The organism is Actinomyces sp. AC-20-1 (genome assembly GCF_023369555.1).
Lineage (GTDB): Bacteria > Actinomycetota > Actinomycetes > Actinomycetales > Actinomycetaceae > Actinomyces.
Genome location: NZ_JACJVC010000004.1, coordinates 56,367 through 114,037, shown reverse-complemented (window position 1 = coordinate 114,037; position 57,671 = coordinate 56,367). Strand labels below are relative to the sequence as shown.

The 57,671-nt window shown below is 72.9% G+C and carries 42 protein-coding genes, 3 tRNA genes and 1 pseudogene (2 of these 46 cut by a window edge); 26 read left to right on the top strand and 20 right to left on the bottom strand.

The window, feature by feature from the left end:
* Nucleotides 1–417: the 5' portion of a hypothetical protein gene (locus tag H6X67_RS03965; RefSeq protein ID WP_249368118.1), read on the bottom strand. It extends 504 nt beyond the left edge of the window; the window shows 417 of its 921 coding nt (coding positions 1–417); the start codon lies at nt 415–417; its stop codon lies off the left edge, out of view.
* 102 nt (nt 418–519) lie between these two features.
* Between H6X67_RS03965 and H6X67_RS03960 the strand changes: the two genes are divergently transcribed.
* The 3 genes from H6X67_RS03960 to H6X67_RS03950 all read left to right on the top strand — a co-directional run bounded on the left by H6X67_RS03960 (nt 520) and on the right by H6X67_RS03950 (nt 3,464).
* Entirely contained in the window at nt 520–906 is a 387-nt protein-coding gene (locus H6X67_RS03960) for a RidA family protein (RefSeq protein WP_249368119.1), read from the top strand.
* A gap of 113 nt (nt 907–1,019) precedes the next feature.
* Nucleotides 1,020–2,567 (top strand): DUF5129 domain-containing protein, encoded by a 1,548-nt coding sequence (locus H6X67_RS03955; RefSeq protein WP_249368120.1) that lies wholly within the window; start codon nt 1,020–1,022, stop codon nt 2,565–2,567.
* A gap of 27 nt (nt 2,568–2,594) precedes the next feature.
* Complete coding sequence (locus tag H6X67_RS03950) at nt 2,595–3,464, top strand: DUF5926 family protein (RefSeq protein WP_249368121.1); 870 nt, start codon at nt 2,595–2,597, stop codon at nt 3,462–3,464.
* A gap of 78 nt (nt 3,465–3,542) precedes the next feature.
* Here H6X67_RS03950 and H6X67_RS03945 read toward each other — a convergent pair whose 3' ends face one another.
* The 3 genes from H6X67_RS03945 to H6X67_RS03935 all read right to left on the bottom strand — a co-directional run bounded on the left by H6X67_RS03945 (nt 3,543) and on the right by H6X67_RS03935 (nt 6,746).
* Nucleotides 3,543–3,749, bottom strand: a complete 207-nt coding sequence (locus H6X67_RS03945) for a CsbD family protein (RefSeq protein ID WP_249368123.1) — start codon at nt 3,747–3,749, stop codon at nt 3,543–3,545.
* Between the two features lie 142 nt (nt 3,750–3,891).
* Nucleotides 3,892–5,112 (bottom strand): type II toxin-antitoxin system HipA family toxin, encoded by a 1,221-nt coding sequence (locus H6X67_RS03940; RefSeq protein ID WP_249368125.1) that lies wholly within the window; start codon nt 5,110–5,112, stop codon nt 3,892–3,894.
* The gene (locus H6X67_RS03935) at nt 5,109–6,746 is read right to left on the bottom strand and encodes a DUF262 domain-containing protein (RefSeq protein ID WP_249368126.1); all 1,638 of its coding nucleotides are present in this window, start codon (nt 6,744–6,746) and stop codon (nt 5,109–5,111) included. Before H6X67_RS03935 ends, H6X67_RS03940 begins: the two co-directional genes overlap by 4 nt.
* A 76-nt stretch (nt 6,747–6,822) precedes the next feature.
* Here H6X67_RS03935 and H6X67_RS03930 point away from each other — a divergent pair, with 76 nt between their 5' ends.
* Nucleotides 6,823–7,683 carry an SMP-30/gluconolactonase/LRE family protein gene (locus H6X67_RS03930; RefSeq protein ID WP_249368127.1) on the top strand — a complete coding sequence of 287 codons (861 nt, stop codon included), beginning with the start codon at nt 6,823–6,825 and terminating at the stop codon, nt 7,681–7,683.
* Between the two features lie 280 nt (nt 7,684–7,963).
* Here H6X67_RS03930 and H6X67_RS03925 read toward each other — a convergent pair.
* The 4 genes and pseudogenes from H6X67_RS03925 to H6X67_RS03910 form a co-directional block, all read right to left on the bottom strand.
* Nucleotides 7,964–9,319: pseudogene (locus H6X67_RS03925) on the bottom strand (ISL3 family transposase).
* A gap of 196 nt (nt 9,320–9,515) precedes the next feature.
* Entirely contained in the window at nt 9,516–9,971 is a 456-nt protein-coding gene (locus H6X67_RS03920; protein WP_249368129.1) for a very short patch repair endonuclease, read from the bottom strand.
* 12 nt (nt 9,972–9,983) lie between these two features.
* Nucleotides 9,984–11,411, bottom strand: a complete 1,428-nt coding sequence (locus H6X67_RS03915) for a DNA cytosine methyltransferase (RefSeq protein ID WP_249368131.1) — start codon at nt 11,409–11,411, stop codon at nt 9,984–9,986.
* 67 nt (nt 11,412–11,478) lie between these two features.
* On the bottom strand, nt 11,479–12,828 hold the full coding sequence (locus H6X67_RS03910) for a hypothetical protein (RefSeq protein WP_249368133.1): 1,350 nt from the start codon (nt 12,826–12,828) through the stop codon (nt 11,479–11,481).
* Nucleotides 12,829–13,113: 285 nt separating this feature from the next.
* Between H6X67_RS03910 and H6X67_RS03905 the strand changes: the two genes are divergently transcribed.
* The 11 genes from H6X67_RS03905 to H6X67_RS03850 all read left to right on the top strand — a co-directional run bounded on the left by H6X67_RS03905 (nt 13,114) and on the right by H6X67_RS03850 (nt 24,676).
* Entirely contained in the window at nt 13,114–14,832 is a 1,719-nt protein-coding gene (locus tag H6X67_RS03905) for an ATP-binding protein (RefSeq protein WP_249368135.1), read from the top strand.
* A gap of 1,013 nt (nt 14,833–15,845) precedes the next feature.
* Nucleotides 15,846–16,271 carry a DUF4418 family protein gene (locus H6X67_RS03900; protein WP_249369984.1) on the top strand — a complete coding sequence of 142 codons (426 nt, stop codon included), beginning with the start codon at nt 15,846–15,848 and terminating at the stop codon, nt 16,269–16,271.
* A gap of 24 nt (nt 16,272–16,295) precedes the next feature.
* On the top strand, nt 16,296–17,063 hold the full coding sequence (locus tag H6X67_RS03890) for a DUF6273 domain-containing protein (RefSeq protein WP_249376283.1): 768 nt from the start codon (nt 16,296–16,298) through the stop codon (nt 17,061–17,063).
* The gene (locus H6X67_RS11805) at nt 17,060–18,271 is read left to right on the top strand and encodes an FtsX-like permease family protein (protein WP_283251308.1); all 1,212 of its coding nucleotides are present in this window, start codon (nt 17,060–17,062) and stop codon (nt 18,269–18,271) included. The genes H6X67_RS03890 and H6X67_RS11805 overlap by 4 nt, the downstream gene beginning before the upstream one ends.
* A 28-nt stretch (nt 18,272–18,299) precedes the next feature.
* Complete coding sequence (locus tag H6X67_RS03880; RefSeq protein ID WP_249368529.1) at nt 18,300–19,508, top strand: ABC transporter permease; 1,209 nt, start codon at nt 18,300–18,302, stop codon at nt 19,506–19,508.
* Nucleotides 19,509–19,518: 10 nt separating this feature from the next.
* Complete coding sequence (locus H6X67_RS03875; RefSeq protein WP_249368530.1) at nt 19,519–20,187, top strand: ABC transporter ATP-binding protein; 669 nt, start codon at nt 19,519–19,521, stop codon at nt 20,185–20,187.
* A 106-nt stretch (nt 20,188–20,293) separates the two neighbouring features.
* Nucleotides 20,294–21,661, top strand: coding sequence for an MATE family efflux transporter (locus H6X67_RS03870; protein ID WP_249368514.1), 1,368 nt, complete (start codon nt 20,294–20,296; stop codon nt 21,659–21,661).
* Between the two features lie 161 nt (nt 21,662–21,822).
* Nucleotides 21,823–22,851, top strand: a complete 1,029-nt coding sequence (locus tag H6X67_RS03865; protein WP_249368515.1) for a DUF5692 family protein — start codon at nt 21,823–21,825, stop codon at nt 22,849–22,851.
* Nucleotides 22,852–22,908: 57 nt separating this feature from the next.
* Entirely contained in the window at nt 22,909–23,568 is a 660-nt protein-coding gene (locus H6X67_RS03860) for a sugar O-acetyltransferase (RefSeq protein WP_249368516.1), read from the top strand.
* Nucleotides 23,569–23,596: 28 nt separating this feature from the next.
* A complete protein-coding gene (locus H6X67_RS03855) occupies nt 23,597–23,782 on the top strand; it encodes a hypothetical protein (RefSeq protein WP_249368517.1) in 186 nt (61 codons plus the stop codon).
* 99 nt (nt 23,783–23,881) lie between these two features.
* The gene (locus tag H6X67_RS03850) at nt 23,882–24,676 is read left to right on the top strand and encodes a glycosyltransferase (RefSeq protein ID WP_249368518.1); all 795 of its coding nucleotides are present in this window, start codon (nt 23,882–23,884) and stop codon (nt 24,674–24,676) included.
* Nucleotides 24,677–24,689: 13 nt separating this feature from the next.
* Here H6X67_RS03850 and H6X67_RS03845 read toward each other — a convergent pair whose 3' ends face one another.
* Entirely contained in the window at nt 24,690–27,092 is a 2,403-nt protein-coding gene (locus H6X67_RS03845) for a hypothetical protein (protein ID WP_249368519.1), read from the bottom strand.
* 114 nt (nt 27,093–27,206) lie between these two features.
* On the opposite strand from H6X67_RS03845, the gene pheA reads away from it, so the two are divergent.
* Nucleotides 27,207–28,163 carry a prephenate dehydratase gene (pheA, locus tag H6X67_RS03840; protein WP_249368520.1) on the top strand — a complete coding sequence of 319 codons (957 nt, stop codon included), beginning with the start codon at nt 27,207–27,209 and terminating at the stop codon, nt 28,161–28,163.
* Between the two features lie 26 nt (nt 28,164–28,189).
* On the opposite strand, the gene H6X67_RS03835 is transcribed toward pheA, so the two are convergent.
* Together H6X67_RS03835 and H6X67_RS03830 are read right to left on the bottom strand one after the other, a co-directional pair.
* Nucleotides 28,190–29,254: a diacylglycerol/lipid kinase family protein gene (locus H6X67_RS03835; RefSeq protein ID WP_249368521.1), complete on the bottom strand. Its 1,065-nt coding sequence runs from the start codon at nt 29,252–29,254 to the stop codon at nt 28,190–28,192.
* A gap of 66 nt (nt 29,255–29,320) precedes the next feature.
* The gene (locus H6X67_RS03830; RefSeq protein WP_249368522.1) at nt 29,321–30,253 is read right to left on the bottom strand and encodes a LysR substrate-binding domain-containing protein; all 933 of its coding nucleotides are present in this window, start codon (nt 30,251–30,253) and stop codon (nt 29,321–29,323) included.
* Between the two features lie 254 nt (nt 30,254–30,507).
* Between H6X67_RS03830 and serS the strand changes: the two genes are divergently transcribed.
* The 6 genes from serS (at nt 30,508) to H6X67_RS03800 (ending at nt 36,374) form a co-directional block, all read left to right on the top strand.
* A complete protein-coding gene (serS, locus tag H6X67_RS03825) occupies nt 30,508–31,779 on the top strand; it encodes a serine--tRNA ligase (protein WP_249368523.1) in 1,272 nt (423 codons plus the stop codon).
* 12 nt (nt 31,780–31,791) lie between these two features.
* A complete protein-coding gene (locus H6X67_RS03820) occupies nt 31,792–32,874 on the top strand; it encodes an HAD family hydrolase (RefSeq protein ID WP_249368524.1) in 1,083 nt (360 codons plus the stop codon).
* Entirely contained in the window at nt 32,871–34,400 is a 1,530-nt protein-coding gene (locus tag H6X67_RS03815) for an ABC transporter substrate-binding protein (RefSeq protein ID WP_249368525.1), read from the top strand. The genes H6X67_RS03820 and H6X67_RS03815 overlap by 4 nt, the downstream gene beginning before the upstream one ends.
* Before the next feature lie 209 nt (nt 34,401–34,609).
* Nucleotides 34,610–35,956, top strand: coding sequence for an AGE family epimerase/isomerase (locus tag H6X67_RS03810; RefSeq protein WP_249368526.1), 1,347 nt, complete (start codon nt 34,610–34,612; stop codon nt 35,954–35,956).
* A 56-nt stretch (nt 35,957–36,012) separates the two neighbouring features.
* A tRNA-Ser gene (locus H6X67_RS03805) sits at nt 36,013–36,098 on the top strand.
* A 186-nt stretch (nt 36,099–36,284) separates the two neighbouring features.
* Nucleotides 36,285–36,374: transfer RNA gene (locus H6X67_RS03800), tRNA-Ser, on the top strand.
* A gap of 467 nt (nt 36,375–36,841) precedes the next feature.
* Here the strand turns inward: H6X67_RS03800 and H6X67_RS03795 are convergent.
* Complete coding sequence (locus tag H6X67_RS03795) at nt 36,842–37,060, bottom strand: helix-turn-helix transcriptional regulator (protein WP_249377044.1); 219 nt, start codon at nt 37,058–37,060, stop codon at nt 36,842–36,844.
* Between the two features lie 237 nt (nt 37,061–37,297).
* Here H6X67_RS03795 and H6X67_RS03790 point away from each other — a divergent pair.
* Nucleotides 37,298–37,373: transfer RNA gene (locus tag H6X67_RS03790), tRNA-Arg, on the top strand.
* A gap of 136 nt (nt 37,374–37,509) precedes the next feature.
* On the top strand, nt 37,510–38,955 hold the full coding sequence (locus tag H6X67_RS03785; RefSeq protein WP_249368527.1) for a GuaB1 family IMP dehydrogenase-related protein: 1,446 nt from the start codon (nt 37,510–37,512) through the stop codon (nt 38,953–38,955).
* 72 nt (nt 38,956–39,027) lie between these two features.
* On the opposite strand, the gene H6X67_RS03780 is transcribed toward H6X67_RS03785, so the two are convergent.
* On the bottom strand, nt 39,028–40,227 hold the full coding sequence (locus H6X67_RS03780) for a PLP-dependent transferase (RefSeq protein WP_249376281.1): 1,200 nt from the start codon (nt 40,225–40,227) through the stop codon (nt 39,028–39,030).
* Between the two features lie 371 nt (nt 40,228–40,598).
* Here H6X67_RS03780 and pulA point away from each other — a divergent pair, with 371 nt between their 5' ends.
* Nucleotides 40,599–43,379, top strand: a complete 2,781-nt coding sequence (gene pulA, locus H6X67_RS03775; RefSeq protein WP_249368750.1) for a pullulanase-type alpha-1,6-glucosidase — start codon at nt 40,599–40,601, stop codon at nt 43,377–43,379.
* Between the two features lie 86 nt (nt 43,380–43,465).
* On the opposite strand, the gene H6X67_RS03770 is transcribed toward pulA, so the two are convergent.
* From H6X67_RS03770 to H6X67_RS03755, 4 genes are all read right to left on the bottom strand, one after another.
* Nucleotides 43,466–44,848 (bottom strand): replication-associated recombination protein A, encoded by a 1,383-nt coding sequence (locus H6X67_RS03770; protein WP_249368749.1) that lies wholly within the window; start codon nt 44,846–44,848, stop codon nt 43,466–43,468.
* Between the two features lie 139 nt (nt 44,849–44,987).
* Complete coding sequence (locus H6X67_RS03765; protein WP_249368748.1) at nt 44,988–45,329, bottom strand: HepT-like ribonuclease domain-containing protein; 342 nt, start codon at nt 45,327–45,329, stop codon at nt 44,988–44,990.
* The gene (locus H6X67_RS03760) at nt 45,326–45,823 is read right to left on the bottom strand and encodes a nucleotidyltransferase domain-containing protein (protein ID WP_249368747.1); all 498 of its coding nucleotides are present in this window, start codon (nt 45,821–45,823) and stop codon (nt 45,326–45,328) included. The genes H6X67_RS03765 and H6X67_RS03760 overlap by 4 nt, the downstream gene beginning before the upstream one ends.
* Nucleotides 45,824–45,934: 111 nt before the next feature.
* Complete coding sequence (locus tag H6X67_RS03755; protein ID WP_249368746.1) at nt 45,935–48,595, bottom strand: excinuclease ABC subunit UvrA; 2,661 nt, start codon at nt 48,593–48,595, stop codon at nt 45,935–45,937.
* A gap of 144 nt (nt 48,596–48,739) precedes the next feature.
* Here H6X67_RS03755 and H6X67_RS03750 point away from each other — a divergent pair, with 144 nt between their 5' ends.
* A complete protein-coding gene (locus H6X67_RS03750; protein WP_249368745.1) occupies nt 48,740–53,512 on the top strand; it encodes a DEAD/DEAH box helicase in 4,773 nt (1,590 codons plus the stop codon).
* A gap of 145 nt (nt 53,513–53,657) precedes the next feature.
* Here the strand turns inward: H6X67_RS03750 and H6X67_RS03745 are convergent, their stop codons facing one another.
* From H6X67_RS03745 to H6X67_RS03735, 3 genes are all read right to left on the bottom strand, one after another.
* The gene (locus H6X67_RS03745) at nt 53,658–56,135 is read right to left on the bottom strand and encodes a (Fe-S)-binding protein (RefSeq protein ID WP_249368744.1); all 2,478 of its coding nucleotides are present in this window, start codon (nt 56,133–56,135) and stop codon (nt 53,658–53,660) included.
* 123 nt (nt 56,136–56,258) lie between these two features.
* Nucleotides 56,259–56,567, bottom strand: a complete 309-nt coding sequence (locus H6X67_RS03740) for a DUF4235 domain-containing protein (protein ID WP_249368743.1) — start codon at nt 56,565–56,567, stop codon at nt 56,259–56,261.
* Nucleotides 56,568–56,631: 64 nt separating this feature from the next.
* Nucleotides 56,632–57,671: the 3' portion of a DUF418 domain-containing protein gene (locus H6X67_RS03735; protein WP_249368742.1), read on the bottom strand. It continues 427 nt past the right edge of the window; 1,040 of the gene's 1,467 nt are visible here — the last part of the coding sequence; the start codon falls outside the window, past its right edge — the gene reads right to left on this strand; its stop codon occupies nt 56,632–56,634.

Here is a 57,671-nt window from a genome sequence, read left to right as displayed (position 1 = left end):
CATGATCCGCGGCAGGCGGCGGCCGTGGACGTGGACGAGCTCGTCCAGGTCGAGGGCCGCCGGGTCGCCGGGGACGGGGACCCTCGCCGCCCGGGAGGCGTCGTCGCGGACGTCACGGCGGTCACTGTGCTCATCGAGACTGCTGCCGTAGCCGGCGGCCTTGAGCCGCTTCGCCTCCCGGCCGCCGTACCGGAGCCCGGTCGTCAGCAGGCTGGCGCCGAGCAGGACCGAGGAGGCGGCGCGCGCGTGCGGCCGCGAGGACATGGCGGTGGCCACCGTGCGGGCGAAGGGCGTACCGGTGAGCGCGGGGACGGCCCTGCCGGCGCGCTGCACGCTCTCGCCGGTGGCCCGTGCGAGTCGCCGCCACGGGCTGTGGTCGGGTCCCTTCGACCGGGAGGGCTCTTCGGCGGCGTCCACGAGACCATCCCCACTGTCAGCGTCAAGGGTACGGCTAGGGTGACGTCGCAACTGTAGGTCCGGGCGCGACCCGGACCACCGGATGAGGGGAGAAGGACCACCATGACCGCCACCCGCGTCGCCACCGAGAACGCCCCCGCCGCCGTCGGCCCCTACTCGCAGGCCGTCGAGGCGGGCGGCACCGTGTACGTCTCCGGCCAGGTCCCGCTCGACCCCGCCACCGGGCGGCTGGTCGACGGCGGCATCCGGGCCCAGGCGGAGCAGTCGCTGCGCAATGTCGGCGCCATCCTCGAGGCCGCGGGCCTGGGCTACGGCGACGTCGTCAAGACCACCGTCCTGCTGGCCGACATCGCCGACTTCGCGGCCGTCAACGAGGTCTACGCGCGCTTCTTCACCGGGCCCGTCCTGCCGGCCCGCGCCGCCTTCCAGGTCGCGGCCCTGCCGCTGGGGGCCGGCGTGGAGATCGAGGCTGTCGCCGTGCGCGCCTGACGGCATTGTCCTGACGGGGCCCTGACGGAGGTGTCGTGACAGCAACCCCGTGTTCGCGACTGTCGGGCACCCCGGGCCGATAACCTGGAGGCACCCCTCGGAAAGGACCTCCCATGACCTCCCTCGGCGGTTCCCGCTCCGTCCTCGCACTCACCGGCAAGACCGCCGTCGGCCTGCTGCTGGTCCTGCTGGTGCCCCTCATGATGCTGTGGCCCTTCGGCCGCACCCACGTCCCCCAGGTCGAGGTCCACGACGAGTACGGGGCCCTGCAGCCGGCCGCCGTCCAGGACAGGCTCTCCGAGCTGCGCTTCCGCCAGGACGTCAACCTCGCCGTCCTCACTCTCGACGCCGACTACTCCGCCAACTTCAACCTCGAGGTCCTCACCTACGCCCGCGAGCACCAGCCGCAGTGGATCAGCGCCGAGGACCCGAACTACTGGGCCGACGGGCTCGTGGTCCTCGCCGTCTCCCCGTCGGGGCGCTGGGTCGGCACGTACTTCGGCGAGGACGTCAAGGTCGGCACCGCCGTCCAGGAGGACATCCAGGACGCGGGCAAGGGTGCCTTCCGTGAGGGCGACTGGGCCGGGGGCCTGGTGGACATGGGCCGGGAGGCGGCCTCCGCCGTCGGCAAGCCCGCTCTCGCCCGCGCCGGGTGGCTGTGGATCACCGGTGCCCTCGCCGGGTTGGCCGGCACCGGGTCCCTGTGGTGGGCGGGCCTGGAGAGCCGGCGCCGGTACCGTCGGGCCGAGCGGCACTACGCCAACGTCACCCGCGACTGGGACGAGACCGAGGTCCTGGCGCGCACGATCCCCGAGGACGAGCCCCACGGCTCCCAGGTCCTCATCCGCTACTCCTGGTTCCGCGGCCGCTACTTCGACCTGACCAAGAGGATGCAGGCGCTCAGCACCGTCAAGGGCGCCGACTGGTTCCGCTTCCGCAACCTCGAGGCCACCGCCTCCATCGCCCAGGATGCCGACACCCTCGACTCCCTCGACGACACGATCGCCCACGCCTCCGCCCTGCTCACCATGTCCTCGACGTGGCGCGAGGCCTGGGACAACGAGCTCGGGCCCGTGTACGAGGACGCCGCCTCCTTCGGGTCCCTGTGCGACAGCATCGACACGAAGGGGGTCGGTGTGTCCACCGCCGCGCAGCGCGAGTGGCTGCGCACCACCGTCAACGACCTCGGCCGTTGGACAGCGGACCTGGAGGCGCGCCGCGTCACGCCGTCGGCGGCGCTGGACCACCTGGACTCGGTGAGTGAGAAGATCCGCAGCCGCGCCATGCAGCTGTCCCAGCAGGCCATCACCGCCGACCGGTCCTCGGAGGCCTCCCACCGCATGACGGAGTACAAGGAGGCCCGCAGGACGTGGACGAGGAGCGCCGACCCCTACGCGGGCACGTGGACGATCGGCGGCACGACCGGGACCTACCGCCCCGCCTCGACCATCCGCCTCAACTCCTCCTCGGCCGGCCTGGAGGGCGCGGGCTCCCGGGCGAAGGGCACGTCGTCGGGCGTCGCCCCCGTGGCCGGCCTGGTGACGGGCTACTCCAGCGCCGCGAGATCGTCGTCGTCCAGCTCCTCGTCCTCCTCCGGCTCCAGCAGCTACGGCGGCGGCGGTGGGGGCTTCTCCGGGGCGGGCTCCTCCTCGCACTTCTGACCCTCGGCCTCCCGCTACGCTGCACCCATGTCGAAGAAGAAGCGCAAGCAGCGTCAGGCTGCTCCCGCCGCCCCGAAGAAGCAGAAGATCGAGTTCGTCGCGCGCCCCTTCGCCGGGATCGCCAACGAGGAGGACCTGGTCGCGATGATGCAGATCATCCCGGCCGCCACCACCACCGTGCGCCTGACGCAGGAGCACGGCGGGCGGGACGTCCAGCTCGTCACCCTGCTGCCCGAGCTGGCGCAGGGCCTCAAGCGGGCCGACGGCGAGGTGCTCGTCGCCCTGCAGACCACCATGCACTCGGGTGACGCCAGCCGCGACGTGGCGGCCGCGGTGCTCGCGGCCCTCGAGCTCGAGGAGGGCTCCGGCCTGCTCATGAACGGCCTGCCCGAGCCGGGCCCGCGCCTGCAGGACATCCTCGACCCGGCGGTGGAGCCGGTGGTGAGCGTGCGCGAGACCTTCGACTTCTGGCTCGACGCCGAGGCCGCCAAGGACCCGGAGGCGGTGGAGCAGCTCGAGCAGGCCAAGGAGGAGATCGCCCCGACCGTCGCCGTGCCGGGCGTGCCGCACGCCTACTGGTGCCGTATCAACGGCAAGGAGTTCGTCCGCTGGGTGCGCGGCGAGGACGAGGACGCCTTCTTCAACGCCTTCGCCCGGGTGCACGCGGCCCGCGCCTCCGACCTCGAGGAGGGCGCGCGCTTCATCGGCGCCTTCCGCGCCTGCGGCCTGGCGATCCCGGTGTGGGAGCTCAACCGCGGCACGGAGGCCGAGGAGCTGACCGGGCTGCTGCAGGCCATGGGTGAGCGCCTTGACGCCGCACTGGCGGACACCACCCCGCTGGACGCCGAGGCGCGCCGTGCGAAGGCGGGCATCATCTCCCGCCAGGTCAACCTCTGAGCCCCGGGGCCTGAGCGCAGCGGTGCCCCTCGCCGGCGGTGTGTCCGACGGCGAGGGGCACCCGCGTGAGTGGTGGGCTCAGACGGCGGTGGGCTCGTCGTCGTCCTTGGAGAAGTGGTCGACGACGCCCTTGATGGTGTCCTTGACGTCCTCGACGGCCTCGGTGGCCTTGCCCTGGAGGTTCTGGAGAAGACCCTCGGCCTCGAGCTCCTTGTCCCCGACGACCTTGCCCGTGGTCTCCTTGATCTTGCCGGCGACCTGGTCGAAGGTGCTGTTGTCACTCATGTGTGGGCTCCGTTCCGCGGTGGAGCGGGGTTGCTCCGTCGCTGTTGGGTGAGCCTAGTCTCATAAGTCTTCCTGAAGAACCCCTGGGTGATCCTTGTGTTCTCCTGAATGCGGAGCCTGGGAGCCGGGGCCGATGACCGCGTCAGTCCCCGAGGAGCCGGTGCCGGGTGCCCGCCAGGTGCGAGTCGATCCACTCGGCCACGGGCTCGGGGGCGACAGTGCCCTCGGCCCACGTCTCGCAGAAGCGGTCGAGAGTGTCATCGACGACGTCGAGGACGTCCGTGTCCCCGACCCCCAGCATGTCCTGGAGCCGGGCGAAGTGCTCGCGCCGGAGCTCGGTCAGGCGGGTGGCGCCGAGGAAGGGCAGGGCGAGCTCCGCGTGGTTCGGAATCACCCCCGTGCACACTAAGTCGTAGGCGGGTGAGAGCCGGGCTCGCTTACCGTCTGGGTAGATGAGCGACCAGTTCTTCAGGTGGGCGTCTCCGTTGCCGACGAGCAGGTTGAAGACGCTGCGGCGCACGGCCTCCTGGAGGGACTCGTGGTCCTGCCCGCGCCAGGCCAGGCCGAGGACGGTCTCGACGTTGGAGTGGTACTTGCCCTCGCCGATGCCGTGCACGCCGAGCACCTGGGCAAAGTCCTCAATGTGGATGCGTCCGGTGGGAGAGCGGTCGAAGCGGCGGACCGCGTAGGCCTGGGTCTCCTCCGACGGCCAGGCGCCCGGGCCGAGGTCGTCGATGCTGTCGCGGTGCCACAGGGCAGTCTCGGGCACCTCGATCCCCACCCGGGCGGCCAGGTGCATGACGGCGAGCTCGTTGGCGGGCAGACCTGGGTAGGCGGAGTCGGGGATCTTGAGGATCCAGTCCCCGTCCTCGCCGTGGGCGGGCAGGACGAGCCGGCCATCACGCCGACTCATGGCGAACTTCAGCGCCATGCCCGCGAGGGAGGCTCGGCGGGGGCCGGGGGGCACAACGGAGGCTGGGCGCTGGGGGGCGACGGCGTCATCGAAAGTAGCGTCGACTTCCTGGTTCGGGTCGAGGGTGACGACGGCGGCCCCGGGCAGGTCGGCGCCGATGCGTTCGAGGAGGTCCATCTCCCTGTGAGCGTTCACGCCCTGTTCACGGGCGATGAGCTCGCGCAGGCGGCCCTCGGGCAGCAGGTTGGAGAACCACGCGGGAACACGGTTGTTCGCCCGGGGACGTTTGCGCGGGTGGTCCTCGAACCAGCGGCCGAGCACCCTCCGGTCCGGCCGGTCCCAGTAGTCGCGGTCGAAGGTGAAGATCGTGAAGGTGGTGTCGGTGTCGCGACGCTGGATCGTGCCGATGTGCTCGCCGTGGAGGAGGACTGCGTAGACGGCCTCGGTCATGAGGCACCGCCGGCGTCGTCGCCGTCGAAGACGAAGTCGGTCAGCGGTGGTGTGTCCTCCTGACCCCAGGCAGTGCGAACTACGAGGAAGTCGGTGAGGTAGCGGTGCATCGCGTCCTTCCTGAGGCTGAGGAACCCGTCGACGTCGTTGTGCTGGAGGCAGTCGAGCATGGCCTTATCGAGGAGCAGGGAGGTGAGATCGCTGGCGGGGGTGAGGAGCGCCAGCAGGTCTTGACGGTCTCTCAGTGAGATCAGCTTGGCGGCCGCGACGGCGGCGTTGTTCGGCAGGGCCGATGGTATGACGAGGTCGGTGACGATCGCCCGTGGTGTCGTTTCCCCCTCAAGGGCTTCGGCGAGCGCGTCGCGTGTGAGCCCCTCTCCGGTCTCAGGGTCGATGGGTTGCCGGTCCCAGAGGGCGGCGAGGATCATCTTGGAGCTAGAGCGTGTTGTGCGGAAGACAGACAGGTCAGGGACCTGTGGCGCGTCGGGCAGCCGGGCGGCGTCGAGGAGTTGTTGAACTGATGCCGACTCGCTGCACACGACGCGTCCGGCCCAGGCGCGCAAGTCCGTCTGCGACCCGCTGATCCCTAGCTTGTCGGCCCCCGTGCTCGTACGCCAGAACCAGCGGGTGAGCAGCTCGAGGTTGCGCTCGTGCGGGGTGGGGAAGAGCGCGAAGAAACGGACGAGCACGAGGAGTTGGAAGCGGAAGGGGAGGAATGTCAGATGGGGGATGCCACAATGCTCCTGGAGGAAGCGCACGGCGGCGACGAGGGCCCGCTCGGTGGACTCGTAAGCCTGCTCCTCGTCCTCGTCCGGGAAGTCGCTGACGCGGCGACGGCTGTCCGAGAACTCGTCGTGGACGTCCCGGGTGATGTCTGGATGCCGGCGCACGAAGAGGGCCTGGATGATGACCTGCTCGCCCAGCTGGCCGAAACGCGTCTGGGCGTCAACACTCAGCGCGATGTCCGCCGTCGTGCGTCCCGCGTCCGGCTCGCCGTGGAGGGCGTTGAAGATCTCGGCGGCGCTCAGGGGCTCCCCGCGGGAGTTGATCCGGTCGAAGACCTCACGAAGGACTTTCTCATCGGCCTGAGTCATGACGGTGGCCGGGACAGTGAATCGGTTGAGCCTGCCGGTCACGTCCTGGATGTGCTCGGCGTACTTGGCGGCGTCCGGGTTGCTGGCGAGCCAGCCCAGCGCCCGCCCGAAGTCGAACAGGTCCGGCAGCGGAACCACCAGAGGGTCATCGAGCCGGCGCCCGCTGACGATCTCGTGGTGTCTGAGGGAGTAGCCGAGGAGGAAGCGCGGGTCTTGTGCGCCCTCGGGGTCAACGGCATTGACGAGGCTGGTGACGCGTTGCTGGCCGTCCACCACCCACAGGGCGTCCTGGCGCTCAGGCGCGTCGACGCGCAGCGCACCGATCGTTAGCCGCTCGGGCGGGGCGGGGCGCTGCCACAGGAGCAGGCTGCCAATGGGGTACCCCCGGAGGATGGAGTCGAGCAGGTCCCGGACGTCTTTCGCCTCCCACCGGAAGGAGCGCTGGAACTGCGGGACGCGCAGCCCGCCGGCGCGCATGAGCTCACGCAGTTCGACGATGGTGTAGGCCTGGCTCTTCGACACGGCCGGGGTGCTGTCCATACCGACGATGATGCCACGGCGGGGTGACACGAATCCGGGCGCGACGACCGGCGTCGACGGCCGCTAGCCTGGCCGCATGAGGGCACAGCGACTGACAGACACGATCTCCTACCACGGCGAGGGACCGGTGTGGTGGGAGGCCACCGGCCGACTGCGCTTCGTCGACATGCTGCACGGCGCGGTCATCGAGATCGACGACGACGGCGCCCACCGCCGTCTGGCCGTCCCCTCGCGCGTCGCCTCCGTCATCCGCCCGCGCGTCGGCGGGGGCGCGCTCGTCGCCACCGAGCGGGGCGTGGCGCTGGGGCGCGAGGAGGACCTGTCGGACCTGGCGGAGGCCGTCGAGCTGTACCCGGACCCGACGATCCGCACGAACGAGGGCGGCTGCGACCCGGACGGCCGCTTCTGGATCGGCACGATGTCCTGGGAGCGGGTCGAGGGGGCGGCGAAGGTCTACCGCTGGGACGGGCCGGGGACCGAGCCGGTCGTGGCCTGGGGCGGGGCGACGACGGCGAACGGCCTGGGATTCAGCCCGGACGGCACGCGCGCCTACTGGGTGGACACACCGACGCGCACGATCACGCTGCTCGACTACGACGCCGAGGCCGGGCTGGTCGACCCGCGCCCGTGGGTGACGATCGAGGAGGGGGCCGGCAAGCCCGACGGTCTCACGGTCGACGCCGAGGGCGGCGTGTGGGTGGCCCTGCACCGCGGCGGGGCGGTGAGGCGCTACGACGCCGAGGGGCGGCTGAGCGAGGTCGTTGAGGTGGGGGTCTCCAAGACGACGGCCTGCACCTTCGGCGGGGCGGACCTGGACCGCCTGTTCATCACGACCTCGCGCGAGGACCTGCCCGAGGACGTCGAGCCCGCCGCCGGGTCCGTGTACGTCACCGAGGTGGGCGTCAAGGGGCTCGCGCCGCTGCCCTTCAACGGGTGAGGGAGCGCCGCGGCAGCGGCGGCAGACTGCGAGTCATACTGTGAATACTCATCACGAAAGTGCTAATTTGACAGTATGACTATCATTTTGACTGCCGGTTGAGGGCTGTGGTAGCGCTGGGCTTGCGATGTCCAGTTGGTGTAACTGGTGGATGGCTTTCCTGTCGCCGTGAACTCGAGCATGGTGTCGAATGAGGTGAATTTAATCCAGCGTTCGATAGCTTTGAACTTGCGTGTCACATCCTGGTGCGGAGATGGCTTCGTCTTCTTTGGGAGTGGCTTTAATTTGGGGTGGCCGGTATATAATTCATGTGTGTCCAATTACAGGCTCTTCGCAATCGAGGGTGTAGTTGGTTTCTGAACCCGCCGCTTTCGAGGAGTGATCGGGCGATGTAGTTGGTCAGGTTTCGGAAGCCCAGGGCACTGCCTCGCAGATGTTCCAGTCGACCGTTGATCGCTTCAGTTGGCCCGTTGCTGGTGCCGGGTCGGTCGAAGTAGGCGAGCACGTCGGCGGCGCGTTTGGTCAGCGTGCGGCCAAGGCGACGGGTCTCCTTGAGCGCGGCGGGGACGCGGCTGCTGATGGAGCTGATCACGGCGCGCATCGCTTCTCGTCCGCGGGCGCGGTCGGGATCGCGGTAGGCGGCGATCATGCGTTGGTAGATGCCCCAGGTGGCTTCCACCTCGACGTGTAGTTCGTTCGAGAACAGTTCCTCGAGGCGTTCTTGCTGGCTGCGTGTGAGCAAACTGTGGCCGGTGAGCAGGGTGCGGCGGGCGCGGTAGAGCGGATCGGTCTTCCGGCCGTGGCGATCGCAGAGCTCTTGCTGCACGCGGCGGCACTCGTCCAACGCTTCACTCCCTAAGCGGACGACGTGAAATGGATCGAGAACCGGGGCCGCATCAGGCATTTCCTCGAGCGTTGCGGTCTTGTAGCTGGTGAAGCCGTCCATGGCGACGACCTCGACGCCATCGCGCCAGGCTTTCGGACGGTCCGCGAGCCACTACTTGAATGCTTGCTTCGTGCGGCCTTCGACCATGTCCAACAGCCGGGCGGGACCGGTGCCGGTATGTGGGCCGGTCAGGTCGATGATGACGGTGACGTACCTGTCGCCACGACGCGTATGCCGCCAAACATGCTCATCTACCCCGACGACGTGCACGCCGTCGAACCGGGCGGGGTCGTTGATCAGGACACGCTGGCCTTCGGCCAGCACGGCACAGTTCGCGGTGTTCCAGGACACAGCCAGGGCCTCGGCGACCCGGGCAACGGTCAGGTGCTGGGTGACGAGCCCGACCAGCGCCCACCGCAGCGCCCGGCGGGAGAGCTTCGATCGTGGTTCGGCTGCCTTGCTCGTGTCCTGGCGCCACACGTGCCCGCACTCGCCGCACCGGTAGCGGCGGACCCGGACTTGTAGCAAGGTGGGCAGCCAGCCCAACGGTTCGTGCGCCAGGCGGCGAACGACGGTGTCGCGGCACGAGCCCTGACCGCCACAGCGTCGGCACCACTCATCCGGTTCGACGACACGGCACTCGAGGATCGTGAGATCCGGCTGGAGATGCTGGCCCGTCACTTCCAGGCCGAGCTCGTCCAGACGGCAGAACATGGTCAAGTCAGGGGCGAGGAAGGTAGCGTTGGACACGTCGAGGTCTTTCGGATGGTGAGCGTGAGAACTTCCATCCTCGAAAGACCTCGACCCCTATCCAAGCAACGACGCGCCCCCAGACTTCACCCGCCCGATACACCCTCGATTACGAAGAGCCGGATATTCAGGGGAGGTGGGCGTGATCGGTTGATTGAGGAGAAGTTGATTTAAATGCAAGACGGGCGTCCCCTTCTTAAAGGCGATTCGGCGGGGCGTGGACAGTCCTGGCGATGCGGTTGGCCGCGTCCGCAGGGTCCTCGTGCTCCCAGACGTGGATAACCGTCCAACCGAGGGCTGCCAGCCGTTCGTCGGTGTCGCGGTCTCGGGCCTGGTTACGGGCGATCTTCCACTGCCACCACTCGGAGTTCCGCCCGGGTGCCCTGCCATGCTCTGGACATCCGTGCCAGAAGCAACCGTCAACCTGGACCGCGACCTTCTTGCTGGGGAATGCGATGTCGATCTTCCGCCGCGGCAACCCAGGGACCTTGTACTGCACCCGGTAGCGGAAGCCGGCGTGCCACAGCACGCGCCGCAGCGCCACCTCAGGGGAGGTATCACGGCGCGCAAGACCCGCGTAACGGCGTGAGACGGAGGTGTCAGCCGGGGCCACGCGCGCTGGCTCGGGTGCGTGCAGGGCGTCGTCGGCCATGGTTCGGACCCCTCAGCCCTGGGCGGCGGCCTGCTGTGCTCGCCTCAGTGCGTCTCGCACAGGGCTGTCCGGGTTGTCAGGGGCCTCGCGCACGGCGGCAAGAATGCGTCGCCCCGACCCAGTGGTCTCGAGGATCGCTGCGTCGCGCTCACAGTGGCGCTTGAGGACATTCCAGACGACGCCGATGTTGACGCCGTTGCCCAGCTGCTTGTAGGTGCTCGCGTCGGGCTGGCCGACGAAGGAGAAGGAGTCGGGGAAGCCCTGTAGGCGCGCGGCCTCAGACGGCATGAGACGACGACGGCGCGGCCCGACGATGCTCGTCTGGGTGATGGCGACGAGTGCGGGCACATACGTGGGCGGTTTGGCCCGCAGCCCGGACGGGCGCAGGTGCATGAGGCAGTCCCACAGGGAGGCCAAGTCCTGTGCCTGCCACTCGAGCTTGCGGCGCGATGGTGGGAACTCGTGCACCCCCCACTTCTTCTCCCACTGGGGGATCCAGGAGGCGTTGTCGGTGAAGAGAAGCGCGTTCTTCCTCAGGAAGCTGAGCTTCCAGGAGGGGGTGTCCTCGTGCTCGCCAGCCTCGACATCGGCTTCGAAGGCCTCGATATCAGCCCAGGCGTCCACCCAGATCGGGAAGCCGGGTAGCTTCGTGCCAGGCTCGTTGTGACGGCGAAACATCTGCACCCAGTCGTCCCAGGCGTCGATCCAACGGGTTTCTGCAGGCGTGAGTGCGTAGCGCTCGGTCTCGCTGCTCTCATCGTCAAGGATGTCCTCAATGTTCCAGTCTGGCGACGGTGAGCCGTACAGCTCCCGGGGGCGTGTGACGGGCTGCGGGTCAGGGGCGCCGATGTGATCGGGGTCGTGGGTGGCGGTGATGAAGACGCGCTCACGGACCTGGGGCCGGCCGCCGTGGTCCGCCGCGATCTGGTGGGGGGAGAGGATGGCGGGGGTGTCGGAGACGTGGTAGCCCTCGTCGCGGAGGGTGCTGATGATGACGTCCCACTCGTGCTTGTGACGGGGGCCGGTGAGGTTGCGGACGTTCTCGAGCAGCAGCACGGTGGGGTGGTGCTCACGCACCACCTGCAGGATGTTGAAGTACAGGGTGCCGCGGGTCTCCTCCATGCCCTTCTGGGCGCCGGACTTGGAGAAGGGCTGGCAGGGGAAGCCAGCCGCGAGGATGTCATGCTCAGGGATCTTCCGGGTGTCCACCCCGTCCTCCCCGGCATGGACAGTGATGTCCCCGAGGGGGTCGAGGCCCCAGTTCTGCTGGTAGACGCGGGCGGCGTCCCTGTCGATCTCGACGGCGTACACGCAACCGCCACCCATCCCGGACAGAGCGGCGTGGAAGCCGCCGATGCCGGCGAACAGGTCGCTGTAGGTGAAGGAGGCCTCAGGTGCGGAGGCCGACATCGCCGCCTTCGTCGTCCGGGTGCCAGTCATGGGGAAAGCTAAACACATGTTCGAACCGGAGGGAAGCTCTTTTCGCTGGGAGCTTGGCGGGTGTCCGTCATGTCATGGTGAGTGGACTGCTCGCCATGACATAACCCTCCTCTCGTCCCCGGCCGAGGTTGAGCTTGAGCTTGGGGGCGCGAGCGGCGCCACTGGCCTGCCGACCTTGATGGAAGGGGGTGAGGACCTTCTTCTCAAGGGCGCTCTCGAGCCCGCTCATCCCTTGGAAGACATAGGCGTCAACCGTGACAGGTGTGAATGCGGCCTTGAGGGTGCGGGACCTCTCCGTGCGTGCCGTCGTGCTGCCCCTCATCTTCCGGTGCCACGTGTCGAAGCTGCCGTCGTCGTCGTGGACGGAGGAGCCGGACAGGACGAGGAAGCCGAGGGAGCCGGTCGTCTCAACGCAGCGGAGGATCGAGTCGCGGTCGTTGAGAGGAGCCTCTCCAGTGACGTGCCCAGGCTGTCGCAGGTTGGGCTGCGCGTGGGCCTTGAGGTCCCACACAAAGGCGCGGGCGTAGTCGAACTCTGTGGCGCCGACGCGTCGTGGGCCGCCGCCGTAGGCGTTGATGAGTGCGGGCAGGCCGATGAACTCGAAGTACCAGCCGACCCACTCGGTTTGACGTGACTTGGCGTGCTCGGCGTCGACCATCTGCTGGACGCACTCGCGGCCCTCCCAGTGGGAGGGGCAGGCGTGGGCGAGTGCGGACACAAGGAGCTGGGCCTCCTGGAGAAGGCGGGTGCGTGAGGCGTGGAGACCACGCCGGACCTCCTGCTCCGCACCGGCGAGCACCGTGTTGAGGCCGACGAGAGTGAGCGTCTCCCCACGGGACCAGCAGGCGTCAGTCCAGGTGAGGCCGAAGTAACGGGTGATTGCCTCGGCAAGGCGTGTCTTCGACAGCCGGGCATCGACGGGGAGCGACAGGTTCTCGACGAGCTCCGTGAGGACGGACTTGCGTTCCTTGCTGCCGGGGCCGAGGTCCTGCGGCCGACCGCCAGTGAGGGAGGAGATCCGGCGGACGACCTCGAGCTTGTCGCGGGCCGGGTGGAAGCCGGGCGGGTAGGCCGGATCGAGAGAGCGGAGCTCACGCTCGGTCTCGAGCCGACGGCGCTCCTCGGCCGGCGCGAGGACCGCGTTGAGACCGTCAAGGGTGATGGTCTGGCCGGTCGAGGAGTAGCGCGTGTCCCAGGTGCCACCAAAGGCCTCCACGATCTCGCGGGCGAGCACGTCCTTCGCTGCGGCGGTGTTGACGTCGAGGGCAAACCGTGAGGCGGTCGCTGTGAGGACGTCCTTGCGCTCCTTGCTGCCGGGTCCCAGTGGCTGAGCGGGCGCAGGGCAGTCGGCGGCCGAGTAGAGTCGCGCGACCGCTTCCGCCTTGGACCTCGCGGCGACGAACTTCCTGGTGTCCACGGTGCGATGCTAAACGGGCGCTGTCACGGGCGTCGTGTGAGCGCGTGGCGAGGTCTGCGGGCCTGGCTCGGTCTCATAGGCCCAGGGGTCTCGCCCGGTCTGTTCCCCACCCTGTCTCCCTGTGGGGAGCGCTGTCTCGGCTGTGATGTGCTCACAGCTCACTGAAAAAGGGAGTGCTTTCACTCAATACAGTGAGCACATCACTCGATGCAGTGATCTTGTCACTAAATAAAGTGACGTCATCACTGTACTTCAGTGACGTTGTCACTGAAGTACAGTGACAGTGTGACTGATGAGGATCTTGAGAGTCTCGTCGCGCGGCTGCGACGCCAAGGCGTTGATGACGGCCTGGTTGAGGCCAAGTCCGCCGCAGGAGGTCTGAGCAAGACGGTCTGGCAGACGGTGTCGGCCTTCGCGAACACCGACGGCGGCGTCGTCATCCTCGGACTGGACGAGAGCAACGGGTTCGCCTCGGTTCCAGGTCTCGACGTGCCCGCTCTCATGGCTGGCCTGCGCGCCGGTCTCACCCGGGCCCTGGGGGAGAGTCCGAAGGTGCAACCGGTGCCCGACTACGAGCTGGCACGTGGAAGTGTCGACGGCAACGACGTCATCCTCCTCACCATCCACCCGCTCCGACCTGAACCCGGCATTGCCATGCCGTGCTACGTCTACGACCAGGGTGTCGAGCGCGGCAGCTACAGGCGGGTCGACGACGCGGACGTGCACCTCACCCCCTACGAGGTGTATCTCCTGCGTACCCAGGACCAGCTGGATGGCACGGACCGCCAGGTGGTCCCCGGCGCGAGTCTCGCCGACCTCTCCAAGGACGCCGTGGCCCGAACTCTTGACGTGCTTCGGGCGGGGCGCTCGCAGGCACTTGAGGGCATCGCGCCCGACGACGTCGCAGCCGCCCTCGAGAGGATCAACGTCCTCACCCGGGACGGTCAGGTGACCTTGGCCGGGTACCTCGCCCTTGGTGCCTATCCGCAGCAGGAGTACCCCCAGCTCACTGTTGACGTCGCCGTGCACCCCGGTGTCGACAAGTCGCAGGACCCGAGCGTCCGCTTCATCGACCGTCAGAACTGTGACGGTTCCCTGCCGCGGATGATCCAGGACTCCGTTGCCGCGGTGCTGCGCAACCTGCGCGTGCACCGAGTCATTGACGGTACCGGCGGGCGCGACGTCGCAGAGATCCCCGAGGAGGTTCTTCGCGAGGCCATCACCAATGCCGTGATGCACCGTGACTACTCGCACTGGGTGCGCGGGCAGCAGGTCGCTGTCGACGTCTACCCGGACCGGGTGGAGGTCTCCAGCCCCGGTGGGTTCTGGGGCGACAAGACCAAGGAGAACGTCGCCGACGGGCGTTCTCAGGCGCGCAACCAGGCCCTTGCCAGGCTCCTCAGCCTGGTGCCCCTGGGTGATGGCCGCTCCACCGTTGCCGAGCAGCAGGGATCTGGTGTCCCGCGGATGATCTCCGCCATGCGCCAGCAGGGGCTCCGTGCCCCCGACTACGGTCCGTCCACCGTCGACCACGTCGTCGTGCGTCTTGACCGCTTCGGGCTCCTCGACCCACAGGTCGACGCCTGGCTGTCCGAGCTTCCGGACGCCCCCGGCCGCAGCCGGCATGAGAACGTCGCGCTCGCTCTCGTGCACCGCAAGGGAAGCGTCTCCACCGGAGACCTTCGCCAGAACCTCGGTCTCGACTCCGACGACTGCCGCCGGGTCCTCGCGGGACTTGTGGACACCGGCCTCCTCACTGGTGGTGGTGATGGGCCGTACACGCTTGCGCACAGCCCCGGCCTGCCCGTGGCCAGCGAGGCCCAGCGCGAGGTCCTGCTGGTCCTGCGCGCGGATGAGCCCCGGTCCATCCATGAGGTCTCGGAGGCGACGGGTAGGAGCGTAGGCTCCTTGCGCCCCCTGCTCCGCGATCTTGTGGAGCGCGGGCTCGTGGAGGCGACGGCGCCGCCGCAGAGCCGGAGGAGGAAGTACCTCCTCGCGCACTGACCTCGCGGGCTCCTGCGCGTGCACGTGGCGAGGCCCTCGGGCCCGGGTGGTGTCTCCCGGGCCCGAGGGCCTTCGTCATGAGGTGCTCGCGCTCCCCGGTTCCCAACGGGGAGGAGCAGTCACTCCTTCGCCGGAGCGGGCGGCGAGGGCTCCCTTGGACCCTCACCGCTCTCGGTCCGGGCCGGTCACTGGGTTCCCCAACCCTCGCGACCCGTTCCGTCCGGCGGTGAGTCACATGTAACCCGCCCACCCTGAGAGACCACCCCCACCCAGCCTGGGAAGAGCCTAGGAAATCCGATCCACCCATCATCCCGCCGCGACGCCGTCGTCACGCCGCAGCGCGGACCTCGGCCGTGTCCCGCCCTGGCTCGAGAAGCCAGGTAGATGCGGCAGATCGCGGCATCAGTGGCCTCCCCGCGGGCGAGGGCCTCGACGGCGGCCAGACCGAGTCGTCACTGAAGATCGGAGTGTCCTCACTGTAGAAAGTGAGGTCGTCACTGAATCAAATGAGGCGCTCACTCTATTGAGTGAGAGCCTTCAGTGAATGCAGTGAGGGCTCAGTGCCGGCCAGCGCCTGCCTGCGCGCGTGACGAGGCCCTCGGTCCCGGGTTGTCTCTCCCGGGCCCGAGGGCCTTCGTCATGAGGGGCTCCGCGCCCTGGTTCCCAGCAGGGGGAGCGCTCCTCCTTCGCCGGAGCGGGCGGCGAGGGCTCCCTTGGACCCTCACCGCTCTCGGTCCGGGCCGGTCACTGGGTTCCCCAACCCTCGCGACCCGTTCCGTCCGGCGGTGAGTCACATGTAACCCGCCCACCCTGAAAGAGCACCCCCGACCACCCTGTGAAGACCCTAGGAACGCCGGGCCCGCCCGCCCGGCTTGTCCGGTCCGGCCCGCCCGCCGCGCCCGGCTGCCGCCCGGATGCTGACGCCCCGTCCCCCGGCTTTGACGAGCCTACTTAGGCCAGACTTAACTAGCCTTCGCCACCCCGGCTGGACGTCGCTACCACCAAGGACCCCCGTGAAGATCGCCCGCACCCTCCCGCTCGCCGCCGCGGCCCTCGCCGCCCTCCTCGCCGTCGGCGTCACCACCGTCTTCTCCGCCTGCGACCCCAAGCCCGACGGCACCTGGATGCACTGCCACCACTGCCAGAACCAGGTCACCGCCGGAGGAGCCCTCCTCGCTCTCGTCCTCGGCGCCAGCGCCTTCGTGCGCAACCGCGCCCTGCGCGCCGCCCTCCAGGCCCTCGGCGTCGTCGGCGCCGTCGTCGTCCTCCTCCTGCCCGGCATCATCTGCCCCCTGTGCATGATGGAGACGATGCGCTGCCACACCGTCTTCCAGCCCTTCACCCGCATCATGAGCGTCCTCGTCGCCGGCACCGGCGCCGCCGGCCTCGTCACCACCCTGCGCGGCGCGCGCCGCGCCCCCGCCCCGGCCGCCGCCTGACGGCCCGCCGCGACCCCAGGGCCGATGACCACCCGCGTGCGCGCCGCCGTGGCCGCGCTCGCCCTCCTGCTGCCCGGCACCCTCAGCTCCTGCGCCCCCGCCCCCACCGCCGACTACGCCTCCGCTGAGAAGGGCGACGTCGTCACCCTGGGCACCTGGGAGCAGGACGCCGACGCCGCCAACGGCACCGAGCCCCTGGAGTGGATCGTCCTGGACCGCATCGACGACCGCCTCCTGCTGCTCACCGCCGACGTCGTCGCCGCCCGCCCTTACCACCACGTCCCCTTCGAGCCCATCACCTGGGCCGACTCCGACCTGCGCGCCTGGCTCAACGCCGACTTCCTCACCCAGGCCCTCACATCCGCCGAGCAGGACCTCGTCCAGCCCACCGTCCTGGACAACCCGGACCAGTCCCTCACCGGAACCGACGGCGGCGCCCCTACCACCGACCGGGTTCTGGCCCTGAGCGAGACCGACGCCGTCATCTACCTCTCCACCGACTGGGACCGCGAGTGGAACGGCCGGGCCACCGTCACCCCCGCCGCCTCCAGCCCCGCCCTCTACACCGACGACGAGGGCCACGCCGACTGGTGGCTGCGCTCCCCCGGAGGAGACGACTACGCCGCCCAGTACGTCTCCGCCGCCGGCGAGAGCGTCACCGCCGGGATCGCCGTTGACGCCGAGCTCGGCGTGCGCCCCGCCCTGTGGCTCAGCCTCACCGGGGCCACGGACCCGTCCACCGCCTCGTCCACCGCACCGGCCACCCCGCCGAGCCGGGAGCCGCGCCCGTGACCCGCCCCCTCACCCTGCGCGCCGTCCCCGCCCGCAACGCCCTCGCCCACCGAGCCCGCACCGCGATCCTCCTCGCCCTCGCCCTCGCCCAGGCCGCCTGCCTCATGGCCGGCCTCACCCTCCTGGCCGGCACCCGCGCCGAGCTCCTCCTCGCCGAGCTCCTCCTCGCCGAGCAGCGCCTGGGCGCCGACGTCATCGTCTACCCCACCGCCGGCCGCCAGCAGGTGCCCGACAACGCGCTCACCGTCCTGGGCACCCCCGTCGACTACCAGCGCGAGCGCACCGCCCTGGCCCGCCTGTCCCAGAACGACGACATCGCCGTCGTCACCCACCAGCTCTACCTCACCGCCACCCTGAGCGACGGCCAGGACGCCTGGGTCGTCGGCTACGAGCCCGCCACGGACACCGCCCTGTCCGCCTGGCTCGAGGAGGGACCCGACGCCGACCCCGCCGCCGGCACCCTCGCCGTCGGCGCGAACGTCGCCACCAGGCTGGGCGGCGACCCCACCACCCTCACCCTCTGGGGCCGCCAGTGGCCCGTCACCGCCCACCTCGCCGCCACCGGCACCCGGCTCGACGACGCCGTCCTGGCCAGCACCGACACCCTGCGCCCCCTCCTCGATGCCGCCACCGACGCGGGCGACACCCGCTACCAGGGCCTCGACCCCGCCACCAGCTACTCCGCCGCCCTCCTCACCCTCCACGAGCGCGACGACGCCGCCTCCGTCGCCGGGTGGGTCAACGTCTACGTCCGCAAGGTGACCGCCGACTACACCGACGCCGCCCTGGTCACCACCGCCACCTCCGTCACCGCCCACCTGGGCCTCGTCGTCGGCGCCACCGCCCTCGCCTGGGGGCTGCTCGTGGCCGCCCACGCCGTCACCCAGTCCCTGCTCATGCACGAGCGCCGCCAGGAGATCCGGGTCTGGCGCACCGTCGGCGCCAGCGCCCGCACCGTGCGCCGCCTCCTGACCCACGAGACGCTGCTCGTCCACGCCGCCGGGGCCCTGGCCGGGGCGGCCTGCGCCGCCACCGCCCTGGCCCTGGCGGGCAGGACCCTGCCCGGTGGACCGCCGCAGGCCCCCGCCCTGGCCCTGGCCGCCGCGGCCGCCGTCGGCCTCACCCTGCTCACCGCCGTCGCCAGCACCCGTCTCGCCCTGCGCCGTACCCTGCGCCTCGACGGCGGCCAGGCGCTCCTGACCGTCTGACACCACCGGAGGAACACACGTGCTCACCATGAGGACCCTGCCGTGGCGCAACCTGCGCGGCTACCCCGCCCGCACCGCCGCCCTGCTCACCCTCACGACCCTCATGGCGGTCGCCGCCTTCGGAGGAGGGCTCGTCATCCAGGGCGTGCGCCAGGGCCTCGACCTCGCCCGCTCGCGCCTGGGCGCCGACGTCCTCGTCACCCCCGAGGACACCGGCACCGGCTACAACCCCCAGCAGGCCCTCCTGACGACCGAGCCCGACTACTTCTACATGGACGCCGACGTCGTCGAGCAGGTCGCCGCCACCCCGGGCGTCGAGCGCGTCTCCGCCCAGCTGTACCTCGCCTCCGCCAAGTCCTCCTGCTGCTCCGCCCGCCTCCAGCTCATCGCCTTCGACCCCGCCACCGACTTCACCATCCAGCCGTGGATCGCCCAGAGCCGCGGCGGCACCGGCGGGGCCGGTGACGGGGTGGGCGCCATGGAGGTCGTCGTCGGGGCCAACGTCACCGTCTCCGGCACCCTCACCCTCTTCGACCACGAGCTGCGGATCGCCGGCCAGCTGGCCCCCTCCGGCACCAGCCTCGACAACGCCGTCTACATGAACCGCGAGACCTTCGCCGCGGTCCTCAAGGCCTCCTTCGACAAGAACCTCAACCGCTACGGACACGTCGACGCCGACGACGTCGTCTCCGCCGTCACCGTGGGCCTCGCCGACGGCGCCGACCCCGACGTCGTGGCCGCCGCCATCGCCGCCCGGGTCCCCGGCGTCACCGTCACCACCGCCTCTGGCATGGTCGCGGGCGTCGCCGCCTCCCTCGAGAGCGCCGCGCGCACCGTCACCGTGCTCGTCGCCCTCATCTGGGGCCTCGGCCTGGCCGTCACGGTCCTCGTGCACGCCCTGGTCGTCCACGAGCGCCGCCGGGAGCTCGCCACCCTCACCGCCCTGGGCGCCGGCCGCCGGGCGGTCGGGCGCACCGTCGTCGCCGAGGCCGTCATCGTCAACCTCGCCGGGGCGCTGGCCGGCATCGTCGCCGCGGGGGTGGTCGTCACCTCCTTCGCCACGGCCATCGGCCAGGCCCTGGGCGTCGGCCTCGTCCTGCCGGGGGCGGGCGCCGTCGCCCTCACCGCCGTCGCCACCCTCGCCGGGGCCGTCCTGGCCGCGGCGCTCAGCGCGGCCGCCAGCCTGCACCGCACCCACCGCGTTGACCCCAGCCTCGTGCTCAAGGAGGGCGAGTGACATGACGACCATGACGATCCGGGCCCGGGCCCTGACCAAGGACTACCCCCGCTCCCACCGCTCCGGCGCAGTGCTCACCGCCGTGGCCCCCACGGACCTCGAGCTGGCCCCCGGGAGCCTGACCGTCGTGACGGGCCGCTCCGGCTCCGGCAAGTCCACGCTGCTCATGATGCTCGCCGGGCTGCTCACCCCCACCGCCGGCACGGTCGAGGTGGAGGGGCGCGACCTCTACGCCCTCGCGGAGGGTGAGCGCTCGCGGCTGCGCAACGGGAGCATCGGCCTCGTGCCCCAGGGGCACGCCGCCCTGCGCTCCCTCACCGTCCTGGACAACGTCCTGCTGCCCGCGGTCATCCGGGGCGACGCCCAGCCGCCCGTGGCGCGTGCGGCGTCGCTGCTCGAGGACGTCGGCCTGGCCGAGCTCGCGGGGGAGTACCCCCAGGAGCTCTCCGGCGGCGAGCTGCGGCGCCTGGCGCTCGCCCGCGCCCTGCTCCTGGGCCCCGCCGCCCTGCTCGCAGACGAGCCCACCGCCGGGCTGGACAGCGAGAACGTCGAGGTGGTCCTGGCCTTCCTGCGGCAGGCGGCCGACGAGGGGGCCGCGGTCCTCGTCGTCACCCACGAGGCCGAGGCCAGGACGGTCGCCGACCGGGTCCTCACGATGGACGGCGGCCGCCTGTCCTGATCGGGTCAACGTGACGAGGGTCGTGCCGGACCGAAGGGAAAACAACCGGGAAGACCAATAGGCTGGTGGCCCAGATCCGACCTCCCCTGCCCGACCCGAGGACTCCATGGCCACCCCGCTCACCGAAGGCACCCCCTGGCGCGTCATCGGCGCCTTCACAGTCCCCCTCGTCCTGGGCAACATCATCCAGCAGGCCTACCAGCTCGCGGACACCATCGTCGTCGGACGCTTCCTCGGCGTCCTGCCGCTGGCCTCCGTCGGCGCCACCGGCGTCCTGCTCTTCCTCGTCATCGGCTTCTCCTTCGGCATGACCAGCGGTCTGACCATCCCCCTGTCCCAGGCCTACGGCGCCCAGGACGAGGTGGCCGTGCGCCGCTCCGTGGCCGCCGGCACCCTCGTGTCCGTCGCCCTCACCGTCGTGCTCACGCTCCTCGGCACGGTGCTGCTCAGGCCGCTGCTCGTGCTGCTCCACACGCCCGCCGAGCTCATGGACGACGCCATGCGCTACGGCCTGGTGTGCTTCGCCACCTCCTTCGCCATCGTCGCCTTCAACTACCTGTCCGCGATCATCCGCGCCGTCGGGGACTCGCGCACCCCGCTCGTCTTCCTCGCCATCGCCTCTGCCCTCAACATCGTCCTCGACGTCGCCCTCATCGCCTGGCTCGGCATGGGCGTCGAGGGCGCCGCCTACGCCACCGCCATCGCCGAGGTCATCAGCGTCCTGCTGTGCCTGTGGTGGATCCGCAAGCGCTTCCCCGTCTTCCACCTGCGCCGCGAGGACTGGAGGGTCACCCGCTCCGAGCTGCGCCACCACCTGAAGATGGGCGTGCCCCTTGGCTTCAACATGTCGATCATCGCCATCGGCGTCGTCGCCGTGCAGTTCCGCCTCAACGAGCTCGGCTCCGAGGCCATCGCCGCCTTCACCACCGCCATCCGCATCGACGGGCTCGCCAACTCGACCCTGTCCTCCATCGGCCTGGCCGTGTCCACCTACGTCGCCCAGAACTTCGGGGCGCGGCGCCTGGACCGCGTGCGAGCGGGCGTCAGGCAGGGCAACGTCCTCGCCGTCGCCACCTCGCTGGTCCTCGCGCTCATTCTCGTGCCGACCGCCGCGCCGCTCTCGCGCGTCTTCGTCGGCGACGGCTCCGAGCAGGTCGTGAGCCTGTCCGCCCAGGCGGTCATCATGTTCTCCCTGACGTACTGGCTCCTCGCGGTCCTCTACGTGCTGCGCGGCGCGCTCCAGGGCCTGGGCAAGATGCGCGCCCCCTTCTACTCGGGCGTGGCCGAGCTCGTCATGCGCGTCGTCGTGGCGATCTGGCTCGGAGGGGTGCTCGGCTACCTGGGCGTGTGCGCCAGCGAGCCCCTGGCCTGGGTGGGCGCCGTCGTGCTGCTCGTCCCCGCCTACCTGCGCACCCGCCGTCGGCTGCTCGACGACGGGGCGCAGACCGCCCGCTCGGGGGGCGTCGCGGCCTGAGGGCGGGTTCCCCGGGACCTCAGCCCCAGGGAAATCCTCCAAGATCGGGCACAATGTGTTGTAGACATCCACGGCGGGTGAGTCCGTCGGATGCCCCGCACCCGGCGCCACCCGCATCCTCGGGACGACGCCGGACACAAACGCTGCCGTAGGAGAGAACGATGCTGTTCACCTTCAACTACGACGCCGGCGCCTCGGCCATCGAGGTCTGGCTCGTCTGGATCCTCGTCTTCGCCGCCCTCTTCGGCTTCAACGAGGTCACCCGCCGCTTCAAGTGGGTCGGGTTCGGCGCCTTCGTCGCCCTGCCGCTGGTCCTGTCCGTCCTGTGGTTCACCGTCCTGTCCGAGACCACCTACACGGACTGGTTCCACCTGGCCAAGGTCTACTCCGCCACCGCCGGCTGCATCGGCTTCTGGTGCATCCGCTACCTGCACGGCACCCGCAAGGACGGCACCACCTGGCGCCTGGCCGACAACCGCCTCGCCCTGTGCTTCCCGCCCTTCATCCTCGCCCTCAACATCTGCGAGGCCGTCGCCCGTGACATCCAGGTGGGCCTGCAGTACGTGGGCGGCGGCGTCGCCGACGGCATGTGGGTGGTCGGCGGCCCCTGGAACTACATGAACGCCGCCGCCGGCGTGCTCAACATCGTCACCATCACCGGCTGGATGGGCATCGTCGTGCGCCGCAAGGTCAAGGGCGACGGCTCGCGCGACATGCTCTGGCCGGACATGCTGTGGTTCTGGGTCATCGCCTACGACCTGTGGAACTTCGCCTACACCTACAACTGCCTGCCCGGCCACGCCTGGTACTGCGGCTTCGCGCTCCTGCTGGCCCCCACCCTGTGCTCCTTCACCCTGGGCAAGGGCGCCTGGCTCCAGCACCGCGCCCACACCCTCGCCCTGTGGTGCATGTTCGCCCAGACCGTGCCCGCCTTCATCGACGAGGGCGCCTTCCACGTCAGCTCGACCTACTCGACCACCTCCCTCATGGTCGTCTCCGCGGCCGCCCTGCTGTGCAACGTCCTCGTCGCCGCCTACATGGCCCTCAAGGTCGTCAAGACCCGCAAGAACCCCTACACGGGCGAGCTCTACGGCGACCTCGCCGCCCAGCGCGAGGTCAAGGCCCTGGGCGAGCAGAGCAACGTCGTCGACGCCGACGGCCGCCTCATCCGCCACGGCCTCGTCGCCTGAGACGCGGACGGCGCCGGGCCCCTCCACGGGTCCGGCGCCGTCTGACACGATGGGCCCATGAGCAACGACGCCCGCCCCGCCCCCACCACCGAGCAGTACCGCCTCGACCTCGACGAGACCCGGCGCCGCCTTGACACCGGCGAGCTCTACGTCGACTTCGGCCCCGGGCTGGAGGACCTGGAGGAGGAGCGCGTGCGCGGCAAGGAGCTCACCGAGCGCTACAACGCCACGACCATCCGCGACCCCGAGGCGCGCACCGCCGTCGCCCGCGAGCTCTTCCGCTCCTTCGGGGAGGGCTCCTGGATCGAGACCCCCATCTACTGCGCCTACGGCTCGCACACGAGCATCGGTGACGGCTGCTGGTTCAACACCGGTGCCACCTTCATCGACGACGCCGAGATCGTCATCGGCTCGGGCGTCCTTCTCGGCCCCCACGTCACCATCTCCACCGCCGGCCACCCCCTTGACCCGGACCTGCGCCTGACCGGCGCCCAGTTCTCCGCGACCGTCACCATCGGCGACCGCGCCTGGCTGGGCGCGAACGTCACCGTCCTGCCGGGGGTGAGCATCGGCGAGGGCGCCGTCGTCGCGGCGGGGGCCGTCGTCACGAGGAACGTGCCGCCGATGACGGTCGTGGGCGGGGTACCCGCGCGCGTCCTGCGCAGGATCGCCCCCGGCGAGGAGACCGCCTTCCGGCCGCCGCAGGACATGTCCTGACAGGGTCGACGGCGGGGCCGCCCGGGCGGTGAGGCGCCGGCTCCGGTGGGGCCGGGAGGGCAACGGGCGAGCCCGGCGCCGGGCCGCGGAGGCGGCCGCCGTCGACGCCGAGCTCGGCATCGACGCCTCCGTCACCCGCCTGCTCGACGACGAGACCCGTGCCGCCACGGGCGCGGCGGCCGGGGACCTCGAGGAGAGTGTCCCGGCCCGCTGAGCCCCGGGTGGTGCCGGCGCTGCCCGGAGGGTGGCGGCCGCCAGCGTGGTTCGGGCCCCTTGGTCTGACCTTCTGGTCGGAAGTGGATACGCTTGTGCCGTGAGCCCGTCAGAGCGCCCGGACCAGCGAGTCGCCGTCGTCATCCCGGCCAAGAACGAGTCGGCGCGCATCGCCGCCACCGTCCGGGCCTGCCGGGCCATCCCCCGCGTTGACCTCGTCGTCGTCGTCGACGACGGCTCCACCGACGACACCCAGGGCCACGCCCGCGCCGCCGGCGCCGTCACCGTGCGCCACTCGGTCTCCCGGGGCAAGGCCTCCGCCCTGGAGACCGGCGCCAGCATCGTCGCCATGCGCGACTACTCCGACGGCCCCTCCCGGCTCCTGCTCTTCATCGACGCCGACCTCGGGGACTCCGCCGCCGCCTGCGCCGAGCTCGTTCCCCCGGTGCTCGACGGCGTCGCCGACATGGCCATCGCCGTGCCCCCCAAGCAGGCCGGGGCCGGGGGGCGGGGCCGGGTCGTGCGGGCCGCCCGGGGCGCCATCGCCAGCGCCACCGGCTGGGCCCCCGTCGCCCCGCTGTCCGGCCAGCGCTGCCTCACCCGCGAGGCCTATGAGGCGGCGGCACCGCTGGCCACCGGCTGGGGGGTCGAGGTCGCGCTGAGCATCGACGTGCTCACCGCCGGCCTCACCGTCATCGAGGTCCCCTGCGACATCACCCACCGCGTCTCCGGCAACGACCGGGCGGGAAGGGTCCACCGCGCCACGCAGTACCGCGACGTCCTGCGCGCCATCGCCGCCCGCCGCCTGCGCGGACGCCGCGTGCGCGGCCTCGACGAGGACGCCGTCCGGGCCCAGTCGCCCTTCCGCGCCTACCGGGCCGTGTGCGAGGACTGAGCGCCCGGGCGGCTCAGCGCGCGCGGGCCCGGAGCCGGGCGCACCCCAGCGCCAGCAGGAGCGGGGCCGAGCAGGCCGCGGACAGCACCGCCATCGACGCCCCCGAGTCGTTGACGAGCACCTCGACGACGACGAGCACCAGCAGCGCGCGCAGCACCGGTCCGAACCAGCCGAGCACGAGCCCCTGCGCGCCCCCGGCCCGGTCCTGCGCCGGGTGCGCCGGCGCCACGAGCGGCGCGTAGCCGGAGGCCCCCGCCCGCCAGGCCCGGCGCTCACGCGCCAGCCACCACCAGGCCACCGCGATGAGCAGCACCCCGATGACGAGCGCCACCAGGGCCGGCGTCGAGGACGTGAAGGGCGCCACCAGGGCCCACGCCTTGCGGCGGATCGTCGTCGCCGCCGTCCCGTCCTGGAGCTGGCCCACGAAACGGCCCATGTGCGTGCCCGAGCCCGTCACGTGGTCCACGAAGCCGAAGACGCCCACCACCGCGACCGCGACGACGCCCACGCCGAGCCACTGCTTCCAGGTGATGCGGCTGCCCGCCAGCCCGGCCGCCAGGGCCGCGAGGGCGGCCACCAGCGTGAGGGTCCCGCCGACGTCGGCCCCCAGGGACGGCAGCCCGACCACGAGCAACGCCGCCACCCCGGGCACCCCCACGCCCACGAGGGCCGCCGTGCGGCGCAGCGCCGGTGAGGGCTGCGCCTCGACAAGGGACCCGGCCACCGCCCCGACCGCGACGACCAGCGCCGCCGCCGCCAGGGCGAAGGCGGTGTTCGACAGCCCGTAGAAGCGCCCCGCGACCACGGCGTTCATCCCCAGCACGCCGTTGAAGCCCAGGGGGGCGCCGGTGGCGGCGTCGGTGAGCAGGACGACAGCGGTGACGAGCGCGAGCAGGACGGTGGTCAGCAGTGGCGCGGTGAGCGGCTGTGGGGAGCCGGGCAGGCCGAGGCGCCCCGGGCGTCGCCCCCCGGAGGGGCCGGTGGCCCGCGTGCGCAGCGCGTGGTCGCGCAGCGCGGTCACGGCGGCGCAGGCGCCGTGCAGGAGCCCCAGGAAGGACAGGGCCGTGGCGGCGGTCGCGGCCAGCGCCGCGGGCACCACCTGCCAGCCGGGCTCGTAGGCGGCGCTCGCGCCCGCACGCCACCACGGGATGATCGCGCCCATCCAGGTGCCGAGCGGCAGGGCGGCCACGCAGGTCGCGGCGATGCCCACGGCGTGCAGGCGCCGCCGCCCCGCCGGGCCGCGCAGGACCACCGCGGCCACGACGACGCAGGCCAGGGCCGCGAGCACGAGGGCCCCACCGACCGGCAGTGTCGTCAGCTGCGAGGCCTCGGCGTGCAGGGCGTCGTGGGCCAGGGTCATGACGCCCAGGGGCGCGTAGCGCGGCTCGAGTGGCTCGAGCGCCACGGCGGGGGAGGAGCCGGGCAGGGTGAGGGCCCGCCCGGTCATGCTCGCGGGCACCTCGCCTCCCAGGGCCGTCAGCACGGTGGCGGACAGGTCCGCCAGCTGGACGAGGCCCTGCTGGCGGGTGGAGGGCGAGGCGAGGAGCACCTCCTCGTCCGCCCGGATGACGGCGCCGGCGGGAACAGCCCCCGTGCCCTCCCAGCCGGTCGTGCCCCGAGGCAGGACCAGCGCCTGCAGGCCCGGGTCGGCCGGGTCCGCGATCGAGGCGACGACGACGCGCGCCCCCTCCAGCCCGGCCGCCACCCGCAGCGACTCGAGCAGCACGCGGCGGTCCGCGGCGTCGACGACGGTGAGGTCCGCCGGGGTGTCGGAGACGGCCTGCGAGAGCGAGGGGGCCGAGGCGGGGGCACCGCCGTCGGAGGTCGTGAGCATGAGTGAGGCGCCGCGGCCGACGGCGAGCGTGCTCAGACCCGCCTGGGCGAGGGCGTCCGCGAGGGCGCCGGGCCGGGCGCCGTAGCCGGCCTGGCGCGAGGCGGCGACGGCGTCCTGCCAGCCGGCGGGCCAGGCGCAGTCCTGCCCGGGCCCGGGGGAGGAGGGCAGTGCCCGCGTGCGGGCCCCCGCGGACAGCGACAGCCAGGCGTCCGCCGGGCAGGTGGTGGCGGAGGCGGTGCGCTGGACGAGGTTCGCGGGCGTGGACTCCCGGGTCAGGCTCAGGAGGGTCTCGGTGAGGCCCTGCGGGTCCGGGAGGGAGGCGCCGTCGAGCGGGGCGGCGTGCTCGGCGACGAGGTCGCCCCAGGACAGCCCGGTCGTGGCGATGAGGACGACGGGGGCCGGCTTCCCGGTCTCGGCGGTGACGGTCCCGGTGGCGGGGTCGCCGGGGGAGCCGGCAGCCCCGCTCGGCGCGGCCAGCGCGCCGCTGACCACGGACAGGACCATGCCGAGCACCATGAGCAGGACGAGCGCAGAGGTGCCCAGTCGCACCAGGCGCCGGCGGCGAGAGGCCTGCTCACTCATGCGACCAGCCTACGGGCGCCATCGCCGTCGGCCTCCTCCTGACGGGGGAGATGGAGACCTCTCACCAGGCAGGCACACCCGGCACGGCGCCCGCCCGGCCGATAGCCTCGGCCCATGACGGCCCCCACCACCCCGCAGCGCTGGTCCTTCCTCGGCCCGACCGGCACCTTCACCGAGATGGCCCTGCGCCAGGTCGCCCCGATCGACGTCGAGCTCGACCCCTGCCAGGACGTGCCCACCGCCCTCGACCGGGTGCGCGAGCGTTTGTCGGAGGCCGCCGTCGTGCCCATCGAGAACTCCATCGAGGGCGGGGTCAACGCCACCCTCGACAACCTCGTCTCCGGCGCCCCGCTCACCATCGCCGCGGAGGTGGCCGTGCCCATCACCTTCGTCCTGGCCGGGCGCGAGGGCACCCGCCTGGAGGACGTGCGCGCCATCTCCACCCATGCCCACGCCTGGGCGCAGTGCCGCGGCTGGGTCCACCGCAACCTGCCCGACGCCGTCTACGTCGCCGGGACCTCCACCTCCGCGCCCGCCAAGGCCCTGGCGGGCAGTGAGGAGCCTGCCTCGCTCGGGTACGAGGCGGTCCTGTGCAACCCGCTGGCCGCCGAGCAGTACGGGCTCGCGGTCATCGCCGGGGGCGTGGCGGACAACGCCGGCGCCGTCACCCGCTTTGTCAAGGTCACCCGCCCCGGGCGCGTCGGGGAGCCCACGGGGGCGGACAAGACGACTTTGCAGGTCCAGCTCCCGCACGACCGCTCCGGCGCCCTGCTGGGCATGCTCGAGCAGTTCAGCGCCCGCGGCGTCAACCTCTCGCGCATCGAGTCGCGCCCCGTGGGCGACTCCCTGGGCCGCTACCGCTTCTCCATCGACATCGAGGGGCACGTGCGTGAGGAGCGCGTGCAGGCGGCCCTCATCGGCCTGCACCGCACCTGCCCGCAGGTGCGCTTTCTCGGCTCCTACCCGCGCCTGGACGCCCGTCCCGTTGTCGTGCCCGCGGGCACGAGCGACAAGGACTTCGTCGTCGCCCGCGCCTGGGTCCGCGACGTCCTTGACGGGCGGAGCCTGTAGGAGGTCCCGTCCGGGCGGGGCCGGGCTCAGCCCCGGTCGCCGTCGGGCAGGCTCACGAGCACCGCCCCCGGCTGCAGCCGCACCCGCAGGCTGCGCGTGGGCGCCAGGAGGTCGCCGTCGACCTGGACGAGCGCGGGCGCCGCCGTGCGCACGACGACGTCGCGTCCTCGCCGCAGCACCACGCGGCCGAGCGCCCGCCCGGGCGGGGTGTAGGTGGCTGCGTAGGGTGGCAGCACCTGGCGTGCGAGGGACGTCCAGCCGGCGAGGCCCCCGACCGTGTCGATGGCGGCGACGTCGAGCACGCCGTCGTCCATGGCGGCCTCGCGCAGCAGGACGATGCCCGCGGGCAGGCGCCCGCCGTTGGCCACGAGCAGCGTGCGGGCGCTCAGGCGCTCGAGGTGGCGGCGCGGGCTCACGGCCTCGGCCCGGCCCGGCGGGCAGGCCTCCTCGCCGACGGACACGACGAGGTCCATGCGCGGCGAGGACAGGTTCTCGACGGCGGCCAGCGCGTAGGCGCCCCACTTGAGGCGGGCCTTGAGGTCGGGGCGGGTGGAGGCCACGAGGTCGGCGTCGAAGCCGATCCCGGCGACGACGAGGCAGGCGTGCTCGGTGCCCAGCGTGGGCCTGGCCCAGCCGCCGGGGGGCTGCTCGAACAGGTCGGTGAGGTCGGCGTCGGAGGGGTCCGTGCTCACCCAGGACAGGTCGACGGGGCGGGGGCGGCCGTGCAGGGCGGTGGCGGTGAGCGCGTCGAGGCTGCCCACGCGCAGGCCGAGGTTGCGGGCGGCGAGGTTCGCCGTGCCCAGCGCGATGATCCCCAGGACCGTGTCCGTGCCCGCCAGGCCCGCCGCCACCGAGCGCAGGGTCCCGTCGCCGCCGACGGCGAGGACGAGGCGGGCGCCCGAGGCGACGCACAACCGGGCCTGGGTCGCGCCGGTCTCCGCGCGGCTCGTCTCGAGCCACAGGGGGCCGCGGTAGCCGGCGGCCCGGAGGGCGGTGGCCAGGTGGGAGCGCAGCGCGGGGGTGACGTCCGGCTTGGAGGGGTTGAGCACGACGCAGGCGAGCGGCGCCTCGTCACGCGTGCCCAGGGTCATGCCCGGGAGCCTAGCGGGCAGCGGGGTCCCGGGTGCCCGCTCCGCGGTGCCCGGCCGGGGGAGGTGTCAGGCGGTCAGGGGGATGACGGGCAGGCCGGCCTCGACGGCGAGGTCGGTGATGACCCGGGCGAGGCGCTGGAAGTCCGCGGTGCGCGAGGAGGAGGCCCGGTGGACCAGCCCCATCCGGCGCATGGGGGGCGCGGAGCCGAAGCGTGCGACGGCGTAGCCCTGACGGCCGGTGACGATGTTGAGGGCGCCCTCGGGCAGGACGGTGACGCCGATGCCGTGGGAGACCATCGACACGACCGTGGACAGGGTGGTGGCGACGGCGACGGGCGGGTTGGTGCCGTAGCGCTGGCACAGGGACAGGGTCTGGTCGCGCAGGCAGTTGCTCTCGTCGAGCAGGAGGAGCTCCTGGTCGTCGAGCTCGGAGGGGTTGACGTCCTCGCGCCCGGCCCAGGGGTGGGAGGCGGGGACGAGGGCGACGAGGGGCTCGTCGTACATGTCGATGGAGGCCACGCGCTGCAGGTCCACGTCCGTGGAGATGACGGCGGCGTCGAGGTGGCCCTGGCCCAGCTGGTCGAGGATGTCGTTGGTGACGAGCTCGCGCAGCTCCGGGCTGAGCCGGGGCAGCTCGCGGCCCAGGCCGTCGACGATGACGGGGATGAGGTAGGGGGCGAGCGTGGGGATGAGGCCCAGGCGGAGCGTGCCGGTGAGGGCCTGGCCCTGGTTGACGACGGCCTCGTTGAAGGACTCGGCGGACAGGACGGCCTCGCGCGCGTAGGGCAGGAGGGTCTCGCCCAGGGGTGTGACGAGCACGCGGCGGGTGGTGCGCTCGACGAGCTCGCCGCCGACGCGCTTCTCCAGGGCGGTGATGGCCTGGGAGAGGCTGGGCTGGCTCACACCGAGCGTGCTGGCGGCCTCGCCGAAGTGCTGGTGGTCGCACAGGGCGACGAAGGCGCGCAGCTGGGAGAAGGAGGGCAGGGAGGAGGCGGGCATGTCTGCGATCCTGTCGGTGCGGTGCGGTGCGGTGCGGTGCGGCTGGTGCGCGGGGCGTGCTCGGTGGTCGTGCCGGAGGCGGTGAGGCGGCGGTACGGACGACCGATCACAGTTATCGGGATGGAAGTGACTATAGATGCACCTGACTCGGTAGGCAATGTGAAAGAGCCGGGGGTTGGTCGCCCGGAGGGCCCCGAGCCGGGCCGCAGACGGGCCCCGACGACGCCCGCACCGCCCTGGCTACACTCGGCCCCATGATCGATCTGCGTGACCTCCGCGAGAACCCCGAGCGCTACCGCGAGAGCCAGCGAGCCCGCGGTGCCGACGTCGACCTCGTCGACCGCATCATCGAGGCGGACGAGGCGCGCCGCTCCCGGCTCGGCGCCTTCGAGGCCCTGCGCGCCGAGCAGAAGAACGTCTCCCGCTCCGTTGGCAAGGCCGCCCCCGAGGAGCGCGCAGCCGTCCTCGCCCAGGCCAAGGAGCTCGCCGAGCAGGTCAAGCAGGCCGAGACCGCCGCCGGCCGGGCCGCCGGCCGCCTCGACGAGCTCGCCCACCAGCTCCAGAACCTCATCGAGGGTGCACCCGTCGGAGGCGAGGAGGACTACGTCGTCCTGCGCCACGAGGGGCCCAGCCCTCGCGACTTCGCCGCCGAGGGCCTCGAGCCCGCCGACCACCTCGCCCTGGGCGAGGGCCTCGACATCATCGACACCCGGCGCGGTGCCAAGGTCAGCGGCTCCCGCTTCTACTACCTCAAGGGCGCCGGCATGCGCCTCGAGCTCGCCCTCATGACCGCTGCCCTCGACACCTCCGCCGGGTACGGCTTCGTCCCGATGGTCACCCCCACGCTCGTCACCCCTCAGGTCATGGGCGGCACCGGCTTCCTCGGCCAGCACTCCGACGAGATCTACTACCTGCCGGCGGACGACCTCTACCTCACCGGCACCAGCGAGGTCGCCCTCGCCGGCTACCACACGGACGAGATCCTCGACCTGGCCGACGGCCCGCGCCGCTACCTCGGCTGGTCCACCTGCTACCGCCGCGAGGCCGGCGCCGCCGGCAAGGACACCCGCGGCATCATCCGCGTCCACCAGTTCAACAAGGCCGAGATGTTCGCCTACGTGCGTCCCGAGGACGCCGTCGCCGAGCACGAGCGCCTGCTCGCCCTCGAGGAGGAGATGCTGCGCCTGGTCGGCCTGCCCTACCGGGTCATCGACACCGCGGCCGGGGACCTCGGCTCCTCCGCCGCCCGCAAGTTCGACTGCGAGGCCTGGCTGCCCACCCAGAACCGCTGGATGGAGGTCACCTCCACCTCCAACTGCACCACCTACCAGGCGCGCCGCCTCGCCATCCGCGAGAAGCGCGACGGGCGGACCTCGCCGGTCGCCACCCTCAACGGCACGCTCGCCACCACCCGCTGGATCGTCGCCATCCTCGAGAACAACCAGCAGGCCGACGGCAGCGTCGTCGTCCCCGAGGGGCTGCGCCCCTACATGGGCGGCCTCGAGGTCATCGAGCCCCGCGCCTGACCCGCAGCCGACGTGAGCCACACGCACCCCGCGGACGCCCCGCCCGTCGGCGTCCCGTCCAGCGGACCCCGCCAGGACGCGCCCGAGATCCCCGGCCCCGACGCCCCCCGGGGCCTCGGGGGCTCCACCGAGTTCCTCGGCGGCGCTCGCGGCGCCCTCACGCCCCTGTCCGACGGCGAGTACACCGCCCTCGTGCGCGAGCGCGCCGCCGACCTCGACCGCCTCGACCCGGGTGGCCGGAACCTCGTGGCCGGCCCCTCCCTCGTCGTCGCCCTCGACGTCGACGGCACGATCCTCGACATGGACGGACGGGTCTCAGCCCGGGTGCGCGCGAGCATCGACGCCCTGCGGCGGCGCGGCGCCCACGTCGTCATCGCCACCGGTCGCGGCGTCCAGGCCGCGGTCCCCGTCGCCCGCCACGTGGGCCTCACCGAGGGCTGGATGGTGTGCGCCAACGGCGCCCTCACCCTGCGCATGGACCCCGGTGAGGCCGCGGGCCACAGCGTCGTCGAGCAGATCACCTTCGACCCGGCCGCCGCCATCGACACCCTGCGCGAGGCCGTCCCCGAGGGCATCCTCGCCGTCGAGGACCTCGACTCGGGCTTCCGCACCACCCGCCTCTTCCCCGAGGGCGAGCTCATCGAGCGCCAGACGGTCGTCAGCCTCGACGACCTGCGCTCACGGCCCGTCTCCCGCGTCATCCTGCGCGCCCCGGGCATGCCCGTCAGCCGCTTCAGCGAGCTCGTCGCCGGCGCCGGGCTGCACTCGGTGGAGTACGCCATCGGCTGGACCGCCTGGCTCGACGTCGCCCCCAACGGCATCACCAAGGCCTCCGCCCTCGACGCGCTGGCCACCCGCCTGGGGACCGACGCCAGCTGCGCCATCGCCGTCGGAGACGGCACCAACGACCTCGAGATGCTGCAGTGGGCCCGGGTCGGCGCCGTCATGGGCTCCGCGCCCGCCGAGGTCCGGCAGGTGGGGGACCTCGTGACCGAGCCCGTGTGGCGCGACGGCTGCGCGGCCCTGCTCGACGCCATCCTGCTGCGCTCCGGCCCCGCGCCCGTCCCGTCCCCGTCGCAGGAGGCACTGGCATGAGCCCCGACCTGCGCCGCGCCGCGGCCGCCGCCTGCTCCCTCGCCCTGGCCGGGGCGGCGCTGGCCGGCTGCGCCACCGGAGCCACCGACGAGGCCGGCCCCGGCGCCACCGATGCCGCCACCACCTGCGCCGCCCTCACCACGGTCTACGGCACCTTCCCGCAGGGCACCACCGTCACCATCGCCACCCCCTTCACGGGTGAGGAGGCGGCCGCCTTCGACGCCTCCCTCGCCGCCTTCTCCGAGTGCACCGGGATCAGCGTCGTGCAGGAGGGCTCCGACACGCTCGAGGAGAGCCTGCGCGCCCATCTGCCCGCCCCGGCGTCGCCACCCACCGGCACGGCGGGCGCACCGCCCACGGCCGAGTCCGAGGCCGCCGGCCCTGAGACCACCGGGCCCGGGACCAGCGCAGGTGGCGCAGCCCAGGTCGCGGACCCCGTGACCGCGGACCTCGCCGTCGTCCCCCAGCCCGGCCTCATCACCGAGCTCGTCAGGGCCGGGCTCGTCACCGAGGCGCCCGAGGTCGTCGCCGCCAACACCGAGCTCGGCTGGGAGGACGTGTGGGCCCGGGCCGGCACCGTCGACGGCACCCTCTACGCCGCCCCCCTCATGGCCAGCGTCAAGTCCTTCGTCTGGTACTCGCCCGCCGCCTTCGCCCGGGCCGGGTACGAGGTCCCCGAGACCTGGGAGGACCTGCTCGCCCTCACCCGGCAGGTCGTCGAGGACCACCCCGACGGCGACGTCGCCCCCTGGTGCGTGGGCGCCGCCGACGGCGCCACCACCGGCTGGCCTCTGTCCGACTGGCTCGAGGACGCCCTGCTCGCCACCGAGGGCACCACCGCCTACGACGCCTGGGCGGGGCACGAGGTCCCGCTCGACGACCGCCGGGCCGTGCAGGCCCTCAACGCCCTCGGCCAGCTGCTCCTGGCCGAGGGCCACGTCGCCGGAGGAGGGCAGGGCGCCGTCACCACCACGGTCGAGCAGGCCGGGGAGCAGCTCGTCTCCGGCTCCTGCCTCATGCTCCACGCCTCCAGCTCCTTCGAGACCCTGCTGCCCGCGGGCACCGTCGTGACAGACGGCAGGGACACCCGGGCCGACGGCGTGTCCACCTTCCTGCTGCCGTCGGTCGACGACGGCGAGAGGGCCGTCCTCGTCGGCGGGGACTACCTCGTGGCCCTCGCGCACGGCTCCGACGCCGCGACCGCCGGTGCCCCGAGCGACGCCAGGACCGCCGTCATGAGCTACCTCACGAGCGCCCAGTGGGCCGCCGAGCGGGTCGCGATGGGCGGGGTCGCCTCCGCCAACCGGGGGGCGCGCGGCGTCGAGGCCTCCTCCCCGGTTGCCGAAGCCGCCTCCGACATCCTCCAGTCGCGCCAGTCCGTCATCCGCTTCGACGCCTCCGACATGATGCCCTCCCAGGTGGGCACCCGTGCCCTGTGGGACGCCCTCACGGGATGGGCCGTGGGTGAGCGCACCGCCGCCGACGCCCTCGGCCGGGCCGACGACGCCTGGCCCGAGGAGCGCTGATCGGCCCCGCCGTCGGACCGGCTGACGGGTGGACCGCCGGGGCGGCGGATGGGGCAGCGGCTGAGGGAGCGCCGTCGGACCCCCTGGTACGGGCCGCAGCCCCGCCGTATTGACGCCGCAGGAACCGGCACGAGGGGGCGCGGCGCTGCGATAGCGTTCCGCCCAGAGGCCGGACGCCGTCGTCGGCCCGCGCATCAAAGGAGATCGTCATGGGTCTGGGATGGTTCGGCGCGCCCGAGCACAACCGCTGGCTGGCCGAGGAGACGCACGCCCTGCTGCGCTACGCGCGCGCCGCCGCCGTGCCCGCCGGCTTCGGGTGGATCGGCGAGGACGGCACGGTGGACACCACGCACCCCGTCGAGCTGTGGATCACCGGCCGCATGACCTACGCCTTCTCCCTCGGCGCCCTCATGGGCGTCCCCGGCTGCCGGCGCTACGCCGACCACGGCGTGCGCGCCCTGAACAGGGCCCTGCGCGACCACGTCAACGGCGGGTGGCACTCCGCTGTCGAGCACGAGCTCGACGCCGACGGCCATGGCGTGCCCGCCGACCCGGCCGGCCGCAAGGAGTGCTACCAGCACGCCTTCGTCGTCCTCGCCGCCGCCACCGCCACCGCCGCGAACCGGCCGGGCGCGCAGGAGCTCCTGCGCGAGGCCCTCGCCGCCCAGGAGCGCCGCTGGTGGGACGACACCTACGGGATGCCGGTGGAGTCCTACGCCGCCGACTTCACCGACCCTGAGGACTACCGCGGCATCAACGCCGCCATGCACACCGTCGAGGCCTACCTCGCCGTCACCGACGTCACCGGCGACATCACGTGGCTCACCCGCGCCGTCCAGATCCTCGACCACGCCGTCAACGTCCAGGCCCGCGCCCACGACTGGCGCCTGCCCGAGCACTACGACACCTCCTGGCGCCCCCGCCTCGACTACCACAAGGACCAGCCGGCGCACCCCTTCCGCCCCTACGGCGTCACCCCCGGCCACGGCCTGGAGTGGGCGCGCCTGACCGTCCAGGCCCGCTCCGCCCTGGTCCACCGCTCCCTGCCCACACCGGACTGGATGCTCGACGCCGCCGAGGAGCTCTTCGACCGGGCCCGCTCAGACGCCTGGCGCGTCGACGGCGGCCCCGGCTTCGTCTACACGACCGGTTTCGACGGCGTGCCGGTGGTCCACGAGCGCATGCACTGGGTGGTCTGCGAGGGCATCAGCGCCGCCGCCGCCATCCGCCGCGCCCTGCTCGACGACGGCCGCGGCGAGATCGAGGTCGAGCACTACGAGCACTGCTACCGCTCCTGGATCGACTACGCCGAGCAGTACCTCATCGAGGCGCCGGGCGTGTGGACCCACGAGCTCGACCAGGACAACCGCCCCTCCACGCGCACCTGGGAGGGGCACCCGGACATCTACCACGCCCTGCAGGCCACGCTCATGCCCCGCGTGCCCGTGTGGCCGTGCCTCGGGCAGGCGCTCGCCGAGGGGCGCCTGGACGACCCGGCCTCGCCGGTGCCCGCGCGTGCGCAGCCGCGCCGGCGCGGCATCATCAGCTGGGGCTGAGCCGGGGCCGGCGGGCCGGCGCCGGATGGTAGTCTCACCCTGCCCGCGAGGGCACTGGAGCGGTGACAGAGTGGCCGAATGTGGCGGTCTTGAAAACCGCTGTGCGCCTGGCGCACCGGGGGTTCGAATCCCTCCCGCTCCGCTGGCGAGAGGGCGTCCGGTCGGAGGCCCTCCTCCTGTCGTCTGTGGTGGGCCGTGGATGACGGGGTGGCGGACCACGGCGGCTGCGGGACAGTGGCCGGGATCGCAGGCGTCCCAGGTTTGCCCGCCGGGGCCCCGGGCCGGTAGGCTGCCCACGCTCGCTCATGCGGGCTGCTCACCCGAGCACGGAGATGTCGCATAGTGGCCTAGTGCGCTTTCCTGCTAAGAAAGTTGGGGATAAAACCCCTCGGGGGTTCGAATCCCCCCATCTCCGCCACCCGGCCCCGGGACGCTGCAAGGCTCCCGGGGTTCTGTGTGCTGGCGTCCATGGTCCATGGCGCCTGTCGTGAGAAGGCCCTGCCGTGCGCCTCATCGGCGCTCCAACGTCATCGGCAGCCTGGCACTCTCGCACGTCTACGGAAGCGACGAACCACGCCTGTGGGTGCCGGACCAGGTGGTCGGAGCCTACGGTGACTCTCTGGCTGGCGACGCCCGTGCCTGGGAGCACCTGGCCCACAGGGTGCGGGTCGAGCACGTGAGCCTGGCATAGAGAGCACCGCAGGCAGCGCGAACGCCGGGCCCTATGTCGACACAGGAACTCCGGCGTTTACTTCCGCACCGCACCGTAATGCGGGGGCAGGACCTAGTGTGCCCCGCCAGACCCCGAAGGGTCAAGAGTGGTGAGAGGGTCGGTCCGTGCCACCGCCCCTACGGGATCCTGATGGGGACGGTACCTGGTGTGTCTCAGCGGCGCAGGTCGGTGCGCGCCCCACGTCCGGGACGGCTCGCGTTCCACTCCTCGATGCTCTCGCGTGTCCAGCCGCGAGACTCACGCTCGAGGCCGACGATGACCGCTGGTTCAGGCAGTCGGCCCTGCACCATGTAGCTGCGTACCGTTGAGCCGGTCACCCCGAGTAGCCGGGCCACGTCCGCTACGGACAGGTATCGCACGGGCTCAGTCATGACACCCCTCTTCTCGTGACGGTTCTGTCAGGGGCAGTATCCCGTACAGGCGAGGGTGTGAGGGGGCAAGAGAGGCGGTGAACGTCCTCCGTCTCCACCTTCTGCGCGCTCTCGCCGTCGCGGAGCAGTTGCGCAGGACCTGGCCGATGGAGGCAGCCGCTGTGCGCAGGCTCACGGGCCGTGGATTTGTGGCCCCTGGGCGGCGCGAGTAGTCTTCCTGCTTGTCGGAAACGACATGCGCCTGTAGCTCAATGGATAGAGCATCTGACTACGGATCAGAAGGTTGGGGGTTCGAGTCCCTTCGGGCGCACCAACGCCCCGTCACCGGCTGCACCAGCCGGTAGCGGGGCGTTTTCCATCCCCGGGACCGGCTTTACCCACCACCAGGGCCCCGACGACGGCGTCCGGCCCGCGGGAGGCGTCACACCCCCCTGGCTAGACTCCACACCGTGCAGTTCCTCAACGGCCTCGAGCCGACCTTCGACCTCACCTACGACGACGTCTTCATGGTCCCGTCGCGCTCCAGCGTCGGCTCCCGCCACGGCGTGGACCTCACCACCGACGACGGCACGGGCACCACTATCCCGCTCGTCGTCGCCAACATGACGGCCGTCGCGGGCAAGCGCATGGCGGAGACCGTCGCCCGTCGCGGCGGGCTCACGATCATCCCCCAGGACATCCCGGTGGACGTCGTCATCGACACCGTCAACCAGGTCAAGGCCGCGCACGTCCTCTACGACACCCCCGTCACCGTCAAGCCGCACCACACCTGCGGCTACGCCATGGGGCTGATCCCCAAGCGCTCCCATGGGGCCGCCGTCGTCATCGACCCGGACACCGAGCGCCCGGTCGGCATGGTGGACCTCAACGACGTCACCGGCGTTGACCGCTTCGCCCAGGTCCGCGGGGTCATGAGCACCGAGCTCGTCACCGTCCCCGCCGGCACGGACCCCCGCGAGGCCTTCGGGATCCTGCGCTCCGCGCGCCGCAAGGCCGCCCCCGTCGTCGACGCTGACGGCCGCCTCGTCGGCCTCATCACCCGCCCCGGCACCGTCCGCTCGACCATCTACGCTCCCGCCGTCGACGCCGACGGCCGCCTGCGCGTGGGCGCCGCCATCGGCATGAACGGGGACCCCACCGGCCGGGCCGCCCAGCTCGTCAGCGCGGGCGTGGACGTCATCGTCGTCGACACCGCCCACGGACACCAGGACCGCATGGTCGAGGCCGTGCGCGCTGTGCGCGCCGCCCTGCCCGCGGGCTTCCCGGTGGTCGCGGGCAACGTCGTCACCGCCGCGGGTGTGCGCGACCTCGTTGAGGCGGGCGCCTCCATTGTCAAGGTCGGTGTCGGTCCCGGCGCCATGTGCACCACCCGGATGCAGACCGGCGTCGGCCGTCCCCAGTTCTCCGCCGTGCTCGAGTGCTCCGCCGAGGCCGCCCGCCTGGGCGCCTGCGTGTGGGCCGACGGCGGTGTGCGCCACCCGCGCGACGTCGCCCTGGCGCTGGCCGCCGGCGCCTCCAACGTCATGATCGGCTCCTGGTTCGCCGGCACGCACGAGTCGCCGGGGGACCTCCAGCACGACGCCGGTGGGCGCGCCTACAAGGAGTCCTTCGGCATGGCCTCCAAGCGCGCCGTCACCTCCCGCACCGAGGGCGAGGACGCCTTCGACCGCGCCCGCAAGGCCCTGTTCGAGGAGGGGATCAGCGCCGGACGCATGTACATCGACCCCGCCCGCCCCGGCGTCGAGGACCTCATCGACTCCATCATCTCCGGCGTGCGCTCCTCCTTCACCTACGCCGGCGCCGGCTCCATCGCGGAGTTCCGCGAGCGGGCCGTCGTCGGGCTGCAGTCCGCCTCCGGCTACCGCGAGGGCGCGCCCGTGCCCGAGTCCTGGTGACGACGGCGGGCCGACCGCCCCAGCGGTGAGCCCGCCGTCCGGGTCCGGTGCGCGGCGCCACCGGGCCCGGCCTCAGGCGGTCGCCGCCCCGAGAGCCTGACACAGGTCCGCCACGAGGTCCTCGGCGTCCTCGATCCCCACGCTCAGACGCAGCAGCCGGTCCGTGAGCCCGTAGCGCGCACGCGTCTGAGGCGGGACGTCCGCGTGCGTCTGCACGCTCGGACACGTCACCAGCGACTCCACCCCGCCGAGGGACTCGGCGAAGGTGAAGACCCGCACCGACCCCAGCAGCACCGCGATGTCCACCTCCGGCGCGACGTCGAAGGACACCATGCCCGAGCGCCCCGGGTAGAGCACCCGGGTCACCGCGGGAGAGGACTCGAGGAAGGCCACCACCCGCCTCGCGTTCTCCTCGTGGCGCGCCAGGCGCAGGGACAGCGTCTTGAGGCCGCGCAGCAGGAGGAAGGAGCTGAAGGGGTCGAGCGTCGCACCGGTCGTGTTGAGCCGGTACTGCAGACGCTCCCCCAGCACCTGGTCCCTCACGGTGACGACGCCCGCGGAGACGTCGTTGTGCCCGCCCAGGTACTTCGTCGCCGAGTACAGGACGACGTCGGCCCCCTCATCCAGCGGCCGCAGGATGACCGGCGTGAAGAACGTGTTGTCGACGACGAGCAGCGCCCCGGCGGCGTGCGCCCACGCCGCGACCTCGGCGACGTCGAGCTGCTCCATCATCGGGTTCGTCGGCGTCTCGATGATGACCAGCGCAGCGGGGCGAGTCAGCGCCTGGCGCAGCCCCTGCGCCCCGAGCGCGAGGTCGACGTCGTGGGCCCCGGTCTCGGCCAGGACCTGCAGGTAGCGGAAGGAGCCGCCATACAGGTCCTCCAGGGCCACGATCCTCACGCCGTGCGGGGCCAGGGCCTCCACCGTGAGCTGCAGGGCCGCCATGCCGGTCGCCGTCGCGAAGGAGGCGGTGCCGTGGTCGAGGCGGGCCAGCGCGTCCTGGAGGATGTCGCGGGTGGGGGAGGCCGTGCGCGCATAGTCGTAGCCGGTGGACTGGTGCAGCCCCGGGTGGCCGTAGGCGGTGGACAGGTGGATCGGGGTCGTGATGGCGCCGGTGGCCGGGTCGGTGGCCGTGCCGACGTGCGCGAGCACCGTGTCGAGGCCCCACTCCTGCTGGACCCGGGCGTCCTGCCAGGAGGGGTGGTGGTGGACGGGGGCGGTGCGCGGGCCGTGGGTGTTGTCGGCGGGGACCGGGGGCTCAGGCGCGGTCATGCGAGTCTCCTGGTGGGTGGCGGGGTGCCGGGCGCGCACGGGGCGCCACGGCGCGATGGCGTTGACAAGGGGGACACGGGCGGGGCCCGCGGAGCTCGACGAGGCGCAGGTGCCTCGGTGCTCTAGCCGTGAGTGGTCGGACGGCGACGGCTGGCGCTGTCAGCGCATGCGCATTCGACGCACGACGACGGGACGCACGGCACGGGTGCGGGTCGAGGCGGTCGCAGCAGTCATGGCCGCAGGGTAGGGGGCGTGACGGTGCCGGTGTCAACGCCGTCTCGTCGCGCGGCGCTGGCGGGCCCGGGGCCGGCGTGCCAAAGTGGACCCGGGGCAGGACACGCTCCCTCCGCACGCCAGGAAGGCCGAAGACGATGACCCCCACCGCGCACGTCCACCACGAGGCCCCCATCGCGCACACCGTCCCCGGCACCGACGGCTCACGCGCCTACTGGGTCGACGCCACCACCCTCGCCTGGCCCCCCGAGCTCGTCCCCGCTGGCACCCACGAGACCGCCCTGCGCCTGGGCCTGCTCACCTCGCCCACCGGCTCCGTGCGCCTGAAGGAGGGCGTCCTGCACCTGGGCGACGACGGCTACGAGGTCCCCCTGCGCCCGGTCGGCACGCTGGACGAGGACATCGTCACCACCCACCCCCAGCTGGAGGGCTACCTCGCCCTCAGCCTCCTCGACGAGACCGGCGCCCCCCGCCTGGAGCGCGAGGACGTCGTGAAGCTGCTCGCCGGGCAGGTCGCCGTCGTCCAGCGCGCCGCCGCCGGGTGGGTCACCGCCTTCACCGGCGTGCAGACCTGGCCCGTCATCGACAGGCTCTGGGGCGAGGCCGCCGCCGCCCGTGACGGCTCCGCCCCGCTCGGCACCTGGTTCGAGGAGCCCGATGGCGCCCCCGCCTTCGCGCTGTGGGCCCCCACTGCCCGCTGCGTCACCCTGCTCACCTGGGACACGGGCGACCCCACCGGCTCCGTGCCCGACGTCGACGCCGCCCCCGTGCGCACCACCGCCAGCCGCGCCCCCGCCGGCGGCGCCCTCGGCACCTGGGACGGGCGCTGGGAGGTCAGTGCCGGGGCCTCGTCGGCGGCCGGCCTCAGACCCGGCTGCCAGTACCTGTGGGAGGTCGAGGTCTACGTCCCCGACACCGGCCGCGTCGAGACGAACCTCGTGACCGACCCGTGCTCGCGCGCCCTCACCCGCGACTCGCGGCGCAGCGTCGCCGTCGACCTCGAGCAGCGCGCCCTCAAACCCAGCGTCTGGGTGGAGAACCTGCCGCCCGTCGTCGCCCAGGACAGCGCCCGCGCCATCTACGAGCTCCACGTGCGCGACTTCTCCGCCGCGGACCGCACCGTCCCCGCCGCCCTGCGCGGCACCTACGCGGCCTTCGGCGTCGACTCGGCCGGCACCCGGCACCTGCGTGCGCTCGCCGCCGCCGGCATCGACACGATCCACCTCCTGCCCGTCTTCGACTTCTCCAGCGTCCCCGAGGACCGTGCGGACCAGAGCGTGCCCGAGATCCCCGCCGGCACCACGCCCGCCTCCCGGCGCCCGCAGGCCGCCGTCGCCGCCGTCGCCGACCGCGACGCCTACAACTGGGGCTACGACCCCTACCACTGGATGGCCCCGGAGGGCTCCTACGCCCGCGAGGGCCGTCAGGACGGCGGCGCGCGCACCCGTGAGCTGCGGGCGATGATCGGCGCCCTGCACGGCATGGGCCTGCAGGTCGTCCTCGACCAGGTCTTCAACCACACCGCCGACGGCGGCCAGGGGGAGCACTCCGTCCTCGACCGCGTCGTCCCCGGCTACTACCACCGCCTGGACGCCGCCGGCCGTGGTGAGGGCTTCACCTGCTGCCACGACGTCGCCACCGAGAGGGCGATGGCCGAGCGGCTCATGATCGACGCCTGCGTCGGGTGGGTGCGCGACTACCGCGTGGACGGCTTCCGCTTCGACCTCATGGGCTACCACTCCACCGCCACCATGAGCGCCCTGCGCCGGGCGCTGGACGAGGTCGAGGACGACGCCGTCGGGCACCCCGTCTTCCTGTACGGCGAGGGCTGGGAGGTCCACAAGGCCTCCGGCAGCCGCAGCTACCGCCGGGCCGTCCAGGGGCAGGTCGGCTCCGGCCCCGACGGCGGCCTCCTGCGCATCGGCACCTTCAACGACCGGGTGCGCGACGGCCTGCTGGGCGAGCGCTTCCTGCCCGACCTGCGGGTGGGCCAGGGGCTGGCCACCGGCGCCGTCGTCGACCCCAACGAGCAGGAGGAGCGCCCGGCCGAGGCCGCCGCCCGAGACCTCGCCTGGCGCACCGAGCTCGTCCAGCTCTCCCTCGCCGGCAACCTGCGCGCGGCGGGCGGGCCCGGCTACGGGCACGGGGCGGCCGCCTACGGCGACGAGCCCGTCGACTCCATCGCCTACGTCGAGTCCCACGACGACGAGGCCCTCTTCGACTGGCTCGCCTACAAGCTGCCCTCCACCACCCCCATGGACCAGCGCGTGCGCGCCCAGGTCCTCGCCCTCGCGGCCGTGACCCTCGGCCAGACCCCCTGCTTCTGGGCTGCGGGCACCGAGCTGCTGCGCTCGAAGTCCCTGGACCGCGACTCCTACAACTCCGGCGACCACTTCAACGCCATCGACTGGACCGGGCAGGACACCGGCTGGGGCCGGGGCCTGCCGCCGGCCGAGCGCAACTTCGACCGCTGGCTCATCCAGGCCGACCTGCTCATGCACGAGGACCTGCGCCCGCGCCCCGAGGACGTCGCCAAGGCCCGCGAGATGGCCCTCGACCTGCTGCGCCTGCGACGCTCGACCCCGCTGCTCACCCTCGGCTCGGCCGAGCTCGTGCGCGAGCGCGTCTCCTTCCCCCTGTCCGGGGAGCGGGGCGTGCCCGGCGTCATCGTCATGGTCGTGGACGACGGCGGCGGCGACCTGGACATCGACCCGGCGCTGGACGGCGTCGTCGTCGCCCTCAACGCCCGCCCGGAGACGGTGACGGTGCGGGTGGACGAGCTCACCGGCCGCTACCTGAGGCTCAGCGACATCCAGCGCACCGGGGCCGACGACGTCGTGCGCTCCACCCGCTTCGAGCCCGTGACCGGGGACCTCACCCTGCCCGGGCGCACCGCCGCCGTCCTCGTCGAGCGCTGAGCCGGGCCCAGTCCGCGAGCAGGGACGGGCCCGGCCGGCCCGGGCCGCTGAGCCGGGCACCGCCGTCGGGATCCCTCCTGCCCGGCTCAGGGCCGCCGGGAGCGGATCTGCTCGCGCAGCCCCTCCCAGTAGGCCAGGCGCTCACGGATGCGGCGCTCGTGGCCGTGGTCGGTCGGCTCGTAGAAGCGTTCGCGCTCCTCGTGCGGCGGGTAGCCCTCGGGCATGTAGTCCGCCCCGGAGAAGCCCTCGGTCGTGTCCGGGTCGTACTGGTAGCCCTCCCCGTAGCCGAGCTCCTTCATCAGGCGCGTGGGCGCGTTGAGGATGTGCGCCGGGGGCATGAGCGAGCCCGTCCGCCTGGCGGCCTTCTGCGCGCGGCCCAGGCCCCGGTAGACGGCGACCGACTTCGGCGCTGTCGCCAGGTACACGACCGCCTGCGCGATCGCCAGCTCGCCCTCGGGCGAGCCCAGGCGCTCGTAGGCGTCCCAGGCGGACAGGGTCACCTGGAGGGCGGCTGGGTCGGCCAGGCCCACGTCCTCGCTGGCGAAGCGCACCAGGCGCCGTGCGACGTACAGGGGGTCCTCGCCGCTGCCGAGCATGCGGGCCAGCCAGTACAGGGCGGCGTCCGGGTCGGACCCGCGCATGGACTTGTGCAGGGCGGAGATGAGGTTGTAGTGCTCCTCGCTCGTCTTGTCGTACAGGGGGGCGCGGGAGGCGACGACGGCGGTGAGGGCCTCGGCGTCGAGCGCGCCGCCGCCCTCGGGCAGGGCGAGGACCTGCTCGACCATCCCCAGCAGGTAGCGGCCGTCGCCGTCGGCCATCGACATGAGGGCGGAGCGGGCGGAGCCGGTCAGCGGCAGGCGGTGGCCGGTGAGGCGCTCGGTGCGGGTGAGCAGCTCGCCCAGGGCCGCCTCGTCCAGGCGGTGCAGGACCATGACCTGGCAGCGGGACAGGAGGGCCCCGTTGAGCTCGAAGGAGGGGTTCTCGGTCGTCGCGCCGACGAGCACCACCGTGCCGTCCTCGACGTAGGGCAGGAAGGAGTCCTGCTGGGCGCGGTTGAACCGGTGGATCTCGTCGACGAACAGGAGCGTGCCCTGGCCGATCTCGCGGCGCTTGGTGGCGGTGGTGAAGACCTTGCGCAGGTCCGCGACGCCGGAGAAGGTCGCGCTGACCTGTTCGAAGACCAGGCCGGTGCGCTCGGCCAGCAGGCGCGCGATCGTCGTCTTGCCGCAGCCGGGCGGCCCCCACAGGATGACGGAGGACAGGCGCCCGGAGGCGACCATGCGACCGAGTGGGGCGTCGGGCGCCAGCAGGTGGTCCTGGCCGACGACCTCCTCGAGGACGGCTGGGCGCAGACGGTCGGCGAGCGGCCGGGTGGGGTCGTCGACGAGGCAGCCCTCGCCGGCGGCCGCCTCGAAGAGGCTCGGGGCGTCGTCGGCGGGGCCGGGGCGGGAGCCGGGTGCGCGTGCCATGCACCCAGGCTACGGCCGGCCTCTGACCCCCTCGCCTCCTCGACCTCCTCGGTTTGCGCTCGAGACCACGGGGATCCCCCAGGGAGTTCGAGCGCAAACCGAGGAGTTGGGAGCGGGGTCAGGCGGTGGACGTCTGCGCCTACTGGCCGCGGGCGGTGACGAGAACGCGGTGAAGGGCTCCGACGAGGACGGGAAGGTCGTTGCGCACGGTCTCGATGATGATGGCCTCGTCGATGCCGAGGTAGCCGTGTGCGATCCGGTTGCGCATACCGCGCAGAGACGGCCACTGCCCGGCGGTCAGGTTGTCGCGGATCTCGGCGGGCAGGGCTCCAAGGGCATCGATGCCGCTACTGATCCGCAGGCAGATCGCGTCGATGACGATTTGCTCGGCGAGGTCGTGGTGGGAGTACGTGAGTGCGAGCTCGAGGTGGTACAGCGCCTCGCTCATGAGCTCTTCGGGAGTGCGGTGCGTGGGACTCACAGCGGGACCGCCTCTCGCAGGATACGGTCCCGCGCGTAGGGAGCGATGGATGTGTCAGGGACCGTGTCGACGGGGGCACTGAGGAGGGTGGCGAGCGCGTGCTCGAGCCGTCCCAGGTCCATGAGGCTCAGGGGCTGTCCCATGTGGAACAGCAGGTCGATGTCGGAGTCCTCGCGCTCGTGGCCGGTGGCGACGGAGCCGAAGACGCGCACATCCGAGCCGCCCGCCTCGCCGATGGTCCTCAGCACCTCGGCGCGGTTCCTGCGCAGCCGCATGGCCAGCGGGCCGGTCCCGTGGAAGCGCAGGAGGCGGGAGACCTCCGGCTGGGAGCGCCCGATCCTCCGGGCGATCTCCGCCTGGGTCAGCCCCATCCGGTGGGAGAGGCGCACTGCGTCCACGAGCCGGGAGCGGGCGGTGCGCATGGCCTCATCCGTCTCGTGCGCGATCGTCTCCAGGTCCGGGGGAGCGCCGTCGAGATCGATGACCGTCTCCATGGCGTAAGTATAGCAACTGCTATATCTGTTCTCTCGCCTCCTCGGTTTGCGCTCGAAACCACGGGGGTCCCCCAGGGAGTTCGAGCGCAAACCGAGGAGTTGGGAGCAGGGTCAGGCGGTGGGGCCGCCGGGACCACTGGGGTGGGCAAGGGCCTGTGCCAGGTGCTCTGCGAGGTAGCGGGCGGTGAGCGACTGACCAGCACCGTCGGCCGTCCCCGCCACGAGCCCCGACGGCGTGCCCGCCGCCACGACCCGGCCGCCCGCCTCGCCGCCACCCGGCCCCATGTCGACGACCCAGTCGGCGTTGGCGATCATGTCGAGGTCGTGCTCGATGACGACCACTGTCGCCCCGGCCTCGATGAGCCGGTCGAGGACGCCGAGCAGGACCCGCACGTCCAGCGGGTGCAGGCCGATGCTCGGCTCGTCCAGGACGAAGAGCGTCCCGGCCTGGGATGAGCCCAGGTGCGTGGAGAGCTTGAGGCGCTGAGCCTCACCACCAGAGAGGGTCGGCGTCGCCTCCCCCAGGGTGAGGTAGCCCAGGCCGAGGTCCACGAGCAGGCGCAGCTGTCGGCGCACCCGCGGTAGGTCGGCGCAGGCCCGGGCCGCCTCGGACACGGTGAGGGACAGCAGCTCCGGCAGGGACAGCCCCTCCGGTGCGTGGGGCGCCTTCGGCGGTTCCGACGACGACGCGCCACCCGCCGTCGGGCTGCCGCCCTGCCGCTGGGCCCCGGGCCGCCGGATCTGGCGCGCCCGCTGCCCGTAGCGCGTGCCCTCACACGCCGGGCACTCGATCTCGACGTCGGGCAGGAACTGCACGTCGAGGACCACCTGCCCCGTCCCGTCGCAGTGCTCGCAGCGCAGGGAGCCCGTGTTGTAGGAGAAGTCCCCCGCCCCCAGGCCGGCGGCCCTCGCCTCGGGCAGGGCGGCGTACGCGCGGCGCAGGCCGTCCATGACCCCGGAGTAGGTCGCCACTGTCGAGCGGACGTTCGCACCGATCGGGGTGGCGTCGACGACGACGACCCGCCGGGTCGCCCCGGGGTCCAGGGAGGTCGCCGGCAGGGGGAGCGGGGCCTCGTCCTCCAGTGAGCGCAGCGCCGGGACCAGGGCCTCGAGCACGAGAGTCGTCTTGCCCGAGCCGGACACGCCCGTCACCGCCGTCAGCCGCTGCTGGGGCACCGAGACCTCCAGGGCGTGCACCGTGTGGACCGGGGCCGTCTCCAGGCTGATCCGCCCCAGGTCGAAGACCCGCCCGGCGGGCACCTCCTCGCGCACCCGGACCGGCGCCCGCCCCGTGAGGAAGGGGCGGATGAGCGAGTCCGCCGGGTCGCCCGACATCGGCAGGCCCTTCGCCCAGGAGGGGGCCTGCCCACCCACCACCTGGGCCACGGGCGCGGACAGGACGACGGCGCCGCCCTCGGCGCCCGAGCCCGGCCCGATCTCCAGCAGCCAGTCGGCCTGGCGCAGCAGCCGGGCGTCATGGTCCACCAGCAGCACCGAGTTGCCGTCGGCCAGCAGGTCCTCGACGACGCTGGTCAGGCCGCGCAGGTTGTGCGGGTGCAGGCCGATGCTCGGCTCGTCCAGGACGTACAGGACGCCCGTCGTCCGGTTGCGCACGGCCCGCGCCAGCTGGACGCGCTGGCGCTCGCCCGTGGACAGGGTCATCGAGGCGCGGTCGAGGGAGAGGTAGCCCAGGCCCAGGTCCATGAGGCGGCCGGCGGTCACCCGCAGCTCGTCGACGATCTGCTCCGCCATCGCCCTCAGCTCCTCCGGCATCGTGGCGGGGACGCCGGACACCCACTCCACCAGCTCGCCGAGCGGGAGCCGGCAGGCCTCGTCCAGGCCGGTCCCGCACAGGCGCGTGGCGCGGACGGCGGCGGACAGGCGCGAGCCGCCGCAGTCCGGGCAGACGTCCTCGTGGAGGAACTTCTCCACGCGCCTCATGCCCCGCTCGTCCTTCACCTTGGACAGCGCGTTCTCCACGGTGCGCACCGCGCTGTAGTAGGTGAAGTCCATCTCAGCCGCCACGTCGGTCTTCTCGTTGACGTAGAGGATGTGCCTCTTCTCGGCGGGACCGTGGAGCACGGTCTCGCGCTCCCGGTCCGTCAGCTCGCGGAAGGGCACGTGGGTGCGCACGCCCATCTCGCGGGCGATGTCCTTCATGAGCGACCACATGAGGTTCTGCCAGGGAGCGACCGCTCCCTCGTCGATGGACAGCGACTCGTCGGGCACCAGGGTCGACTCGTCCACCGTGCGCACCGTGCCCGTGCCCTCGCAGGTGGGGCAGGCGCCGCCCGAGTTGAAGGCGAGCTCCTCCGCACCCGGGCCGAGGAAGTCGACGGCGCAGGTGGAGCAGGTGATCGGCACCTCGAGGGCGACGGCGGTGGTCGGCTCGTTGAGGTGCCCGTTGGGGCAGGCGTGGTGGCCCAGGCGAGAGAAGGCCAGGCGCAGGCTGCTCAGGACCTCCGTGGAGGTGCCGAAGGTGGAGCGCACACCGGGCACGGGCGGGCGCTGGTGGAGCGCGAGCGCGGCGGGCACGTGCAGGACCTCGTCGACGTCGGGCCGGGCGGCCTGGGTGAGGCGGCGGCGCGTGTAGGTGGACAGGGACTCCAGGTAGCGGCGGGCGCCCTCGGCGTAGAGGGTGCCCAGGGCGAGGGAGGACTTGCCGGAGCCGGACACCCCGGCGACGGCGACCAGGCGTCCGAGGGGGACGTCGACGTCGACGGACCGGAGGTTGTGCACGCGCGCGCCGCGCACCTGGATGACGGAGGGCATGGGAGCAGGGTACGTGTCACTCCTCCCTGGTAAGAGCGCTTCTCAATTGGGAGGTTCCGCGGGATCCCGCGGTTTCTGCAGCACCTGGGCGGGCCGGGACGGGTTCTGACCAGGGCTGGGTGACAGGCACTTATCCTGACCCCGATGCCGCCCGCCACCTTCACGCCCGCCACCCGCGCCTGGTTCGACGCCGCCTTCCCGGCCGGGCCGACACCCGTGCAGCGGCGCGCCTGGCAGGCCATCGGCCGCGGCGAGAACGCCCTGGCCATCGCCCCCACCGGATCGGGCAAGACCCTGGCCGCCTTCCTGTCCGCGATCGACCGCCTCTGCCGCCCCAGCGAGGAGGGCGAGCAGCGCGGAGTGAGGGTCCTGTACATCTCCCCCCTCAAGGCCCTGGGCGCCGACGTCGAGCGGAACCTGCGCCGCCCCCTGGCCGGCATCGCCGAGGCGGCCGAGGAGATGGGCGAGCCCGCTGCCACCATCGCCGTCGGCACGCGCACGGGCGACACCACCCCGGCCGAGCGCCGCCGCCTGCGCACGCACCCGCCCGACATCCTCATCACCACCCCCGAGTCGCTCTACCTCATGCTCACCAGCGCGGTGCGCGAGACCCTGCGCAGCGTCGAGACCGTCATCGTCGACGAGATCCACTCCTTCGCGGGGGACAAACGCGGCACCCACCTGGCCCTGTCCCTCGAGCGCCTGGACGACCTCCTGCCCCGTCCCGCGCAGCGCATCGGCCTGTCCGCGACCGTCCGCCCGCCCGAGGAGATCGCCCGCTTCCTGGGCGGCCCGCACCCGGTGAGCATCATCGCCGACGACGAGCGCACCACCCCCGACGTCAGCGTGTGCGTGCCGGTGGCCGACATGGCCCGCGTCCCGGCCACGTGGGACCGCCACGAGCGGGCCCTGAGGGGCGCGCCCCGCGGTGGGGCGGGCGGCGGGATCGGGGCGGGCCCGGCCGGGACCACCGGTGGACGGCGCGGCCGCGAGGTGTGGCGCAGCGACCGGGCCCTGCGCGCCGCCATGGCCGCCGGTTCCGACGGTGCCACGGGTTCCGGGGGCGCCCCCGCCCGCATGACGCTCTCCATCTGGCCTCATATCGAGCGCGCGCTGCTCGAGCAGGTCCTCGCCCACCACACGACGCTCATCTTCGTCAACTCCCGGGGCCTGTGCGAGCGACTGACCGCCCACCTCAACGAGGCCTACGCCGCGCACCTGGCCGCTGAGCGCGCACAGTCGGGGCCCGACGGCGGCCAGCCACCGCCGTCGGACTCCCAGGCCGCCCCCGAGCCGGTGCGCCACCGCGAGTCCTGGGAGATGGGCCAGAGCGCACGCACCCACGCACTGCCCGAGGGCGCCCCCGTCATCGCCAAGGCGCACCACGGCTCGGTCTCCAAGGAGCAGCGCCGCCAGGTCGAGGCCGAGCTCAAGTCCGGGGCGCTGCGCTGCGTCGTGGCCACCGCCTCCCTCGAGCTCGGCATCGACATGGGCTCCATCGACCTCGTCCTCCAGGTGGCGCCCCCGCCGTCGGTGGCCGCCGGCCTGCAGCGCGTGGGACGCGCCGAGCACCGCGTCGGCGGGCGCCCGCGCGGCACCATCTACCCCATCGAGCGCACCCAGCTCATCGACGCCGTCGTCGTCGCCGAGGGCATGCGCTCCGGCAGCATCGAGCGCACCGCCCTGGTCCCCAACGCCCTGGACGTGCTCGCCCAGCAGACCGTCGCCGCCGTGAGCACCGAGGAGCGCACCGCCGATGACTGGTACGCCACCGTCACCCGCGCCGCCCCCTACACGGCCCTGCCGCGCGCCGCCTTCGACTCCGTGCTCACGCTGCTCGCCGGAGGCAACGCCAGCGCCGACCTCAGCGACCTCTCCCCACGGATCGTGTGGGACCGCGAGACCGGTACCCTCACCGCCCGCCCCGGCGCGCAGCGCCTCGCCGTCGCCGCCTCCGGGACCATCCCCGACCGCGGCCTGTTCCCGGTCGTGCTGCCCGAGGGTGAGGCCACCGCGGGCCGCCGGCGCGTGGGCGAGCTGGACGAGGAGATGGTCAACGAGTCCAGCGTCGGGGACGTCATCACCCTGGGCACCTCCTCCTGGCGCATCCGGCAGATCGGTACGGACCGCGTCGTCGTCGACCCGGCACCCGGCCGCAGCGCCCGCCTGCCCTTCTGGCGCGGCGAGGGGGCCGGACGGCCGGCCGCCACCGGTGCAGCCAAGGGCGCGTTCCTGCGGGAGGCGGCCGGGCTCCTGGGCGTCGGCGGCCCCGGGGAGGCGCCGCAACCGGCTCTCACCGAGCGCCTGGGGCGCGCCGGCCTGGACGCTCACGCCCAGGCCAACCTCGTGTCGCTGCTGCGCGAGCAGCGCAGGGCGACCGGCGTCATCCCCTGCGACACCGCGCTCGTGCTGGAGCAGTGCCGGGACGAGAGCGGCAGCTGGCGCCTCATCCTGCACAGCATGCTGGGCCGTCGCGTCCACGAGCCCTGGGCCATGGCTGTCAAGGAGCGGGTGCGCCGCACGCTGGGCACCGACCCGCAGGTCGTCACCGGCGATGACGGCATGGTGCTGCTGCTGCCGGACACCGAGCAACCACCGGGCGCGGACCTGCTCCTCTTCGACCCGGTGGAGATCGACCAGCTGGTGCGCACCGGCGTCGACCAGACCGCGGTCTTCGCCGCCCGCTTCCGCGAGTGCGCCGCCCGCTGCCTGCTCATGCCGACGGCGCGCCCCGGCAGCCGCACCCCGCTGTGGCTCCAGCGCCTCAAGGCCGGCCAGCTCCTGGAGGCCTCACGGCAGGTCTCCGGTTTCCCGGTCTCGGTGGAGGCCGCCCGCGAGTGCCTGCAGGACGTGTGGGACCTTCCCTCCCTGCGCGTCCTCATGGAGCGCCTGGCCCACCAGCAGGTGCGCGTGATGGAGGCGGTCACGCAGGTGCCGTCGCCCTTCGCCCGCCCGCTGCTGTTCGGTTACACCAGCGCCTTCCTGTACCAGGAGGACCTGCCGCACACCGAGCGCCGGGCGCAGCTGCTCTCCCTGGATCCCGACGTCGTCGCCTCGCTCGTGGGCGACGGCGGCATTGCCGACCTGCTGGACGAGGAGGTCATGGCCGAGGTCGCCTCCGAGCTGCAGCACCTGGCGGCCCGACGGCGGGTGCGGGCCGACGCCGAGGGGGTCGCCGACCTCCTGCGCGAGCTCGGCCCGCTGACGCTCGACGAGCTGGTGGCGCGCAGCCGGGGTGAGGGCGGCGCCCTGGCGGCCGTGCGCGCCGGACTCGCGGAGCTCGAGCGCAGCCGGCGTACCTTCCCCGTGAGGCTGGGGGAGCGCGAGTGCTGGGCGCGTGCGGAGGACGCGCCCGCCCTGCACCTGGCTCTCGGGGCGCCGGTGCCCGACTGGGCTGGGACGCCGGAGGACGACGGGACCGGGGCGCCGCCGTCGGAGCGAGAGCGCACACCCCTGGCCGACCTCGTGCTGCGCCACGCCCGCACCCACGTCCTGGTCACCGCCGACGACGTCGCCCGGGCCCTCGGCCTCGGGACGGCGGTGGCCGCCGGCGCCCTGGCCGAGCTCGGTGGCACGGGTGCGCTCATGCGCCTGGGCAGCGCTGAGCAGGGCCGCTGGATCGCGCCCCAGGTCCTCACCCGGGTGCGCAACCGCTCCCTGGCCAAGGCGCGCGAGGCCGTCAAGCCGGTGCCGCCCTCAGCGCTCCAACAGCTCGTGCTCGAGCGCGCGGGCATGGTCGGCCAGGCGGCGGCCGAGGAGGCGCTCGCGGAGACGATCGCCGCCCTCGAGGGCGTCTGGCTGCCGGCCGGGCTGTGGGAGTCCGTCGTGCTGCCGGCCCGGGTGCCCGGCTACCGTCCCGCCATGCTGGACGACCTCCTGGCCTCCGGCGACGTCATCTGGGTCTGCCGGGACCAGGGCGGTGCCGCCGAGGGCCTGGGCGAGATCGCCCTCGTCCCCTCCGACTCGCCGCTGGCGCCCGCGGTCGGCGCGAGCCTGCGTCAGGGGGAGCTGGACCGGGAGGAGCAGTGGTCGCTGGTGCGCGCCGGTGAGCTGACGGCCGGCTCCTTCGCGCCGGTGCGCGCGCTGCTGCAGCCCCGCCCCGCGGCCGCGCCGCCACGCCGGGTGCGCAGCCGGCGAGCCCGCCGCGGGCTCGGTCCCGGCCGCGCTGGGGCGCTCGGCGGGGCGCCCCTGTCACCCGTGGAGGCGGCGCTCGAGGCGGCCACGTGGCACCGGCTCACCGCGCCCGCGGTGACGGCCGAGGAGCAGGCACTGGCCGACGTCGAGTCCCTGCTCGACCGCTACGGCGTCGTCAGCCGGGACACCGCGCTCACCGGCGGCGTGCGGGGCGGCATCGGCGCCCTGCTGCCCGTGCTGCGGCGCATGGAGGACACCGGCCTCGTGCTGCGCGGCGCCTTCGTCGAGGGGCTCGGGCCCAGCCAGTTCGCGGCGCGGGAGGACGTCGACCGGCTGCGGGACCTGGCCAGCGGCGGGCCTACCGAGCCTGTGGTGCTCGACCTCAAGGACCCGGCCTGCCTCGTGGGCGACCTCGTCCCCTGGCCCGAGCCGGCCCTGCCGCCCGGGCTGACGCGCGCCGGCGCGGAGCCTGCGCGTCCGGCCGCACGGCAGGGGGCGCATGTCGTCGTGCGCGGCGGCAGGCCGGTGCTCCACGCCGCCGAGCGCCTGCGCACCCTCACCTGCTACACCACCGACGGGCGGGAGCTGGAGCGTGCCCTGGCCGCCCTGGTCGAGGCCGAGACCAGTGCGGCACTGCGGGAACCCCGCCCCGGCAGACGGGTGGTGGAGAGCCTCAACGGGATCCCCGCGCTCGACCGCGCGGTCAGCGACCTGCTGGCGGCTGCCGGGCTCGTGCGCGACCCGCGCGGCATGCGCTTGCACATCGACCCCTACCGGCGGTGAGGCGGGCCGTGGCTGTCACTGAGGCCTAGTTAGAGCGATTCTCGGTTGGAAGGTTCTTCGGGATCCCGCGGTTTCTGCAGCACCTGGGCGGGCCGGGACGGGCTCTGACTAGGGCTGGGTGACACGAGCGGCAGCGCCGCCGGGCTTACTGCCCCTGCCCCCGGCGCACGGCCTCGAGCATGAGGGTCGCCACGTCCGCCACCCGCACCTGGGCACCCTCACTGGCCACGCCGTCGGAGAGCATCGTCGTGCAGAAGGGGCAGGCGGTCGCCACCACCTGCGCGCCGGTGCCCAGAGCCTCCCGGGAGCGCTCGACGGCGATGCGCGTGCCGATCGACTCCTCCATGAAGGCCCGCGCCCCACCGCCCCCGCAGCACAGGGCGCGCTCACGGCTGCGCGGCATCTCCACGGCCTCCGCTCCCGTCGCCTCCACCAGCTCGCGCGGCGGCGAGTAGACCTGGTTGTGACGCCCCAGGTAGCAGGCGTCGTGGTACGTCACCGTCGGCCGGGCCCCCGAGTCCGGCGGCGCGGGGCGCAGACGGCCCTCGCGCACCAGCCGGTTGAGCAGCTGCGTGTGGTGCAGGACCTCGTAGTGCCCCCCGACCTGCGGGTACTCGCGCGCCAGCGTGTTGAAGCAGTGCGCGCAGGTGACGACGATCCGCTGCGCCCCCGCCTCGTTGAGCGTCTCGACGTTCTGGGCGGCGAGCATCTGGAAGAGGATCTCGTTGCCGGCGCGCCGCGCCGGGTCACCCGTGCAGGACTCGCCGTCCCCCAGCACCGCGAAGGACACCCCGGCCGTGTGCAGCAGCTCGGCGACGGCGCGCGTCGTGCGGCGCGCCCGGTCCTCGTAGGCGCCCGCGCAGCCCACCCAGAACAGGTAGTCGACCTCGCCGGCGTCCTCGACGTCCACGCCGACCACCGGCACCTCGAAGTCCAGGTCCTTCGCCCACTCCAGGCGCTTGCGCGCCGCCAGCCCCCACGGGTTGCCCTTGGACTCCAGGCGCCGGAACATCTGCCCCAGCTCCTTGGGGAAGGCGGACTCCATGAGCACCTGCTGGCGGCGGATGTCGATGATGTGGTCCACGTGCTCGATGTCCACCGGGCACTGGTCCACGCAGGCGCCGCAGGTGGTGCAGGACCACAGGACGTCCGCCGGCACGACCTCACCGGCCAGCGGCGCCGGCCGGGCGGCCACGCCCCTCTCGCCGGGGGCGGCCTTCGCGGCCAGGAGCGCCCCGAGGACATCGGGTGTGTGGGCGCTGCCCTCGGCCAGGCCCGTGCGGCCGCCACGCAGGAGCCCGCCGTGGGCGGCCGCCTGCTCCTCGGTCACGTCCTGCGGCTCCACGCCCAGCTCGGCGGCGGCCGTCAGGTACGGGGCGGCGGCCGCGTGGTGGTCGCGCACCGCCAGCGTGAAGAGCTTGGGCGACAGGGGCTTGCCCGTGTTCCAGGCTGGGCACAGGTCCTGGCAGCGGCCGCACTCGGTGCAGGTGGAGAAGTCGAGCAGGCCCTTCCAGGTCAGGTCCTGCACCCGGCCCGCCCCGAGGCGCAGCTCGCGCCCCTCCTCCTCAGCCGCCTCCATCGCCGCGTCGAGCTCGTCCATGGTCCCGGCGGTGAGGGCGACGCGCTCGCCACCGGCGCCGGCGAAGGTCAGTGGCAGCAGCGGGCCCAGGGACTTGGCACCGGGGCGGGCGGCGGGCACAGCCTCGGCGATCCGCTCGGCGACGGCGCCCGGCCGCTCCCCGGTCCGCTTGGCGACGGCGGCCGGGTCCGCGGCCGTTGCCGCCATGTCCCGGCGGGCGTAGACGTTGACGACGGCGAGGAAGCGGTGCCAGGCCACCCCCATGGAGGGCTGCAGCCCGACGACGACCATCCAGCTCATCGAGACCACCACCTTGACGGTGGCGACGACGACGATGAGACCCTCGATGACCTCGGCTCCCAGCGGCGTGAGCAGGGGAGCGGTCCAGGCCGTGAGGGGGAAGAGCAGCCAGGCGGGGGCCGAGTCCGCGGAGGCCGGTGCGGCCAGCTGCAGGTGCGCGTGCTCGAGCATCCGCAGCAGCAGCACGCAGACGACGACGCCGACGATGACCGCCTCGACGAAGACCGCCTGGCGGGCGGTCGAGCCCGCGAAGCGCGAGGAGCGGGTACGGGTGCCGGCCTCGCTGGTGGCGTCGAAGGGCGGGGCGGCTACGCCGCGGGCGGTGAGACGACGGCGCACGGCGACGAGCAGGAGGATCCCGGCCAGGCTCAGCCAGGCGATGAGCTCCACGCCCCAGGCCCACCACACCTGGGCGTCCAGCCACGGCAGGGTGAAGCCCGGGCCGGCCAGCACCTGGCCGTAGCCGGTCACCAGGGTGAGGAGCAGCAGCGGGAGGCTCACCATGACGAGCCAGTGCGCCACCCGGATCCAGGGGCGCCCCCTGAAGGCGCTGTGCCCGAGGACCTCGCCGAGCATCGCCCCGGCCCGGGCGAGGACGGGGCGCCAGCGCTCGGGGGCGGGCCGGCCGAGCCGCATCCGGGCCACGAGCACCGCGCAGGCGCGCGCGAACAGCGTGACGCCGACGGCTGTGAGACCGAGGACGACGACGGTGCACACCAGTCGCAAGGCCGCCAGGAACGTCATGCTCGCAGCCTAGTGGGCGCCCGCACGAGGCCCGCCCCGGGCTGCGCTGGCGCTCCGTCCCGGGTTCTCCTGCGCCGTGCCCGCCCCAGCCGTGTTGCTGCGCCGTGCCCGCCCCAGCCGTGCTCAGGACTCGAGCATGCGGGTGCCGGTCAGCGGGTTGAGCCTCTTGCCGCCGTACCACTTGGCGGCCTGGCGCAGCGTGAGCTGCCGCGTGAGCGTGAGCGCCGCCCCCGAGATCACCGCGAAGGCCACGACCTCCATCAGCTTGTAGTCGAGGAGCTGGTCCTCCTCCTTCGGCGCCGGCCGGCCCGTCACCAGCTTCCATCCCGCGGCCACGACGTTGTCAGCCACCAGACCCGCCACGAGCGTGGTGACCACGCTCGTCGCCTTCCACATGAGGTCGGCCTGGGCCTTGCTACCGGACTTCGCCATCGGGGTGCTCCTTCGTCTCGTCCGCGCCCGCCGTGCCCGACGGCGCGCCAGACCCGATCATGCCTCACACCGGCTGCGGCCGTGGGCCCTCGGCCGGGCCGCCGGGCGAGCCCGGCGCCTCAGCGCTCGCCCCTGCGGAAGCCTCAGTGGGAGCGCCTGTCGCTGCCCCCGCCGGCGGCACCGCCAGCTCCGAGAGCCGCGTGTGCCCCGCCGAGCGCGCCACCGCGGCGCGCAGCAGCCGCTCGAAGGGCCCGCGCCGGCCCGCCCGCTCCAGCCACGCGCACAGCCCCGCCACGAGCGCCCACACGAGCACCGCGCTCAGCGCCATCGGCGCCGTCCCCGGCACCTCGGCCCCCGCGACCGCAAGCCCCCCGTACAGCAGCCCGAAGCAGACCGTCTGCGACAGGTAGGCCGTCATCGACCGCTTGCCCACCGCGGCCAGCAGCCAGCGCACCCCGGTCAGCGGCTCGCCGTCGGCACGTGCCCCACCGGCGAAGGCCGCCAGCAGCGCCAGCCACCCGCAGGCACCCGCCAGCCCACCCACGATCGTCGTGCCCGGGCCGGTGAGGACCGCCGCCCACACCGGCATCTGAGCGCCGTCCACCAGGGCGTTGAAGGGCGCCCACGTGAGCGCGGCGACCGCCAGGCCCGCCAGCCCGCCGCCGATGAGCGCCCCGCGTCGGCGCTCCGGGTGCGTGAGCAGGTCCGTGCCCGCGATCCACGCCCCGAGGAAGGACGCCGGCAGCGCCATCGACATCAGCAGCGTCATCGGCGTGTTGATGAGCCACAGGCCCAGGCCGATGAGCGGGTACCAGGGCGAGGTCATGAGGTCGGACAGCCCCGCCCCGAAGGCGCCGGGGCCCGTCGCGTCCCCCACCGCGCCGGCCGAGGCCGCCGTGCCCATGACACCCGACGGACCCGTGGACAGCAGCCACGAGCTCGACCCCAGCATGAGCGAGCTGAGCAGGACGACGAGGACGCTCACCACCCACATCGTCACCTTGCGCCGGTGCACGAAGGTCCCGGCGAAGACGACGGCGATGAGGCCGTAGGCGCCGATGATGTCGCCGAAGAAGAACAGGGAGTGGACCGCCCCGAACAGGA

Excerpts from the sequence above, each read along its gene's own strand:
- H6X67_RS03960 (WP_249368119.1), top strand. The coding sequence starts at position 520 with ATGACCGCCACCCGCGTCGCCACCGAGAACGCCCCCGCCGCCGTCGGC.
- H6X67_RS03955 (WP_249368120.1), top strand. The coding sequence starts at position 1,020 with ATGACCTCCCTCGGCGGTTCCCGCTCCGTCCTCGCACTCACCGGCAAG.
- H6X67_RS03950 (WP_249368121.1), top strand. The coding sequence starts at position 2,595 with ATGTCGAAGAAGAAGCGCAAGCAGCGTCAGGCTGCTCCCGCCGCCCCG.
- H6X67_RS03945 (WP_249368123.1), bottom strand. The coding sequence starts at position 3,749 with ATGAGTGACAACAGCACCTTCGACCAGGTCGCCGGCAAGATCAAGGAG.
- H6X67_RS03940 (WP_249368125.1), bottom strand. The coding sequence starts at position 5,112 with ATGACCGAGGCCGTCTACGCAGTCCTCCTCCACGGCGAGCACATCGGC.
- H6X67_RS03935 (WP_249368126.1), bottom strand. The coding sequence starts at position 6,746 with ATGGACAGCACCCCGGCCGTGTCGAAGAGCCAGGCCTACACCATCGTC.
- H6X67_RS03930 (WP_249368127.1), top strand. The coding sequence starts at position 6,823 with ATGAGGGCACAGCGACTGACAGACACGATCTCCTACCACGGCGAGGGA.
- H6X67_RS03920 (WP_249368129.1), bottom strand. The coding sequence starts at position 9,971 with ATGGCCGACGACGCCCTGCACGCACCCGAGCCAGCGCGCGTGGCCCCG.
- H6X67_RS03915 (WP_249368131.1), bottom strand. The coding sequence starts at position 11,411 with ATGACTGGCACCCGGACGACGAAGGCGGCGATGTCGGCCTCCGCACCT.
- H6X67_RS03890 (WP_249376283.1), top strand. The coding sequence starts at position 16,296 with ATGACCACCCGCGTGCGCGCCGCCGTGGCCGCGCTCGCCCTCCTGCTG.
- H6X67_RS03880 (WP_249368529.1), top strand. The coding sequence starts at position 18,300 with ATGAGGACCCTGCCGTGGCGCAACCTGCGCGGCTACCCCGCCCGCACC.
- H6X67_RS03875 (WP_249368530.1), top strand. The coding sequence starts at position 19,519 with ATGACGATCCGGGCCCGGGCCCTGACCAAGGACTACCCCCGCTCCCAC.
- H6X67_RS03870 (WP_249368514.1), top strand. The coding sequence starts at position 20,294 with ATGGCCACCCCGCTCACCGAAGGCACCCCCTGGCGCGTCATCGGCGCC.
- H6X67_RS03865 (WP_249368515.1), top strand. The coding sequence starts at position 21,823 with ATGCTGTTCACCTTCAACTACGACGCCGGCGCCTCGGCCATCGAGGTC.
- H6X67_RS03860 (WP_249368516.1), top strand. The coding sequence starts at position 22,909 with ATGAGCAACGACGCCCGCCCCGCCCCCACCACCGAGCAGTACCGCCTC.
- H6X67_RS03845 (WP_249368519.1), bottom strand. The coding sequence starts at position 27,092 with ATGAGTGAGCAGGCCTCTCGCCGCCGGCGCCTGGTGCGACTGGGCACC.
- pheA (WP_249368520.1), top strand. The coding sequence starts at position 27,207 with ATGACGGCCCCCACCACCCCGCAGCGCTGGTCCTTCCTCGGCCCGACC.
- H6X67_RS03835 (WP_249368521.1), bottom strand. The coding sequence starts at position 29,254 with ATGACCCTGGGCACGCGTGACGAGGCGCCGCTCGCCTGCGTCGTGCTC.
- H6X67_RS03830 (WP_249368522.1), bottom strand. The coding sequence starts at position 30,253 with ATGCCCGCCTCCTCCCTGCCCTCCTTCTCCCAGCTGCGCGCCTTCGTC.
- serS (WP_249368523.1), top strand. The coding sequence starts at position 30,508 with ATGATCGATCTGCGTGACCTCCGCGAGAACCCCGAGCGCTACCGCGAG.
- H6X67_RS03815 (WP_249368525.1), top strand. The coding sequence starts at position 32,871 with ATGAGCCCCGACCTGCGCCGCGCCGCGGCCGCCGCCTGCTCCCTCGCC.
- H6X67_RS03810 (WP_249368526.1), top strand. The coding sequence starts at position 34,610 with ATGGGTCTGGGATGGTTCGGCGCGCCCGAGCACAACCGCTGGCTGGCC.
- H6X67_RS03795 (WP_249377044.1), bottom strand. The coding sequence starts at position 37,060 with ATGACTGAGCCCGTGCGATACCTGTCCGTAGCGGACGTGGCCCGGCTA.
- H6X67_RS03780 (WP_249376281.1), bottom strand. The coding sequence starts at position 40,227 with ATGACCGCGCCTGAGCCCCCGGTCCCCGCCGACAACACCCACGGCCCG.
- pulA (WP_249368750.1), top strand. The coding sequence starts at position 40,599 with ATGACCCCCACCGCGCACGTCCACCACGAGGCCCCCATCGCGCACACC.
- H6X67_RS03770 (WP_249368749.1), bottom strand. The coding sequence starts at position 44,848 with ATGGCACGCGCACCCGGCTCCCGCCCCGGCCCCGCCGACGACGCCCCG.
- H6X67_RS03760 (WP_249368747.1), bottom strand. The coding sequence starts at position 45,823 with ATGGAGACGGTCATCGATCTCGACGGCGCTCCCCCGGACCTGGAGACG.
- H6X67_RS03755 (WP_249368746.1), bottom strand. The coding sequence starts at position 48,595 with ATGCCCTCCGTCATCCAGGTGCGCGGCGCGCGCGTGCACAACCTCCGG.
- H6X67_RS03750 (WP_249368745.1), top strand. The coding sequence starts at position 48,740 with ATGCCGCCCGCCACCTTCACGCCCGCCACCCGCGCCTGGTTCGACGCC.
- H6X67_RS03745 (WP_249368744.1), bottom strand. The coding sequence starts at position 56,135 with ATGACGTTCCTGGCGGCCTTGCGACTGGTGTGCACCGTCGTCGTCCTC.
- H6X67_RS03740 (WP_249368743.1), bottom strand. The coding sequence starts at position 56,567 with ATGGCGAAGTCCGGTAGCAAGGCCCAGGCCGACCTCATGTGGAAGGCG.